This window comes from Pseudarthrobacter woesei, assembly GCF_055412745.1.
Genome location: NZ_JBVAYU010000006.1, coordinates 225,476 through 269,949, shown reverse-complemented (window position 1 = coordinate 269,949; position 44,474 = coordinate 225,476). Strand labels below are relative to the sequence as shown.

36 protein-coding genes and 1 tRNA gene (1 of these 37 cut by a window edge) are annotated in these 44,474 nt (G+C 67.2%); 15 read left to right on the top strand and 22 right to left on the bottom strand.

Going from position 1 to position 44,474, the window contains the following annotated elements:
• The first annotated feature begins 526 nt into the window (after window positions 1-526).
• The 4 genes from ACZYZE_RS11320 to ACZYZE_RS11305 all read left to right on the top strand — a co-directional run bounded on the left by ACZYZE_RS11320 (window position 527) and on the right by ACZYZE_RS11305 (window position 6,107).
• Complete coding sequence (locus ACZYZE_RS11320) at window positions 527-814, top strand: HU family DNA-binding protein (RefSeq protein WP_011776355.1); 288 nt, start codon at window positions 527-529, stop codon at window positions 812-814.
• Window positions 815-935: 121 nt separating this feature from the next.
• On the top strand, window positions 936-3,095 hold the full coding sequence (locus tag ACZYZE_RS11315; RefSeq protein ID WP_463907733.1) for a bifunctional copper resistance protein CopD/cytochrome c oxidase assembly protein: 2,160 nt from the start codon (window positions 936-938) through the stop codon (window positions 3,093-3,095).
• On the top strand, window positions 3,095-5,053 hold the full coding sequence (locus ACZYZE_RS11310) for an NHL domain-containing thioredoxin family protein (protein ID WP_463907731.1): 1,959 nt from the start codon (window positions 3,095-3,097) through the stop codon (window positions 5,051-5,053). Before ACZYZE_RS11315 ends, ACZYZE_RS11310 begins: the two co-directional genes overlap by 1 nt.
• 172 nt (window positions 5,054-5,225) lie before the next feature.
• On the top strand, window positions 5,226-6,107 hold the full coding sequence (locus tag ACZYZE_RS11305) for a type IV toxin-antitoxin system AbiEi family antitoxin domain-containing protein (RefSeq protein WP_463907729.1): 882 nt from the start codon (window positions 5,226-5,228) through the stop codon (window positions 6,105-6,107).
• Between the two features lie 56 nt (window positions 6,108-6,163).
• Here the strand turns inward: ACZYZE_RS11305 and ACZYZE_RS11300 are convergent, their stop codons facing one another.
• From ACZYZE_RS11300 to ACZYZE_RS11285, 4 genes are all read right to left on the bottom strand, one after another.
• Window positions 6,164-7,156, bottom strand: a complete 993-nt coding sequence (locus ACZYZE_RS11300; protein ID WP_463907727.1) for a hypothetical protein — start codon at window positions 7,154-7,156, stop codon at window positions 6,164-6,166.
• 90 nt (window positions 7,157-7,246) lie between these two features.
• On the bottom strand, window positions 7,247-8,935 hold the full coding sequence (locus ACZYZE_RS11295) for a helicase HerA-like domain-containing protein (protein WP_463907725.1): 1,689 nt from the start codon (window positions 8,933-8,935) through the stop codon (window positions 7,247-7,249).
• Window positions 8,936-8,999: 64 nt separating this feature from the next.
• A complete protein-coding gene (locus ACZYZE_RS11290; RefSeq protein ID WP_459319884.1) occupies window positions 9,000-9,701 on the bottom strand; it encodes a type 1 glutamine amidotransferase domain-containing protein in 702 nt (233 codons plus the stop codon).
• 51 nt (window positions 9,702-9,752) lie between these two features.
• Window positions 9,753-10,622, bottom strand: a complete 870-nt coding sequence (locus tag ACZYZE_RS11285; protein WP_459319883.1) for an aldo/keto reductase — start codon at window positions 10,620-10,622, stop codon at window positions 9,753-9,755.
• A gap of 96 nt (window positions 10,623-10,718) precedes the next feature.
• Between ACZYZE_RS11285 and ACZYZE_RS11280 the strand changes: the two genes are divergently transcribed.
• The gene (locus ACZYZE_RS11280) at window positions 10,719-11,528 is read left to right on the top strand and encodes a glycoside hydrolase family 25 domain-containing protein (protein WP_463907723.1); all 810 of its coding nucleotides are present in this window, start codon (window positions 10,719-10,721) and stop codon (window positions 11,526-11,528) included.
• 151 nt (window positions 11,529-11,679) lie between these two features.
• Window positions 11,680-12,669 carry an LLM class flavin-dependent oxidoreductase gene (locus tag ACZYZE_RS11275; RefSeq protein ID WP_463907721.1) on the top strand — a complete coding sequence of 330 codons (990 nt, stop codon included), beginning with the start codon at window positions 11,680-11,682 and terminating at the stop codon, window positions 12,667-12,669.
• Between the two features lie 6 nt (window positions 12,670-12,675).
• Here ACZYZE_RS11275 and galK read toward each other — a convergent pair whose 3' ends face one another.
• The 8 genes from galK to ACZYZE_RS11235 form a co-directional block, all read right to left on the bottom strand.
• The gene (galK, locus tag ACZYZE_RS11270) at window positions 12,676-13,848 is read right to left on the bottom strand and encodes a galactokinase (RefSeq protein WP_463907719.1); all 1,173 of its coding nucleotides are present in this window, start codon (window positions 13,846-13,848) and stop codon (window positions 12,676-12,678) included.
• On the bottom strand, window positions 13,845-14,945 hold the full coding sequence (gene galT / locus ACZYZE_RS11265; protein ID WP_459319879.1) for a galactose-1-phosphate uridylyltransferase: 1,101 nt from the start codon (window positions 14,943-14,945) through the stop codon (window positions 13,845-13,847). Before galT ends, galK begins: the two co-directional genes overlap by 4 nt.
• Window position 14,946: 1 nt before the next feature.
• The gene (locus ACZYZE_RS11260) at window positions 14,947-17,256 is read right to left on the bottom strand and encodes an alpha-galactosidase (RefSeq protein ID WP_463907745.1); all 2,310 of its coding nucleotides are present in this window, start codon (window positions 17,254-17,256) and stop codon (window positions 14,947-14,949) included.
• Window positions 17,257-17,314: 58 nt separating this feature from the next.
• On the bottom strand, window positions 17,315-18,112 hold the full coding sequence (locus ACZYZE_RS11255; protein WP_463907717.1) for a DeoR/GlpR family DNA-binding transcription regulator: 798 nt from the start codon (window positions 18,110-18,112) through the stop codon (window positions 17,315-17,317).
• Between the two features lie 9 nt (window positions 18,113-18,121).
• Window positions 18,122-20,215, bottom strand: coding sequence for a beta-galactosidase (locus ACZYZE_RS11250; RefSeq protein ID WP_463907715.1), 2,094 nt, complete (start codon window positions 20,213-20,215; stop codon window positions 18,122-18,124).
• A 2-nt stretch (window positions 20,216-20,217) separates the two neighbouring features.
• Entirely contained in the window at window positions 20,218-21,156 is a 939-nt protein-coding gene (locus ACZYZE_RS11245) for a carbohydrate ABC transporter permease (protein ID WP_463907714.1), read from the bottom strand.
• Entirely contained in the window at window positions 21,153-22,031 is an 879-nt protein-coding gene (locus tag ACZYZE_RS11240) for a carbohydrate ABC transporter permease (RefSeq protein WP_459319890.1), read from the bottom strand. The genes ACZYZE_RS11245 and ACZYZE_RS11240 overlap by 4 nt, the downstream gene beginning before the upstream one ends.
• Before the next feature lie 105 nt (window positions 22,032-22,136).
• Window positions 22,137-23,456, bottom strand: coding sequence for an ABC transporter substrate-binding protein (locus ACZYZE_RS11235; protein WP_463907712.1), 1,320 nt, complete (start codon window positions 23,454-23,456; stop codon window positions 22,137-22,139).
• Window positions 23,457-23,808: 352 nt separating this feature from the next.
• On the opposite strand from ACZYZE_RS11235, the gene otsB reads away from it, so the two are divergent.
• Entirely contained in the window at window positions 23,809-26,436 is a 2,628-nt protein-coding gene (otsB, locus tag ACZYZE_RS11230; RefSeq protein WP_463907710.1) for a trehalose-phosphatase, read from the top strand.
• A 35-nt stretch (window positions 26,437-26,471) separates the two neighbouring features.
• Here otsB and ACZYZE_RS11225 read toward each other — a convergent pair whose 3' ends face one another.
• From ACZYZE_RS11225 to ACZYZE_RS11210, 4 genes are all read right to left on the bottom strand, one after another.
• Window positions 26,472-27,551, bottom strand: a complete 1,080-nt coding sequence (locus tag ACZYZE_RS11225; RefSeq protein ID WP_463907708.1) for a GmrSD restriction endonuclease domain-containing protein — start codon at window positions 27,549-27,551, stop codon at window positions 26,472-26,474.
• A gap of 154 nt (window positions 27,552-27,705) precedes the next feature.
• Window positions 27,706-28,632, bottom strand: a complete 927-nt coding sequence (locus ACZYZE_RS11220) for an AEC family transporter (RefSeq protein WP_463907707.1) — start codon at window positions 28,630-28,632, stop codon at window positions 27,706-27,708.
• A 127-nt stretch (window positions 28,633-28,759) separates the two neighbouring features.
• Window positions 28,760-29,188, bottom strand: coding sequence for an aspartate 1-decarboxylase (gene panD / locus ACZYZE_RS11215; RefSeq protein WP_463907705.1), 429 nt, complete (start codon window positions 29,186-29,188; stop codon window positions 28,760-28,762).
• Between the two features lie 117 nt (window positions 29,189-29,305).
• Window positions 29,306-30,229 (bottom strand): LysR family transcriptional regulator, encoded by a 924-nt coding sequence (locus ACZYZE_RS11210; protein ID WP_459319870.1) that lies wholly within the window; start codon window positions 30,227-30,229, stop codon window positions 29,306-29,308.
• Window positions 30,230-30,372: 143 nt separating this feature from the next.
• On the opposite strand from ACZYZE_RS11210, the gene ACZYZE_RS11205 reads away from it, so the two are divergent.
• Together ACZYZE_RS11205 and ACZYZE_RS11200 are read left to right on the top strand one after the other, a co-directional pair.
• On the top strand, window positions 30,373-31,836 hold the full coding sequence (locus ACZYZE_RS11205) for an amino acid permease (protein ID WP_463907703.1): 1,464 nt from the start codon (window positions 30,373-30,375) through the stop codon (window positions 31,834-31,836).
• Between the two features lie 255 nt (window positions 31,837-32,091).
• On the top strand, window positions 32,092-35,622 hold the full coding sequence (locus ACZYZE_RS11200; RefSeq protein ID WP_463907701.1) for a bifunctional proline dehydrogenase/L-glutamate gamma-semialdehyde dehydrogenase: 3,531 nt from the start codon (window positions 32,092-32,094) through the stop codon (window positions 35,620-35,622).
• 114 nt (window positions 35,623-35,736) lie between these two features.
• Here ACZYZE_RS11200 and ACZYZE_RS11195 read toward each other — a convergent pair whose 3' ends face one another.
• Together ACZYZE_RS11195 and ACZYZE_RS11190 are read right to left on the bottom strand one after the other, a co-directional pair.
• Window positions 35,737-36,033, bottom strand: a complete 297-nt coding sequence (locus tag ACZYZE_RS11195; protein WP_459319867.1) for a hypothetical protein — start codon at window positions 36,031-36,033, stop codon at window positions 35,737-35,739.
• A 285-nt stretch (window positions 36,034-36,318) separates the two neighbouring features.
• A complete protein-coding gene (locus tag ACZYZE_RS11190; protein ID WP_459319866.1) occupies window positions 36,319-37,173 on the bottom strand; it encodes a LysR substrate-binding domain-containing protein in 855 nt (284 codons plus the stop codon).
• Between the two features lie 139 nt (window positions 37,174-37,312).
• On the opposite strand from ACZYZE_RS11190, the gene ACZYZE_RS11185 reads away from it, so the two are divergent.
• On the top strand, window positions 37,313-38,731 hold the full coding sequence (locus ACZYZE_RS11185; RefSeq protein WP_463907699.1) for an MFS transporter: 1,419 nt from the start codon (window positions 37,313-37,315) through the stop codon (window positions 38,729-38,731).
• A 12-nt stretch (window positions 38,732-38,743) separates the two neighbouring features.
• Here the strand turns inward: ACZYZE_RS11185 and ACZYZE_RS11180 are convergent, their stop codons facing one another.
• The 3 genes from ACZYZE_RS11180 to ACZYZE_RS11170 all read right to left on the bottom strand — a co-directional run bounded on the left by ACZYZE_RS11180 (window position 38,744) and on the right by ACZYZE_RS11170 (window position 40,227).
• Window positions 38,744-39,904 (bottom strand): N(5)-(carboxyethyl)ornithine synthase, encoded by a 1,161-nt coding sequence (locus ACZYZE_RS11180; protein WP_459319864.1) that lies wholly within the window; start codon window positions 39,902-39,904, stop codon window positions 38,744-38,746.
• Window positions 39,901-40,050 carry a hypothetical protein gene (locus tag ACZYZE_RS11175; protein WP_459319863.1) on the bottom strand — a complete coding sequence of 50 codons (150 nt, stop codon included), beginning with the start codon at window positions 40,048-40,050 and terminating at the stop codon, window positions 39,901-39,903. Before ACZYZE_RS11175 ends, ACZYZE_RS11180 begins: the two co-directional genes overlap by 4 nt.
• A 106-nt stretch (window positions 40,051-40,156) precedes the next feature.
• Window positions 40,157-40,227 (bottom strand) — tRNA-Gly (locus ACZYZE_RS11170).
• Window positions 40,228-40,421: 194 nt separating this feature from the next.
• Here ACZYZE_RS11170 and ACZYZE_RS11165 point away from each other — a divergent pair.
• On the top strand, window positions 40,422-41,330 hold the full coding sequence (locus ACZYZE_RS11165; protein WP_463907696.1) for a PaaX family transcriptional regulator: 909 nt from the start codon (window positions 40,422-40,424) through the stop codon (window positions 41,328-41,330).
• Between the two features lie 20 nt (window positions 41,331-41,350).
• Here the strand turns inward: ACZYZE_RS11165 and ACZYZE_RS11160 are convergent, their stop codons facing one another.
• Complete coding sequence (locus ACZYZE_RS11160) at window positions 41,351-41,752, bottom strand: RidA family protein (RefSeq protein WP_463907695.1); 402 nt, start codon at window positions 41,750-41,752, stop codon at window positions 41,351-41,353.
• Between the two features lie 213 nt (window positions 41,753-41,965).
• Here ACZYZE_RS11160 and ACZYZE_RS11155 point away from each other — a divergent pair, with 213 nt between their 5' ends.
• From ACZYZE_RS11155 to ACZYZE_RS11140, 4 genes are all read left to right on the top strand, one after another.
• A complete protein-coding gene (locus tag ACZYZE_RS11155; protein ID WP_463907693.1) occupies window positions 41,966-42,832 on the top strand; it encodes a fumarylacetoacetate hydrolase family protein in 867 nt (288 codons plus the stop codon).
• 63 nt (window positions 42,833-42,895) lie between these two features.
• Window positions 42,896-43,345, top strand: a complete 450-nt coding sequence (locus ACZYZE_RS11150) for a cupin domain-containing protein (protein ID WP_463907691.1) — start codon at window positions 42,896-42,898, stop codon at window positions 43,343-43,345.
• Window positions 43,342-44,214: an acyl-CoA thioesterase gene (locus tag ACZYZE_RS11145; RefSeq protein WP_463907689.1), complete on the top strand. Its 873-nt coding sequence runs from the start codon at window positions 43,342-43,344 to the stop codon at window positions 44,212-44,214. The genes ACZYZE_RS11150 and ACZYZE_RS11145 overlap by 4 nt, the downstream gene beginning before the upstream one ends.
• A 101-nt stretch (window positions 44,215-44,315) precedes the next feature.
• Window positions 44,316-44,474: the beginning of an AMP-binding protein gene (locus ACZYZE_RS11140; protein WP_463907687.1), read on the top strand. 1,491 nt of this gene lie beyond the right edge of the window; the window shows 159 of its 1,650 coding nt (coding positions 1-159); it begins with the start codon at window positions 44,316-44,318; its stop codon lies off the right edge, out of view.

The window sequence follows — 44,474 nt, the reverse complement described above, 5'->3', positions numbered from 1 at the left end:
CCACAGCGCCGATGGTACTGCACCCGGGAGGGTGTGGGAGAGTAGGTCACCGCCGGACACTATTTACAAAATAGTGGTCGAGAGCCTCCAGACACAGTCTGGAGGCTCTCCCGCATTTAACCCCCCAACCCCAAAAGCGGAACACAAGCCGGCCCGGCGTCCTCCCGCAACCTCTCCCGCAACCTCACCGGACACCGCCACAGAGCGTGCCGGACCTGAGGAAGCGTCGCCGTGAACCCGGCCGAACCTGAGGGAGGATCGCCCCGCACGCCGCGGAACCGCAGGCAGCGTCGTGGAAGGGTGCCTGGGTAGTACAGTGGAGCGCCGCCGGCGGCGCTTCGGTGCCGTCCGCTGTCGGCGAAATATCACCTCCTAAGTCCCCGATTCCCGTGAATTTCCCCAAAAAAGGCCGAAAACACGCGGAATTTGCCACCTCCACGGCGCCAAGCTGGTAAGTTTTCGAACAGTGGCTTGTGCGCATGCCGTGTGCAGGCTCCAGAAATCATGACCGTCCAGGAGGACATAAATGGCTAAGAACCGTAGTGAACTTGTTGCAGAGGTAGCAGGCAAGGCCGGCACCAGCCAGGCAGCCGTCAACTCCGTGCTGGATGCACTGTTCGAGGTCTTCGAGACCTCTGTCGCCGCAGGCGAAAAGATCACCATCCCGGGCTGGCTCGCAGTTGAGCGCACCGACCGTGCAGCTCGCACGGGCCGCAACCCGCAGACGGGCGAGACCATCCAGATCGCCGCCGGTCACAGCGTCAAGCTGACCGCCGGATCCAAGCTGAAGGCTGCTGTCGCCAAGAAGAAGTAGTCTTCTTCGAACGCCTCAAAGGAGCGGCAACCTTAGGGTTGCCGCTCCTTTTGCATTTCGCGCAGTGTGCGGTTACCTGCGCCGATTCGGCGAGCAGGCAGGCGTAGCGGACAATGGAGCTGTGCCTTCCGCAGCAAATCCCCGTACCACAGCAGCCCAGCCAACCCCGCCTCGGGGAGCGCGAGGCCGTGCTTCCGGCCCCGGCGGGATCCCCCCGATCTGGCAGCTGGCCGGCCTCCTGGCGCTGTTTGTGGGCCTCGCAGCGGCGCTGCTGTTCTCCGGGGCCGCAGCGTCCCGCCAGGTCTCAGACCCCGGCGCCCTGGTTCGCTGGGGACTTCCCGTCAGTAAAGCCGTCCACAACGTGTCCCTGGCCACCGTGATCGGCGGGCTGCTCTTCGCCGTCGGCATCCTGCCACGGAGCCTCGCACGTTCGCGGTCCAAGGACAAAGACAGGGACAAGGACGCACCGGAGCATCCCGCGTTCACCCGCGCCCTGACCTTGGCAGCAGCGGCCGGGGCCGTCTGGACCCTTTCCGCGATCGCCGTGCTGGTGTTGAGCTACTCGGACATCGCGGGCCAGGCAATCTCCGGGGATCCCGAGTTCACCCGGTCCCTGGTCTACTTCATGACCGATATCGAGACCGGCCGGGCCTGGCTGGCGGTCGTTATCATCGCAGCCGTCGTCACCACCGCGCTCTTCGGCGTCCGCTCCCGGGGCGGTCTGGCAGCAACCCTGGTGCTGTCCCTGATCGGGCTGGTGCCGGCCGCGCTCATTGGCCACTCCGCCAGTTCGAATGACCACGAAGGCGCCATCAACTCACTCGGCCTGCACCTCGTGGGCGTCTCGGCCTGGGTAGGCGGCATCATTGTGCTGGCACTGCTCTCCGGAGCCTTGACCGGAACCACGGCCGGTGGCAAAGCGGACATCACCGAGCCCACGCTCCGCCGGTTCTCCTCGCTGGCAGGCTTCGCCTTCGTCCTCGTCTTCGCGTCCGGCGTGATCAATTCCGCCATCCGCATCACCAGCTGGGGCGACCTCTTCGGCTCCGCCTACGGGCAGCTCATCCTGGCCAAGGCCGCCGCGACCCTCGTGCTGGGCGGTGTCGGGCTCATGCACCGCCGCTGGGTCATTCCGCAGCTCGGGAGCCAGGGCGGTGGCCTGCCCGCCCGGCGAGTGCTCTGGCAGCTCGTCGTCGTCGAACTGCTGGTGATGGGGGCGACGTCGGGAATCGCCGTCGCGCTGGGCCGTTCGGCGCCGCCGGAGCCCACCGCCTTCGCTCCCGACGCGACTCCGGCCTTCATCCTCTCCGGCTACGATCTTCCGCCGGAACTCACGCCGGAGCGCTGGCTCACCGAGTGGCGCCTCGACTGGCTCTGGGTCGCCGTCGCGGTTTTTGGACTCGTGACTTACGTCCTCGGCCTCCGGAAGGTGCTCAAGCGCGGCGACTCCTGGTCCTGGTTCCGTGCCGTCAACTGGGTGATCGGACTGGCCGTCCTGACGTACGTAACCTCAGGACCGCCGTCGGTCTACGGCCGGGTGCTGTTCTCGGCGCACATGGTGGATCACATGGCGCTGACCATGGTGGCCCCCATCTTCCTCGTCCTCGGCGCGCCAGTGACACTGGCGCTGCGGGCACTGACGCCGCGCAGGGACAGCTCCCGCGGGCCACGCGAGTGGCTGCTGGTCTTCATCCACTCGAAGTTCTCCCAGCTCGTGACGCACCCGCTGTTCGCGGCTGCGAACTTTGCCGGTTCGATCGTCCTGTTCTACTACTCGGACGCTTTCGGCTACGCCATGCGCGAGCACGTGGGCCACGAGCTGATGAATCTGCACTTCGCCCTCACCGGCTACATCTTCGTGCTGACCATGATCGGTACCGATCCCCTGCCTCGGCGCGCGCCGTACCCGATGCGGCTGCTGCTCCTGCTGGCCACGATGGGCTTCCACGCCTTCTTCGGCGTCGCGATCATGGGCGGCACGGGACTTCTGGCCGCGGATTACTTCGGCAACCTCGGCCGCACCTGGGGCCCCTCCGCCCTGCTGGACCAACAGATGGGCGGCGCGGTGGCCTGGGGCATCGGGGAGGTGCCCACCCTGCTGGTGGCAATCGGTGTCGCCGTTATGTGGTCCCGCTCCGATGCGCGCGAGTCCAAACGTACCGATCGGGCGGCGGACAGGAATAACGACGCCGATCTCACTGCTTACAACGATATGTTTGCCAAGCTGGCCGAGCGCGACGCCAGGCTTGCCGAACACAATTCAAAGCTGGAAGGACGCTGATGACCGAAACCGTACGCACCCACCTCCGGGTCCGGGCCTCCGAACTCGTGGGCCGCAACTGGCTGAATACCGGCGGCAAGTCACTGGACCTCGAATCCCTGCGCGGCAAGATTGTGCTGCTCGACTTCTGGACTTTCTGCTGCATCAACTGCCTGCATGTCCTGGATGAACTCCGCCCGCTTGAGCAGCAGTACTCCGAGGTCCTGGTGACGGTCGGCGTGCACTCGCCCAAGTTCGAGCACGAGGCCGATCCGGTGGCCCTGGCCGCGGCCGTGGAACGCTACGAGATCCGCCACCCGGTCCTGGACGACCCCGAACTGGACACCTGGAAGGCCTACACCGCCCGCGCCTGGCCCACGCTGGTGGTCATCGATCCGGAGGGCTACATCGTGGCGCACCTCTCCGGCGAAGGCCACGCCGACGGCCTTGCCGTACTGATCCCCGAACTGATCGCCGAGCACGACGCCAAGGGTACCCTGCACCGCGGCGACGGCCCCTATGTGGCGCCGGAGCCGACGTCGGGCACCCTGCGGTTCCCGGGCAAGGCCTTGTACCTACCGGCCGGCCGCGGGGTCGGAACAGCCACGGAGTCGGGCTCCTGGCTGGTCACCGACACCGGCCACCACCGCCTCGTGGAGCTCTCCACCGACTTCCAGACCGTGCTGGCCAGCTACGGCTCGGGCGACAAGGGCCATGCCGACGGCAACGCCGCAACGGCCCGGTTCAACGAACCCCAGGGACTGGTTCTGCTCCCGGAAGATGTCGCCGCCGAGGCCGGCTACGACGTGGTGATAGCCGACACCGTCAACCACCGCCTCCGCGGGCTCTCCCTCGCGGACGGATCCGTCCGCACCCTGGCGGGCAACGGCGTGCAGCGGCTGCTCGAGACCGGCCCGGCGCGGGTCGACGAGGAGGGCGCCGCCTATGGTGCCCGGCTGGAAGCGGATCCGCTGCAGGTTTCGCTGAGCTCGCCGTGGGACGTCGTGTGGTCCGCCAGGCTCAACGCCGTTGTGGTTGCGATGGCCGGTGTGCACCAGATCTTCAGTTTCGCCCCGCTCTCCGGCGCGGTGTCCATCATTGCCGGCAACGGCCTCGAGGGACTCCTGGACGGCCCGGCCGCGGAAGCCTGGTTTGCCCAGCCCTCCGGCCTCGCCGAGGACGCGGACGGCAACATCTGGGTGGCGGACTCCGAAACGTCGGCCCTGCGCAAGCTCGTGGTGGACGACGGCGGCATCACGGTTGAGTCCGCCGTCGGCAAGGGGTTGTTCGATTTCGGCTTCCGCGACGGCGCCGCCGCCGAAGCTCGGCTGCAGCACCCGCTCGGCGTCACCATACTGCCGGACGGTTCGGTGGCGATCGCGGACACCTACAACGGTGCAGTCCGCCGCTACGACCCCGCCTCGGGCACGGTCTCCACGCTTGCGCGCGGGCTGTCCGAGCCCTCCGACGTGATTGTGGACCACACACACGTTGCCGGCGCCGAGCCGCTGCTGGTGGTGGTCGAGGCCAACAAACACCAGCTGGTGTACGTGCCGATCCCCAAGGAAGCCCAGCAGGTGGACGAGGGCGCGGCCCAGACCCACCGGCCTAAGAGCCCCGTGGCCCCGGGCCCGCTGGAGCTGACGGTCCGCTTCACCGCGCCCACCGGCCAGAAACTGGACGACCGTTGGGGCGATCCCACCCAGCTCAAGATCTCCTCGACCCCGCCGGAGCTGCTGGTTTCCGGGGGCGGGACCTCCGTGGGCCTGCTCCGCACCCTGGAACTGGCTTCCGACGTCCCCGAGGGCGTACTGCACATTACTGCCCGGGCCGCGGCCTGCGACGGCCCCGAGGACGCCGAAGGCGAGATCCCGGACCACGCCGCCTGCCACCTGTACCAGCAGGACTGGGGCATCCCGGTGCTGCTGCAGGCCGACGGGGACTCCGAGCTGGTGCTGGACCTGCGCGGAATGGACTAGGCGGGCTCTGGTGCTGCGCCGGACTGGCCCGGCTTTGGCGGCCAAGTCCTTGGATTTGCGCGGCAGCTCGGTCACGGTCCGATCATTGACGGGCCAGTCCAGCCGCCAAGGCTTGTCCACATAGGGCCGAGGCTCCCTGTTGCGGCACACGGAGTCCCTGCATATTGGGTCCATGGATCCTGTGCAGATACTCGGCTCTGTGGGCGGGGTGGCACTCACCCGCGAAGTTGTGGCGAGAGGCGCGGGCGAATCGGCCATCCGAAGCGCCGTCCACAGGGGAGAGTTGGTGAGGCTGGAGCGAGGAGTCCTGGCGCTTCCCGGCACGGACCCCGAACTGGTAGCCGCCCGGCGCTCCAGGGCGTTGCTGACGTGTGCCTCGGCCGCCCCCCGGTTCAGCCTGTGGCTCTTGAACGCTGCAGTGAAGCCACACTACTGGCACAGCAACGGCCGGCGGTCCGGTTCCTGCGTCAGCCACCGCATGCCGTTGACACAGCCCGGAGTCACGGGAGCCGTGGCCGCCCTGCCCGATGTCCTGCTGCACGCGCTGCTCTGCCTGCCGCCGCTTGAGGCGCTGGTCATGGTCGAGAGCGCCTATGGTCGAGGAGATATCGACTTGGGATTCCTGCTCCGGCACTTAGTGGGAAACCGGTGTGGCCGGGCCCGGGACGTGGTGGCAAGAGTCGAGCGGGGTGCGGATTCCCTTCTTGAGACGCTGGCACGTGTGCTCTTCAGAGATGCCGGAATTACGACCGAGACGCAGGTGTGGATCGACGGGGTTGGTCGGGTGGATTTCCTCCTGGAAGGTTTCCTCATCGTCGAGATTGACGGACTGGCCTTTCACCTTGAATCACGGCAGTTCAAGAAAGACCGGCGCCGTGACAACTCGGCGGTGGTGCAGGGACTGCCGGTACTCCGATTCTTCTACGCCGACGTGGTCTTTTCCCCCGAGGTAGTCCTGGCGCAGGTACGGGAGGTGCTGGCGCGGGGATCGCTGAGGTGGCCGCAACTGAACCGGCCCAGTTTCGAAGCCCTTGGGTCCGGAGAGTGGCGCTAACGCGGCAACAGGGTGGTCAAAACCGGGCCAGTCCGGCCGCCGCAGGCCCGGCCGGATCAGTAGCTCAGGAGCGGGGTGAGCTTTACGGTGTCGGCGACGATGTCCAGTCGGGTGGTGAAGCTGAAATCGTGGACAGCGTTGAGCTCAGTGACGGCTCCGGTGAACAAATCCACCTGGCGTGCCTTGATCTGCGCCTTGCCGTCCAGCGGCGCCACCACCCAGCGACCGCCAAAGGGTTCAATGCTCACCGCCGGGTACTCGGTGATGCTCCAGTCGATGGTGCCGTCAATCACGCGGTTGTTGGTGGCGTGATAGAACGGGCAGTCCGGCTGGAGCTGCTGCTGCTTGTCGGCCGTTTCCGCGCACGTGTCCAGGAACTCCTTGACCTTGCCGCCCACGGCGTCATTCAAGCCGTCGGTGGCTTCGGTGAGCAAATTCAGCGGAGCCGCGGGGACGTCCCGGCCGGACAGGGTGGCGCGGGTTGCCGGCGCGGAGAAGTACTCGCCGTTCAGCGCGGCCTCATACTCGCCCGGGTAGAAGGCGGCGAAGGAGTTGCGGCCGTTGGGCATGTTCACCGGCACGCCGTTCAGCGTGGCCTCATTGGCGTTGACGACGGTGACGTCCAGCACCGGCAGGGCGGCCGGGACGAAGGCCCACGTGTGGAAGAACAGCCACTCCGTGCCGGACTTTTCAAGCAGGAATTCGGTCCGCAACTGGCTGCCGTCAATCGTGTAGTCGATCGGCACCATGACCTGGCTGCCGCCGCGGTCCTCGGCCTTGCCGTACTTCACGCCGCTGATCCGCGAGGCAGCCGTCTGCAGCGCCGTGCCGTCCAGCATGGCGGCGTTGCTTTGCGGCACCGAGGCCCGCAGGAGGCCGAGTGCTTTTTCGCCCTCGCCCTTCTGCAATGCGTCCAGATACTCCCGGACGGGCTGCTGCGGGCTGGCGACGGAATCGTTAACCACGTTGACCGCGACGACGGCTCCGGCCACGGCAAGCATCAGGCCCAGCAGCCACCCGGCTGCGATCCTGACCAACCCCTGACTCATTTGCACGTACCTTACGTTACCTGCACCCCACAGGATTCCCCTTGTCACGCCAGCCCCATGTGACGCGCACCGCGTACCCGCCCTGAAGCGCTAGCGGCGCCGGCGCTTCGGGGCGGTGCCGAAGACGCCGCGGAGCAGTTCCCGGCCGAGCTGGCTGCCGAGCGAACGTGCCATGCTCCTGAGCCCGCCGCCGAGGGCACCCCCCAAGGCCCCGGCAAGGCCACCGGCCATTCCGCCGCCGGTGTCCTGCGGTGCCCGCCCCGGCGCCGGCCGTTCGGCAGCGCGCTCCGGCGCCGGCGCAGGCCGGCTGCTCGGGCGGCCGAGGATCTCCTCCTCGATCCGCCGGGCCTCGGCGTCGACGTCCTCGGGGTTCCCGGTGCCGCCCGGAGCGGCCGGGGCAGTGGCAGCCGCGCCGGTGCCGGCGGCAGCCCTGCCGCTGATCTTCTCGTAGGCCGAGACATTGTCCACCGCGGTGCCGTACTTGGGGAGCACGGCGGAGCCGGCCACGGTGCTGGAAACCAGGGCGTCGCTGCTGGGGCCCATGACGGATTCCGGCGCGCGGAGTCGGGTCAGCGCCACGGGGGTCGGGGCGCCTTTCTCGTTCATGACCGTGATGACGGCCTCGCCGATGCCCGCGGAGGTGAGTGTTTCCTCGAGGTCGTAGTCGCTTATCGGAAAGGTGGAGACGGTCGCCTTGAGCGCCTTGGCGTCCTCGGGCGTGTAGGCCCTCAGGGCGTGCTGCACCCGGTTGGCGAGCTGCCCCAGGACCTCGGCCGGGACATCCCTGGGCGTCTGGGTGACGAAGAAGATGCCGACGCCCTTGGAGCGGATCAGCCGCACGGTGGTGGTGATCGCGTCCAGAAAGGCCTTCGAGGCGCCGTTGAACAGCAGATGCGCCTCGTCGAGGAAGAACACGAGCTTGGGCTTGTCGAGGTCGCCGGCCTCGGGCAGCTCGTCAAACAGATCCGCGAGCAGCCACATCAGGAAGGTGGAGAACAGCATCGGCTTGGTCTGGAGGGTGGGCAGTTCCAGGCAGCTCACGACGCCGCGGCCGTCCGGGGCGGTGCGCAGCAGTTCGGCGGTATCGAACTCGGGTTCGCCGAAGAACTTCTCCATGCCCTGTGCCTCGAGCGTGATCAGCTCGCGGAGGATGACGCCGGCGGTTGACTTCGACAGCCCGCCCAGGTCTTCGAGTTCGTCCTTGCCCTCGTCCGAGGTGAGGAACTGGATGACGGCCCGCAGGTCTTTCAGATCGATGAGTTCGAGGTCGTTCTTGTCCGCGAAGTGGAAGACCAGCTGCAGGCTGGATTCCTGCGTGTCATTGAGCTCCATGATGCGGGACAGCAGGATGGGGCCAAAGGAGGTGATGGTGGCGCGGACAGGAATGCCGTTCCCGTCGCCGCCGAGGGCCAGGAACTCCACCGGGAACGTCTTGCCGGACCACGCCTGGCCGATGCTGTCGGTGCGGGCCATGAGCTTCTCGGTGCCGGTGGCGGCGGTGGCCAGCCCGGAGAGGTCGCCCTTGATGTCCGCCAGGAAAACCGGCACCCCGGCGGCGGACAGCTGCTCCGCCATCATGTGCAGGGTGACGGTCTTTCCGGTGCCGGTCGCGCCGGCCACCAGGCCGTGCCGGTTCATCATGGCCAGCGGAAGCCGGACGGGGGCGTCCTTGCGGACTTCGCCGTCGATGATCGCGGCGCCCAGCTCAATCGTGGGGCCCTCGAGGGTGTACCCCTTCTGGATGGTGGCGACTTTATCTGCGGTGGATTTGATGGCCATGCGGACAGCTTAGCCGGGTCCGGCAAGGCCTGACCCGGCTTCGGCGGGTGTTGTTTCGGCGGTGCTATTCGGCGAGGGCTTTGAGGACTTCCTTCGCGACGTCCTCGCTGGACTGCGGGTTCTGCCCGCTGATGAGGTTGCGGTCGCGCACCACATGGGAGCTCCAGGCGCCGGCGTTCTCCACGAGGACGCCCTTGTCCTTCAGGGCGTCCTCCACGAACCACGGCGTGTTGGGGCCGGTGCCGCCGTTGAGTTCCTCCTCGTTGGTGAAAACGGTGAGGCGGCGGCCCGCGAACGCGAACGCCCCGGCGTCATCCGTGGCGCTCAGCAGGGCCGCGGGGCCGTGGCAGAACGGGGCGATGACCTTGCCGGCCCTGTCCGCCGCGACCAGGAGCCTGCCGAGCTCGGCGTCCTGGAAGAGGTCCGTCATGGGGCCGTGGCCGCCGGGCAGGACCACGGCGTCGTAGGCTGCGGGGTCGATGTCGGCCAGCGCCAGGGGTGCGGACAGCTCGGCGTCGATCCCGGACAGGTACTTCCGGAAACCATCGGCGCGGTCCTGGCCGCCGGCGGATTCGGCGGCGAGGCTCACCTCGTCGACCGTGGGCTTCGCGCCGCCGGGGGTCGCGAGGTGGACGGTGTGTCCGGCGTTGAGCAGGGTCTGGTGCGAAACCACCAGTTCCTCCGCCCAGTAACCGGTGGGGTGTTCGCTGCCGTCACGCATGGTGAGGGAATTTGCGGCGGATACGACCATCAGAATGTTAGCCATGTCAGGCTCCTGTTCTGCCGGCCAGGCGGCCGGCGGGGTAGTGGAAAAGGTTTAGTGTGCAGCTTCGAGTTCGGCGTAGGTGGCGTCATCGAGGACGACGCCGGCCGCGGCCAGGTTCTCTTCGAGGTGCTTGACCGTGCCGGTGCCCGGAATCGGCATCACGACGGGCGAGCGGCGCAGCAGCCAGGCAAGGGCCACCTGCGCGGTGGTGGCGCCGAGGCGCCTGGCCGCCTCATCCAGCGGGCCGCCGGGCCGGGCCGGCTCTCCCGCGGAGATGGGGGCCCAAGGGATGAAGCCGATCCCGTTTTCCTCGGCGTAGTTCAGGACGTCCTCGGAGCTGCGGTCCGTGAGGTTGTAGCGGTTCTGCACCGTGGAGACCGTGAAGTACCTTCCGGCTTCCTCGAGTTCGGCCACGCTGACCTGGGACAATCCCAGGGCCTTGACCTTGCCCTCCTTCTGCAGATCGCGGAGCACGGTGAACTGCTCCTCCGGGTCCACCTTGGGGTCGATCCGGTGCAGTTGCAGCAGGTCCAGCGAGTCCACCTTGAGTTTGCGCAGGCTCAGCTCGGTCTGCTGGCGGAGGTATTCGGCGCGGCCCAACGGGACCCAGACGTTGGGCCCGGTGCGGGTGAAGCCCACCTTGGTACCAATCCGCAGCCCCTCCCGGTATGGGTGTAGGGCCTCGGCGAGGATCTCCTCGCTGATGTTCGGCCCGTAGGAATCGGCGGTGTCGATGAAGTCCACGCCGAGCTCGACGGCGCGGCGGACGACGGCGATCGCGGCCTTGCGGTCCGCCGGCTCGCCCCAGACGCCGTCGCCGACAATGCGCATGGCGCCGAAGCCAAGCCGGTGCACAGTGCCGAGGTCCTTGAGATCGATCGTGGCGGATGATCCCGGATGATGTGAGTTGTCATGGCTCATAGGGGCGGCAACTCCCTCAGCCTGCTGAGTATTCCATCCGCCGACGCTCACGGCGGGTTTCCCGGTCTTAGCCGGCGCCCGGAAGTAAGCTGGGGCATGGCTACCCTGGCATTGAAGAAGCTTGTTTCCGCCGCCATCACCCTGGGCCTTGTCCTGCTGGGCGCCGCACCGGCCTCCGCCGCGCCGCCCCGGATATCCGATCCGGTAGGCATCGACGTTTCCTGGCCCCAGTGCGGCAAGACCCTCCCCATGCAGCCCGCCTTCGCCATCGTCGGGGTGAACAACGGCCTCGCCAACACCACTAACCCGTGCCTGGCCGCGCAACTCGCCTGGGCCAACACCGCACCGAACCCGGCGCTCACCTCCCAGCCGCGGGTGGCGCTCTACGTCAACACGGCCAACCCTGGCCGGCAGGGTTCGTGGTGGCCCACTTCGAACCACTATGCCGGCGCAGACGTTGCCAACCCGTACGGTGCCTGTGGCAGCGGACCGGACGATTTCAAAGCCTGCTCCTACATGTACGGCTACGCGAAGGCCTACGACGACGCCACAATCCGCGGGGTCGGCAACCCGGAGGGCTACTTGTGGTGGCTGGACGTGGAGACCGGAAACAGCTGGCAGGCGGACACTGCAGCCAACGTCGCCGACCTGGAAGGAATGGCCGCCTACTTCAAGAGCATCGGCGCGAAAGTCGGCCTGTATTCCACCGGCTACCAGTGGAGCCGGATTGCCGGGACGGTCCCGGCAAGTAGCCCCCTCGCGGGCCTGCCAAGCTGGCTGGCGGGGGCGCGGTCGCTGGCAGGCGCGAGGTCCAACTGCTCTTTGCCGGCACTCACCCCGGGCAGCCGCGTCGCCCTGACCCAGTATGTCTCCGGCGGGCTGGACTACAACTACCCGTGCAAGTGACGCGGCGTCCGCATCAATAGTGTCGCTAGAACGGCTCTGCAGAAATATCCCGGAGCCCGGCGTCGTTGTGGCCAGTGTGCGCGTGCCGGAGGCCGGTGCGCCTGCTGAAGACGCTAAGACACTGTCCCGCAACGAAAGGCCGGCTTTTTCCGTGACTGTTCCGCTTTCCATTCTTGACCTGGCAACCATCGGCAAGGGCCAGACGGCGGCAGAGAGCCTGGCGGGAAGCGTAGCCATGGCGCAGCTCGCCGAAAAGCTGGGGTACCGGCGGGTCTGGTACGCCGAGCACCACAACATGTCCGCGATCGCCTCCTCGGCCACCAGCGTGCTGATCGCCCATATCGCCGCGCAGACCGGGAGTATCCGCCTCGGCGCTGGCGGCGTGATGCTGCCCAACCACTCGCCGCTGACCATCGCCGAACAGTTCGGCACCCTCGAAACCCTGCACCCTGGACGGATCGACCTGGGCTTGGGCCGCGCGCCGGGCAGTGACCAGAACACGCTGCGGGCCCTGCGCCGGGATCCGATGTCCGCTGACAGCTTCCCGCAGGACGTGCTGGAACTCCAGGGCTACCTGACCGGCCCCACCCGCATCCAGGGCGTAGAAGCCACACCGGGCAAGGGCACCAACGTGCCGCTGTACATTCTCGGCTCCTCGCTGTTCGGAGCAAAACTGGCCGCGCAGCTGGGATTGCCGTACGCCTTCGCCTCGCACTTTGCGCCGAACGCACTCCAGGACGCCGTCGCCGTCTACCGCCGCGACTTCCGGCCCTCCGCGCAGCTGGACGCCCCGCACGTGATCGCCGGCGTCAACGTGATCGCGGCGGATTCCGCCTCCGAGGCGCAGGAAATGTTCCAGGCCACCAAGCGGGCCCGCGTCTCGCTGTTTTTCGGCAACGGCAAGGTGTTCAGCGATGACGAGGCGGACCTGATCCTGGATTCGCCGCAGGGCCAACACCTGGCACAGATGATGAAGTATTCCGCCGTCGGCACCCCGGACGTTGTCCTCGACTACCTGGACACGTTCACCGCCCACGCCGACGCCGATGAGCTCATCGTGGCGCACCAGAGCACAGGCGCCGGGGCGCGGCTTCGATCCGTGGAACTGCTGGCCCAAGGCGCCGGACTCGTGCGGGTCTAGGCGGCCCTACCGCTCCTTGCGGGCACCGGCGGCCGCGCTCACCGGAAAGATCTGCGGTGCAGTAAATCCGGCGGAGGCGAATTCCCGGGCAATACCCTCCGCTACCCGGCCCGCGTCGCCGTCCCGGACCAGGGCGATGGCGGCTCCGCCGAAGCCGCCGCCTGTCATCCGTGCCCCGAGCGCACCCAGCTCCTGGGCGGTGACGACGGCGAGATCCAGCTCGGGGGTTGAGATTTCGAAGTCGTCGCGCATGGACACATGCGATGCGTTCAGGAAAGGTCCGATGGCGGCAGGACCAGCGGTCCGCAACGCGGCAACGGTGTCCAGCACCCGCTGGTTTTCGGTCACGACATGTCGGACCCTGCGGTAGGTCTGCTCGTCCAGGAGTTTGGCCGCGCGGGGGAGGTCCATCCCACCGAGGTCACGCAGCGCCTTCACGCCCAGGACACGGGCGCCCTCCTCGCACGAGCGGCGGCGGCTGGCGTACCCGCCGTCGGCGTGGGAGTGGCTGGTGCGGGTGTCGATGACGAGCAGGCCGAGCCCGGCGCCGCGGAAGCCAAGCGCAACGATCTCCGTTTGCAGTGAGCGGCAGTCCAACAGGATACCGTGGTCCGGCGTGCCCAGCAGCGAAGCGGACTGGTCCATGATCCCGGTCGGGGCCCCGACGACGACGTTCTCGGCCAACTGGCCGATCCGGGCCAGCTCCTGCCGTCCCAGCCCGAGTTTCCACAGCTCGTTCAAGGCCAGGGCTACTGAGCATTCGACGGCGGCCGAGGATGACAGCCCCGCCCCGGCCGGGACGTCGGAGCTTAGGGCCAGATCGACGCCGGTGAAGGCCGCTGCGGGGGCGGCCTGCGCGAGTGCCCAGACCACACCGAGGGGATAGGCGGACCAGCCGGTCAAGGAGCCGGGATCCAGCCCGTCAAGGCTCGTCTCCACCACTCCGGGGTAGGCGCTGCTGGCGACCCGGAGAATCCGGTCCGTGCGGGAGCGCGCCGCCACGACCGTGCGCTTGTCGATGGCGATGGGAAAGGCGAAACCATCGTTGTAGTCCGTGTGCTCGCCGATGATGTTGACCCGGCCCGGTGCGGACCACAGGCCGGCCGGCTGGACACCGAACTCCTTGGCGAAGAAGCCGGTCCCGCGCTGCAGGAGATCCTGGGGTGAAGATCCGGTCATGGCTGAATGGCTTCCTTGAGTCGGGCGGCGGCGGTTTCCGGCGGGATGTCGGCGATGAACGCGCCCATCGCCGCCTCCGAACCGGCAAGATACTTGAGTTTGTTTTCTTCCCGCCGGGGCGAGGTCAGCTGGAGCATCAGCCGGATATCGTCCCGGTGGGCCCGGACCGGGGCCTGGTGCCAGGCGGAGATATACGGTGTGGGCGTCGCATACAGTGCATCCACGCCGCGCAGCAGACGGCCGTAAAGCAGGGCGAACTCATCGCGTTCCGCGGAACTGGTGGCCGCCAGATCGGGAACCTGGCGGTGCGGGAGGATATGGACTTCCAGCGGCCAGCGCGCCGCGAAGGGGACGAAGGCTGTCCAGTGTTCGCCCTGGAGCACCACCCGCCCGGACTTCTGCTCGAAGTTGAGGACGTCCTCGAAGAGTGAACTGCCGTAGCTCTCCAGCGAGCGGATGAGTTGTTGGGTGCGCGGTGTGATGAAGGGGTAGGCGTAGATCTGCCCATGCGGGTGGTGCAGCGTCACCCCGATCTCCTCTCCGCGGTTCTCGAAGGGAAACACCTGCTGGACGCCAGGCATGGCGGAGAGTGCCGCCGTCCGGTCCGCCCAGGCCTCCACTACGGTCCGCATCCGGGACAGCGACACTCCGGCGAGCGATCCGGTGTGTTCGGGGGAGAAGCACACGACTTCGCACCGGCCCACGGACTGCAGCCGGCGGCCGAGCCCGATCCGGGACAAATCGTCGAGCCCCTCCGGTCCGTCCGGACCTTCCAGAGCCGGCCCGAAAGACGGTGATTTGTTCTCGAATACCGCAACATCGTAAAGGCTGGGGACTTCGGAGGGGTTCTCCGCCGAGGCCGGCGCCAGCGGGTCCAGATGCGCCGGGGGCAGGACCACGCGGTTCTGCCGGGCCGACGCCACCGAAATCCATTCGCCGGTCAGGACGTCCTGGCGCATGGTTGCCGTGGCCGGCCGGGCCGCCGGTTCGCGCAGGTCCGGTGACCGTTCCGGGGACAGCGCGGTATCCGCATCGTCGAAATAGATGATGTCGCGGCCATCGGAGAGCTGAAAGGACCGCTTGGCGATCTTGGCCATGCTAGAGGCCTTTCCCTGCGTCGGTAACTTCGTGGGGAACCGCGTCGGCAGCGGCGTAGCGGCCCGCAGCGCTATCTGCAGAAACTGCCCGGACATACAGCAATACGCCGTGTTCCGGGTTGAGGACCGGCATCGGCAGACCGGATTCGGCCAGGAAACGGCCGGTCGCCTCAATACCCGAGGCCAGCCAAGCGGGCGGGACTATCTGGGTGAAGGTATGCCCGGTCCCGGCACCCGGGTAGGCAAGCCGCACCTGGTATTTTCGCTCCGGCCGCAGCCCGGGCAGCGCCACCCGTCCCGGGACTTCGGCGAACGACGTCGCCACCGACACCAGCGCGAACAGCGCTTCGGCGCCGTCGTGGGAGACAACGCCGTGCAGCATCAGGGAGGGATCCGGCTCGTCGGCCCGCACCATCCGGCCGCTGTGCAGCAGCGCCCGGTGTTCCTTGTAGGCCGCTATCGCGGCCGCCAGCTCGCGGCGTTCGCCGTCCTTGAGCTGGCGGATGTCCCATTCCAGGCCGAAGTGGCCGAACATGGCCGTGATGGCGCGGAAGGACAGCTCGTGGGTGCGTGCCGTGGTGTGCGAGGTGGTGGGCCCGATGTGCGATCCCACGAGCTCCGGCGGCACCACCACTTCGGTCCAGCGCTGGATGGTCTGGCGTTCCAGAGCGTCGTTGCAGTCCGAGGCCCAGACCCGGTCGGTGCGTTCCAGGATGCCCAGATCCACGCGGCCGCCCCCGGAGGAGCAGCTCTCGATCTCGACCCCCGGATGGGCCTTCCTCAGCTCATCCAGCAGCCGGTACACGGCCAGCGTCTGGGCATGGGCGGACGGGCTGCCGTCGTGGCCCATTTCCGTCAGGTCCCTGTTCTGGTCCCATTTGAGGTAGCTGATCCGGTACTCGCTCAGGAGCGAGTCCAGCCGGTCAAAGATGTATTGCCAGGCCTCCGGGTTGGCCAGGTCCAGCACCTGCTGGTGCCGCCAGCGCTCCGGCAGCCGGCCTGGTAAGGCGAGCCCGGGGGAGATCGGTCCCGGGCCCGAGATCCAGTCCGGGTGGGCACGGGCGAGGTCCGAGTCCTCGTTGATCATTTCCGGCTCGACCCACAGGCCGAATTCCAGGCCGTGCGCGGTGACGGCGTCGATCAGGGGGGTGAGCCCCGCCGGCCAGAGCTGTTCATCGACGTACCAGTCGCCGAGCCCGGCGCGGTCGTCGCGGCGGCCCCGGAACCAGCCGTCGTCGAGGACAAAACGCTCGACGCCGAGATCCGCGGCGGATTCTGCCAGCTCCAGCAGAGTGTCGAGCCGGTGGTCGAAGTACACCGCCTCCCAGACATTCAGCACCACCGGGCGAGGCTTGCCTGACCGGCGGCCGGGATGGTGCGGGCGTCCGCGGAACCACGCATAGAACGCGTCGCTGATGCCGTCCAGCCCGGTGTCCGAGTAGGCAGCGAAAAGCCACGGCGTCTCGTAACTGCTTCCGGCGTTCAGGGTGACCTCGGCTGAGCCGAGCAGCTCCGAGGCCCCGATGATCGAGCGGCCGTCGCCGATCGTTTCGACGAAGCTCTCGTGGTTGCCGCTCCAGCCCAGGTGCACGGCCCAGACCTGGCCGTGCCGGTTGCCGAACCCAGGGGTTCCCGCGGCGAGCAGCAGCGGGGAGTCGTGACCCGTGCGCCCGTGCCGGCCGGAGCGAACCCAGGTGCCCTGCCGCATGGGCAGTCGCTGGGGGTGGGCCTCGCGGCACCAGCGGCCCGTCAGGTCCAGGATTTCCGTTGCGGCACGCCCCACGGGCAGCACCGCCGCCAGTTCCTCGAGCCGGTAGCTGTCCGGGCCCTCGTTGCTCAGGCTGTGCCGGAGTTGCAGCAGCCCGCCGTCGTTGATCCTGATCTCGGTGCTGACGCTGATCCGGGCCACGGGGTCCGACTGCGTGATCACGGCCGAACATTCCGCCGTTTCGTCCTGCACGGTTCCCTGCTGCGTCGTGCCGTTCTTCGCCGTCACAGACACCACACGGAGCCGGGCAGAGAACGCCTGGCCGTCCCGGTGGCCGCGGAGGCCCGGACGTCCCCGCCAGCCGGAGGAGGCCTGCGGGATCAGGCCCAGTGTCACGGGAATGTCCAGGGACGAGGGGGCAACAGGATCGACCAGCAGCGAAAGGTCCGGAAGATCCGGGCCAAGATCGGCGCCGAAGTGCAGCACAGCCGGCTCGCCGGCGCTGAAGTCGACGAGTACGGAGGTGCCGGAGCGCCTCAAATACAGCGGTGCGTGCGCTGGCTCCGGCGGAGGGGCGTTCTCGGACACGGTGGTCGGGTTCAGGTGGTTCACGGCAGCTCCAGGCTTGTCGTTGGCATCGGGTCAGGTGGTGCGCGGCCGGTCAGCCTGCGGCGGCACTGGTGGCGGTCCCCATGCTAGCCAGCCGCAGCCGTCCGACGCGTTCGCCGAGGATGCGCCGGGCCTCGCCGCCGAGCCCCTCGTCGGAAATGAGCTCGTCGGCTTCTTCGAGGGTGGCGATGGTGCTGATGCCCAGGGTGCCCCACTTGGTGTGGTCGGCCAGCACCACGACCCTGCGGGCCGCGGCGACGAAGGCCCGGTCCGTTTCGGCCTCCAGCACGTTCGGGGTGGTGAAGCCCGCGTCGGGATCAACGCCGTGGACGCCGAGGAACAGCACATCCAGATGCAGCTGTTTAAGCGACGAGGTGGCCAGCGGTCCCACCAGGGCATCCGAGGGTGTGCGTTCGCCGCCGGTCAGGATCACCGTCGAGGGGGAAGCGCCCTGGTGGAAGACATCGGCGATCCGCACCGAATTTGTCACCACGGTGATCCGGGGCCCGGTGGAGAGCAGCTGGGCCAGCGCCCAGGTGGTGGTGCCCGCGCTGAGACCGACCGCCATGCCCTCGCGCACCTGGGCAGCCGCTTCGTGCGCGATCGCCATCTTCTCCTCCGGCAGTTGCGTCACCTTCAGCTCGAACCCGGGCTCGTGGGTGCTGGCACCGCCGGGCAGTTTAGCCCCGCCGTGGATCTTCTCCACGGCGCCCGCCGCGTCCAGCGCCTCGATGTCACGCCGGACGGTCATCAGGGATACGCCCAGCAGCTTCGCGAGGTCGGCGACGCGGACGATCCGTTCACGCTGGACCTCCGCGATGATGGCTGAGTGGCGGGCTGCGGCTAGCATTTCTCGTCCTTAGTGAATTGACTGGCTTGTTGAAAGAGGACCGCGGGAGCGGACCACCGCGACGGCGCCGGCTGCCAGGCTGAGGCCGCCGTCGACTTCCCCGCCGCTGATAAGTTCTACACCCGAAAGCGGCAGCCGGACGTCGTCCGTGCCGTGGTTGATGCAGAACGTCCAGTCCGTGCCGTCCTTGCTGCGCCGGACAACTTCCACATTGGCAGGAAGATCAGGCACAAGAGGCTCCACAGCCGCATCGGCGCACACTACGGGAAGGAACCCGGCAAGGCCGTCCGCTGACAACGAGGTGGCCACGTAGTAGGCGCGGCCCTTGCCGGCGTGGTTGCGGGTCACCGCCGGGGAACCGGCGACTGGGCCTTCCTGCACCTGGGCGAGCACCTCGGCCGTGGTTGCCCGGCCGAGTTCGCTCCAACAGGACCCGGCGCCGAAGGCGCTGAGCGGGACCGATTCTCCCTCTCGCAGCGGGAAGAACTCTTCCATCCGCACGCCCAGCAGTTCACTGAAGGCCCCGGGGTAGCTGCCAAGGCGGATGTGGTCATTTTCGTCCGCGATGCCCGAGAAGTACGTCACGATGAGGTGGCCGCCGGACCTGACGTAGGCGTCCAGGTTCGCCACCCCGGCATCCGTGACGAGGTATTGCATCGGCACCACCACGAGACGGTAGCCGGAAAGGTTGTCCGTGCTCTGGCGGAAGTCCGTCGGGATGCCGGCACGGAAGAACGCGTCGTGCCAGCGCCGGGTTTCCGCGATGTTTGAGGAATCCACGCTCGGGTGCGAATCCAGTTCCGATGCCCAGCGGGCGTCGGTGTCATGGATGACGGCGACGTCGACGCTGCCGGACGCGCCGGTCACTACGGAGCCGGCTACCCCGGCCAGGCTGCGCAGCGTCTGACCCAGCTGGACAACTTCCCGCCAGACCTTGGTGTCGGTACCCCCGTGCGGCAGCATCCCGGAGTGGAACTTCTCCGCGCCGGCCCGGGAAGCCCGCCACTGGAAGAAGAGCGCGCCGTCCGCGCCGCGGGCGACATGCTGCATCGAATTGCGCAGCATTTCTCCGGGCGCCTTGGCGATATTGCGGGGCTGCCAGTTAACCGCAGACGTGGAGTGCTCCATCAGCAGCCACGGCCGGCCCTGGGCCCAGCCTCGGGTGAGGTCGGCCGTCGCTGCGAGCTCCTGGAAGTTCCGCGGGTCGTCCGCGATCAGGTAGTGGTCATTGGAAACCACGTCCATCTGTTCGGCCCAGCGCCAGTAGTCCACGGGCTGGTGCAGGCCCATGTTGAAACCCATGAAGTTCGTGGTGACCGGATGCGGCGAGTGGGCACGGATGATTGCCGCCTCGGCCTTGTAGCACTCCAGGAGTTCGTCCGAGGAGTACCGGGCGAAATCCAACTGCTGGGTGGGATTGACCCAGGTGCCTGAGGTTCGCGGCGGCAGGATCTCCTCCCAGGCATAGTAGCGCTGGGACCAGAATGCGGTGCCCCAGGCGTCGTTCAGGGCCTCGATCGTCCCGTAGCGGTCTTTCAGCCAGGTCCGGAAGCCTGCGGCGGCACCGTCGGAAAAGTCGGGCTGGTTGTGGCAGCCGTACTCGTTGTGCACATGCCACATGACCACCGCGGGGTGATCCTTGTACCGCAGCACGATCTGCTCCGTCAGGGCGGCCGCAGCCCGGCGGTAATCCGGGCTGGAAGCCGCAAAGGCCTGCCGTGAACCATAGCTGTGGCGCACGCCGTCGGCCGTCACCGGCAGGGACTGGGGGTACTTATGGCTGAACCACGGCGGCGGCGAGGCAGTGGCGTTGGCCAGGTCCACCCGGATCCCGTTGGCGTGCAGCAGATCCAGCACACGGTCCAGCCAGCCGAACTCGTAGACGCTCTCGGACGGTTCCAGCAGGGACCAGCTGAAGATGCCGACGCTGACCAGGTTGACGCCGGCCTCGCGCATGAGCCGGACATCCTCGTCCCAGGTTTCTTCCGGCCACTGCTCCGGGTTGTAGTCCCCGCCGAACGCCAGCATCGGGGACCCCTCGGAGCCCAGGCGGGCGGTGATGTAGTCCATGCAGTTGTCGTTGTGGTTGGTGTTGAAGTCCACGTTTATCCTTTGCTGGAGCCGAGCGTCAGGCCGGCCACGAAGTGCCGCTGCAGGAGCAGGTAGATGATGAGGGCAGGAATGGCCGTGATCATGGCGCCTGCGGCGATCAAATTGTAATCCGAGAGGAACTGGCCCTGAAGGTTGTTCACTGCCGTTGTGAGCGGGAGCCGGTCACCGCTCTGGATAAAGAGCAGCGGCCAGAAGAAGTCGTTGTAGATGAAAATAACCTCGAGCGTGCCCATCGCCGCGAGTGCGGGCCGGCAGAGGGGGAGAATGATCTCCCAGTACTGCCGCCAGATGCCGGCGCCGTCCACCAAGGCGGCCTCCGTCAGTTCGGAGGAGAGCGCCTTCATGTAGTTGGAGAGGACGAAGGTGACGAAACCGATCTGGAAGGCGGTGTCGACGGCGATGACGCTGATGTAGGTATTGAGGAGGTTCCCGGAATCGCTGATGCTGTACGGGAGCTCAAGCTGCCTGAACATCTGGAACAGGGGAGCCGCAAGGACCTGAGGCGGCAGGAGGTTGCCGGCGGTAAACATGATCAGCAGCGTGACGTTAAACTTCCACGCCACCCGGCTTACGGCGAAGGCCATCATCGAGGCGAAGAACAAAATCAGGATGACCGAAGGGACGGTGATCAGTACGGAGTTCCAGGCATATTGCGCAAATCCGCCCCGGGTCCAGGCCTCGACGAAGTTGTCGAAATTGAAGGAGCCGCCGACGCTGAAGTACCCGTACTTGTCCGTGTCGGCCTTGGGCCGTAACGACGTAAAGACCGTCCAGGCCAGCGGCACCAGCCACATGGCTGCCATCACGGTCAGGAAGATGTGGATGCCGAAGTGCCGCTTTGCCGGGCCCCGGGTCTTGCCGCCGGCACCGGTGCGCTGCCTCGCGGCGACTTTCCTGCCCGCGGCGGCAGGGGCTGGCTTGATGATGCTCATGCCTCTTTGTCCTTTCCGAAGGCCCGGGACAGGTAGAACGTAATGGGAACCAGGGAGATAACCAGGAGGATGACCGCGAGGGCGGAGCCAACGCCGATCACCTGGCCTTCACCGACGAGGTTCTGGATGACGAGGGCGCTGATGAGTTCGAGGCCGTTCGTGCCGCGGTTGATGACATAGACAATGTCGAACGCGCGCAGTGATTCGATCACCGTGATGACGATGATGATCACGTTGACGGGCCGCATGGCCGGGAAGATGACCTGGAAAAACGTCTGGACCGCATTGGCGCCGTCGATCTGGGCCGCTTCCCGCAGGGTGGGGTCAACGCCCTTGAGCCCGGCCAGGTAGAGGATCATGACGTAACCGGCATGGCGCCACGTGGCTGCGACGAGGGCCGCCCAGATGTTGACGCTGGAGTCACCGAACCAGTCGACCGCCTGCGGGGTGCCGGCGGTCCCCAGCAGGAAGTTCAGCAGCCCGCTGTCCCGGTTATAGAACAACTGCCAGATGACGCCGATCAAGGCAAGCGACAGCATGACGGGGGTGAAGAAGATGCTCTGGTAGATCTTGGTGCCGCGGATGTTCTGATCGAGCAGGATGGCGAGCAACAGGCCTAGAGGGGTGGCGATGAGTGCCAGGAACACCAGCCACAGCACATTGTGCTGGACGGCGGGCCAAAACGGCGGGTAGTCGTTGGCGATGAACCGGTAGTTGTCCAACCCGGCGCCCTTGATATCGTCCAGGCTGAGCCCGTTCCACCGGGTGAAGGACAATGCTGCCGAGAGCAGCGTGGGGATCCAGACCAGGACAAGCTGGATCAGGGTGGGGACCCCCACCATGAAACCGAGTACCCATTTGTCCCGGCGGGACATCCGCCGGACCCGCCCTGCCGGGGCGCGTGTGGCGCGTCGTGCCCCGGCAGTAGTTGTATCGCTTGATGTGCTCACTTGAAATTCCTTGCTCGATATCGCGTGCTGCTACTGGGCGGCGTACAGCGATTTGGCCTGGGCTTCCAGGTTCTTGACATCCACGTTGCCGTCCTTGATGAAGGACTGCAGGGCCGGGATCATCACGTTGTTGGCCATGGCCGGCAGCGCATCGCGGTCAAAGAACTGGCTGATGCTCTTGGCATTGCTGATGGCGTCGGCCATCTTCTTGTTCAACGGCGAGAACTTGGAGGTGTCGGCGCCCTTGGCGGTGGCGATATTCGCCGAGTCGACGGATGCGTAGACGTCCTGTCCCTCCGGGGTGCCGAGGTAGGCGAGGAAGTCCTTGGCGGCCGGGTTCTGGCCGCCCTTTTTGGAGAGCAGCAGCCCGTCGATGGGGGCCTCGATTGCGTCCTGGCCTTCCATCGCGATCTCCGGGAACGGGAAGAAATCGATGTCGTCCGCGACCGTCTTGTCCGTGTACTGCTGGGTCAGGAAGGATCCGAGCAGGTACATGCCGGACTTCTTGTCGCCAAGGTTTTTTGCCGAGTCCTGCCAGGTCATGCCCAGGGCATTGGGGTTCTGGTACGGCAGCAGGGCCTTCCAGGTGTCGAACACGTCGCTGACCTTCTTCTGGTCCCAGCTTTCCTTGTGGGCGGTGAGGTCCATGTGGAACTGGTAGCCGTTGAGGCGCATGTTCAGGTAGTCGAACGTGCCCATGGCGGGCCAGCCGTCCTTGTCCGCGAATTCGATCGGGATCAGGCCGTCGCCCTGCATCTTCTTCGACAGCGCAGTCAGCTCATCGAAGGTCTTCGGGACCTGATAGCCCTTCTCGGCCCACAGGCTCTTGCGGTAGAAGAAGCCCCAGGGGTAGTTGTAGTTCGGGACCAGGTACATCTTTCCGTCGGAACCGGTGGACGCCTTCTTCAGGGCATCGGAGTAGTTCCCGCCGATCTTCTCCCAGACATCGTCGATCGGGGCGAGCAATCCCTTGTCGGCGTAGTACTGCATCCGGTAGCCGGCGAACCAGGTGAAGGTGTCGTCGGGGCTGCCCTGAAGGTAGGTGTTGATCTTGTTCTGGAAGTCGTTGTGCGGCACAACATTGGTGGTGGTCTTAATGCCCGACTTCTTCTCAAAGGCGTCCGTGAGGGCCTTGTAGGCGTTCTTGGGGACTTCATCCGAGGAACCGGAACCGAAGGTCAGCGTCTTGGCACCTCCGCTGGCGGCCGGTGCGCTGCCGCCGGTGCAGGCCGCCAGCAGCGGAACGCCTGCCATCGCGACTGCACCCACGCCCAGCGTCTTCAGCAGCGTCCGGCGGTCCCAGCCGCCCTGGCTGGAAGCCCTGCGCAGCGCGTCTTCATGCATGGTCATGGTTTCTCCTTTGAAATCAACGGATGCTGTGAGTCAGATCACATGATAATCAATCATAACCGAACAATAAGGAACCGTAAAGGGCAAAAAGGAACATTATCTGACTCGGAGCCTCGCCCGCGCCTCTCTACGCAGCCGCGGCAGACCGGTACGGGTATTCGGGGAGGACCGACGTCGCCGGCGCCGGCTCCGGCCGCGTCACCGGCGCCCGCGCAGTCCCGGCGGCCGCAGACGTTACATAGCTGCAACCGCCGGGATATCCGGGTGAAATGGGGCCGGGAGGATACTGGAAGTACGTCCGGTTCGGACGCCTCTTATGCAGGCATTGGGGACTACGCGAAGGACTCTGCCCATGCCCACCCCGCTGAACCAGTCCCTCGCCGACTCTGCCCTCCTGACAAGATCGTTGCCGCTGGGGCTGCTCCGCGCCTTCGTCCAGACCAACGCCGCCGACGACGGGCTGACCCCGCAGTTGCTGGCCGAACTCAAGATCCTGGCCCGCACGCCGGGGCTGATCGTGGCCTGCAACTACGGCGGAACGCTGTGTGCCGCGGAGGGTACGTCCACCGAAATCCTGCCGCTGGCCAGCGCCGCGATCGGCCTCCGTGCCCTGGCCGCCCTCCCGAACACCCACACGGCCGTCATCTCCGGGCGGTCGCTGCGGGATCTGGCCGCCGTTTCAAGGCTGCCGGCCGAGGTGCACCTTGTCGGCTCGCACGGCGCCGAGTTCGACATGGGATACGCCCACGGACTCTCCCTCGCCACCGAATCCGTGCTCCAGCAGACCAGCCAGGCGCTCGCCGAGGCCGTGGGCGCCCTCCGTGGCATCACCATCGAGCGAAAACCGGTTGCTGTTGCCGTCCACACCAACCACGCCACCCATGAGGTCGCGGCCAAGGCCGCCGAGCAGGCGGAGCAGATTGCCCGGGCCCACGGCCTGCACTTCATCGTGGACGGCTCGGTGCTGGACCTGTCCGTGGTGGAACCCTCCAAAGCCTCCGCCCTCGAGCACCTGCGCTCGGTGCTCGGCGTGAGCGCCGCCCTCTTCGCGGGGGACGCCTTCAGCGACGAGCTCGCCATGGCCACCCTCCGCGGCCCGGACCTGGGCCTGTGTGTGGGGGAGGGCCCGACGGCGGCAACGCACCGGCTGCGGGATCCGGAGTCGTTCTCCCGGGTGCTGGCTATCCTCTTCGAACTCCGGCGTGCCTGGCTGTTCGGGGAGGACGCCGTCGGCCTGGAACGCCATTCGATGATCGGCAACGGCTCCTCGACGGCGCTTATCACCCCGGACGCGAAGATCTGCTGGATGAGCCACCCGCTGCCGGACTCGGGATCGCTCTTCGCGCACCTCCTCGGCGGGGACGCGGCCGGGCACTTCTCGGTAGAGCCGGTGAAGACCTCGCAGGTCCTGGGCCAGCGCTACGTGGACAGCACCATGATCGTGGAGACCCGCTGGGCCGACGTCACTGTCACGGATTACCTCGAACCGGCGCCGGATGGCATCACCAGCCTGGTCCGGGTGCTCTCCGGTACCGGCGTGGCGAGGGTTGTGTTCGCCCCCCGCCCGGACTATGCCAACGCGCCGTTCAGCATGGAAGCCCGCGGCGCCGAGCTGCACGTCGTCGGAACCGCGGACCCCATCGTCCTGCTAGCGCCCGGTGTCTGTTTCACCATCACCTCGGACGGCCGCCACGCCACGGCCACGGCCGACGTCGACCTGGGGCACGGCCCCGTCGTGCTCAACCTGCGCTGCGGCGACACGGAACCGCAGCCGGCGGCACCCGACGACGAAACCGGGCGGCGGTCCGCCGTCGCGCATCATTCGCGGCGCTGGGTGCAGGAGCTGGAGCTGCCCTCGGTGAAGCCGTCGCTCGTCCGCCGCTCGGCGCTGGTGCTGCGCGCACTGGTCCACGCGCCTACCGGCGCCGTCCTGGCCGCCCCCACCACCTCGCTGCCGGAGGGAATCGGCGGCACGCGGAACTGGGACTACCGGTACTGCTGGCTGCGGGACGGGTCCATGACGGTCAACGCGCTGGTGGACCTCGGTTCGACGGCGGAGGCGGAAGGCTTCCTTGCCTGGCTGGGCCGGATCCTGGCCCACGCGCCAGGGCCGGAGTGGCTGCATCCGCTGTATTCGGTGACCGGGGCGCCGCTGTCCACCGAGGCCATCATCGAGAGCCTGCCGGGGTACGCGGGATCCCGGCCGGTGCGGATAGGGAACGCCGCGGACCACCAGGTGCAGCTGGATGTGTTCGGGCCGATCGCCGGGCTGATCGATGCCCTGGGCTCCCGGCAGGGAGAGCTGTCCGATGCCCACTGGGAATTGATGGTCCAGATGGCCTCGGCCGTCCTGGCCCGCTGGCGCGAGGCGGACCACGGGATCTGGGAGGCCCGCCGCGCGCCCCGGCACCACGTCTACACCAAGGTGATGTGCTGGGTGACGCTGGACCGGGCCGTGCGCACCGCGGCGCGCCACGGCCGGACGGCGCTGCCGGAGTGGGAGTCCGTGGCGGCCACGATCCGGGCGGAGGTTCTGCGCGAGGGCTGGGATGATGGGGCGTCGTCGTACACCGTCGCCTACGACAGCCCGGACCTCGACGCCGCGGTGCTGCATATCGGGCTCTCCGGCCTGCTGGATGTCAGCGACCAGCGCTTCCTGGACACCGTCACGGCGGTGGAAAGGGAGTTGCGGGTGGGACCCACGGTGTTCCGCTACCGGTACGACGACGGCCTGCCGGGGCTGGAGGGCGGCTTCCACATCTGCACGACGTGGCTGATCGAGGCCTATGTGGCGGTGGGCCGGGTCGAGGAGGCCTGGGACCTGTTCGACCAGCTGGTGAACCTCTTCGGCCCCACCGGGCTGCTGCCGGAGGAGTACGACCCGGGCACCGAAACGCATCTGGGCAACCATCCGCAGGCGTATTCGCACCTCGGCTTCATCCGCTGCGCGCGGCTGCTGGACGGGATCCCGAGGAACTAGCGCCGGCCTGGAGCCTTAGCCGGGCTGCGGGCGGGCTACTCGCAGGCGACGCCGTCCCTGTCGCCGTCGAGCTTGGTGTTGTAGCCCGGCTGGCCCACATGGATGGGCGCGGCGCCGGCTGCCCGGGCCGCGGCGCAGTTCGCGTAGTACACCGCAGCAGGAGCCGGGGCGGGGGCAGGTGCCACGTAGGGCTGGGCCGGGGCGGCTTGCTGTACGGGGGCAGGGTCCTGGGCCTGGGGAGGCGGCGCCTCCTGGTTGGTCGGCGCCGGTGCGTCCGGGCAGTCGCCGAGGATCCGGGCCATCGCATCGTGCTCGGCCTGCGTGACCCACAGTGTGTAACTGGCTTTGACCGAGATCTGGCGGGCGACATAGGTGCAGCGGTAGGACTTGTTCGGCGGCAGCCACGTGGCGGCGTCGCCGTCGCTCTTTTTCATGTTGGCGGGGCCATCCACCGCCAACAGGTTCAGCGGATCGTTGGCGAAGGAGAGCCGCTGCGCCGCGGTGAGCTGCTGGGCGCCCTTTTGCCAGGCATCGCTGAGGGCCACGACATGGTCGATCTGCACCGCGGTGCTGGTGGCATTGCCGCGGAGGAAGTTGATCAGGGTCGCCGTATAGGGGTCGTTCAGGACGCCGGAAAGGACCACGCAGTCGCGGGTCCCGGACTTGAGGGCCAGGGCGGTCAGGTCCCGGCGGAGCATGTCGTTGCGGGTGTCGCAGCCGTTACGGTCGACGTCGGCCCACGCCTGGCCAAACTGGTCACGTGAGTAGCCGGTCTTGGGCGCACGGCCCTTGATCGGGATGGTGGCCAGAACATCGAGGGCCTTGCTGGCGAAGGCGGGCTGCGGGTTTGGCGCGCCGACACCGGCTGCGGTGACGCCGGGAGTGGCGTCAGGGTCCAGCGGGGCGCCGTCGGTGGTGGGCGTTGGCGTGGCCGTCGGCGACGAGGTAGCGCTCGGGGAGCCCGCGGCGGCGGCTGCGGCCGGTGCGGTGGCGGGGCTCGCACACGCGGTGGCGGACACGAGCAGCAGTCCGGCGAGGCCGGCCGCGATCCAGTCGACCGCCCCGGTGCCGCGTGCCGGGTGCGGGCGGACGCTGTGTGGTCGGGCGGTCTTCAATTGTCTCCCCAGTACGTGCGTGTGTGCGGGTCGAATCCCCGGCCAGTCACAGCCTACCGGCGCCAAGGACAACGCGGGGTCACTTCGCGCCCATCCCGGGCCCCATCATGGGCGCGAAGTGACCCCGCGTTGTTCCTGGTCGGGGAGGGCACGGTCAGGCGAGTAACAGGGCCACCCCGATCATGGCCGGAACGGCCACCACGGTGGTGATCAGGACGGTGTCCTTGGCGACGGTAAGGCCGGTCCGGTAACGGTTGGCGATCACGAAGACGTTCTGCGCGGTGGGCAGCGCGGAAGTGACCACCGCGGCGAAGAGCGCCTGGTCCTCCATGCCAAGCCCAAAGCGGGCGAACAGATAAGCCAGCAGCGGATGGACAACGAGCTTAAATCCGCAGGCCAGCAGGGTGTCGGCCCGGCGCCCGGACGAGACCTGCAGCGGCCGGGAACCGTTCAGGCTCATGCCGAAGGCGAGCAGCATGGCCGGGATGGCGGCCCCGCCGATCAGATGGATCGGTTCCATCACCAGTGCCGGCACCTGCCAGCCGGTTCCGGCCACCAGGAGTCCCAGCCCGGAGCCCACGATCATGGGGTTGCGCAGGATCATCAGCACGAAGCTCAGCGGGGTGGTCCGGTGGGTGCTCGTGGTGGCGTCCAGGGCCATCAGGAACAGAGGTGTGAAGAAGGCCAACTGGAAGATCAGCAGCGGAGCAACGTAGCTGGCGTCGCCCAGGACAAACACGGCGATGGGGATGCCGAGATTGGCGGAATTGGCCAGCGAAGCGCTCATGGACGACATAAGGGATTCCGGCAGGGGGCGTTTGAACAGGAAGCGGACGATGCCGAAGAAGAGTGCCGCCGTCGCGATGGCTCCGACTGCCGACACCAGCAGGGGTGCTGAGAACACGTCGTGGACGTTGGCCGTGCTGAGGGTATCGAACAGCAGGGCCGGGCTGGCGACGAAGAAAGTCAGAGCGCTGAGCACGGAGCGGGCGTTCTCACCCAGGAGTCCGCGCCGGCCGACCAGCATTCCCACCAGGATGACGCACCAGACGACGAAGAATCCGGCGAGAACGCCTAGCATGCGGCGGTCCGCAGCGGCGCCGGCAGGGAGCGGGTAGTGGTCACCATCCCAGACTAATCAGATTTATTTAGGCAGGGCGCCTGTTGCGGCGGAAGCAGGGCGGGGTGTCGGGGCCCAATCAGGGAGGCTAGTTCAGTGCGGCGTTGTTCAGCGCGTGCGGCGGGCGCATGATCCCGGGGGTATGCCCCTCCGCGGGGTCGTTGCCGATCCCGATAATCCTGTTGTCCTTGTCCACATGGACCACCTTGGGGCTGAACGCCCTGGCTTCTTCCGTGGTCATCTGGGCATAGGTGATGAGGATGACGATGTCATTCTCATGCATGAGGTGTGCGGCGGCTCCGTTGATCCCGATCACCCCTGTTCCACGCTCACCGGCAATCGTGTACGTTTCCAGCCGGGCGCCGTTGGTGATGTCGACGATCGCCACGAGCTCTCCCGGGAGAATGTCGGCGGCCTCGAGCAGATCCAGGTCCACGGTGACGGAACCGACATAGTGAAGGTCCGCGTGGGTGACCGTGGCGCGGTGGATCTTGGACTTGAATATTGTGCGATTCATAACGTGACCAGTCTAGCGTCGGGCCGTCCGCCGTGCTGTGAGCCAGCGAACACCGCTTACATATTACGGGCAGGGACCCGACGGCGGGCTGCCATGCCGGCGTCGGCCTCTCCGCGGTCAGTCCAGCGGCGCCGCCTCGGCGGGGGCGATGGACGCGGCCGTCTCGGCCAGGACTTCCCGGGCCGCCAGGATGGCGGGCCGCTTGGCGCTCGAGCGCCGCACCGAGGTGAAGACCGTCCGGTGCGGGTCGCCCGGGAGGTTGATCAGCCGGGCTGTCGTTGCCCGTCCGGTCCAGACCAGATCCGGCATCAGGGCCACGGCGTTTCCGGACTCGATCAGCCGGATCTGCGCCTGCAGGTCAGCGGTTTCGAATCTGACGTCGGGCTCGAAACCGGCGCTCCGGCACGCCTGCTCGGCCCAGTGCCGGGAAGCAGCACCTCGGGGTTCCATTACCCACGCCAGCTCCGCGGTGTCGGCGAGGGAAGTGATGGACGGCCGGTCCGGGGAGGGTGGCGGAACCGCGAGGCGGATCGCATCGCCCGTCAGCCGGATCCTGTCCAGTTCCGCGTAGCGCGGGGCGGCGTGGCCGGGATACTGCTCGGCGATCACGAGGTCGAAGTCCCGGGCCCAGGTCTCATGCAGGGCCGTTTCCGGTTCCCGTTGCGTCATTTCCACCCGGACCTCGGGGTAGCTGGAGGACATCCGGGTCAGGGCGTCGGGCATCAGCGCCAGCGCAGCGGACTGGAACACGGCCATCCGCACAGTCCCCGTCACCGTGGTCAGCGAGGCCGCGAGATCAGCCTCGGCCTGCTCGAGGGTTTCGAGCAGCTGGGCCGTATGCGCCACGAGGACTTCGGCCTGTGGAGTGAGCTGCACCCGTCGCCCGGTCTTGCGAAGCAGCTCAACGCCGGCTTCCTTTTCCAGCAGGGCCAGCTGCTGCGAGACCGACGACGGGCTGTACTGGAGTGCCTCGGCGACCTCCGCCAGGGTGCCCCGGATCTTCAGTTCGCGGAGCAGGCGTAAACGCCGAACGTCGAGCATCGCTATTCCTTTGTGAATTCTAATGGTTATTGATTAGGAGAAGTCACTTTATCTAATGCAATCGGGCTTGCATACTGTTAGTCACTGAGTAACCCCCATCACAGGGTGGATTGATGGGCGCCACACCTAAGCAGGAGTCCTTGATGAGTACAAAAGATATGACCAAATCGATCATGCGGCGCAAGCCGATTGACGATATCGAAGAAGAGAACAAACACAGCGGCTTGATGAAGAGCCTCGGGCTGTGGCAGCTGACCGCTATCGGCGTCGGCGGCATCATCGGCGTCGGCATCTTCTCCCTCGCCGGCCTGGTGGCCCACGGCAGCGAATCCGAACCCGGAGTCGGCCCGGCAGTGCTGTTTTCCTTCCTGATTGCGGGCCTGGCCTCCGCGGCTGCGGCCCTGTCCTACGCCGAGTTCGCCGGCATGATCCCGCGGGCGGGTTCTGCCTACACCTACGGATACGTGGCGCTGGGGGAGGTGATCGGCTGGTTCATCGGCTGGGATCTGCTGCTCGAGTACATCGCGATCGTGGCAGTGGTGGCAATCGGCATTTCCGGTTACTTCGACGCGTTCCTCTCCGGCATCGGCATCAACATGCCTGTCTGGATGACCTCGACGCCGGACGAAGGCAAAGGCGGCATCGTCAACATTCCGGCGATTCTGGTCTGCCTGCTCGTTACCTGGATCCTCTCCCGCGGCACGCGCGCCTTCGGCCGCTTTGAGCTCGTGGCGGTAGCCATCAAGGTGGTCCTGATCCTCTTCATCATTGGCCTAGGCATCTTCTACATCGATACCAACAACTACAACCCGTTTATGCCCAGCGGCTTCGGTCCGGTCCTGGCGGGGTCCGCCACCGTGTTCTTCGCGGTCTTCGGCTATGACGCCATGAGCACCGCCGCGGAGGAAGCCACGGATGGCAAGAAGCACATGCCGAAGGCCATCATCCTCTCCCTGATCATCGCCATGCTCTTGTATGTCGCCGCCACCCTGGTGCTGACCGGCATGCAGAACTACCAGGACATCGACCCCAAGGCCGGGTTCGCCTCCGCGTTCAACGGCGTGGGCTTGCCGGTCATCGCCACCATCATCTCCGTCTTCGCGGTGTTGTCCATCATGACGGTTATGCTCACCTTCCTCCTCGGTGTCACCCGTGTCTGGTTCTCAATGAGCCGCGACGGTCTGCTCCCCGGCTGGTTCGCCAAGACGGACCGGCACGGCACCCCGCAGCGTGTCACCTGGATTGCCGGGATCGGCTCGGCCCTGCTGGCCGGCGTCTTCCCGATCAAGGCCGTCGCGGACCTGACCAACATCGGCATTCTGGCCGCCTTCGTCGTCGTCTGCTTCTCGGTGATCGTCTTCCGCTACAAGAAGCCCGATGCCCCACGGACCTTCCGCCTGCCCCTGATGCCGGTGATTCCGGCCTTCGGCGTCCTGGCTTCGGCGTTCCTGATGTTCCAGCTGCACTGGGAGACCTGGGCACGCTTCGGAGTCTGGCTGGTCATAGGCCTGGTCATCTACTTCGGCTACGGGCGCAAGCACTCGCTGATGAACCCGGACAGCCCGCGTCACGCAGAAGCAGAGGAGATGCACCGCCACGTCGGCTAGCCGCCGGACGGTCCCTCACCTCCAGGGCGCATACGACGAACCCTCCTCACCTCATGTGGGGAGGGTTCGTCGTTGCGGGGCGGAGGTGAGGGAGGGTCGCCTGCAAGGGGCCGGACGGTGAGGGGGATCCGGCGGTGAAAACCTTCGATTTTTCTAACCTGTACTGCTCGGAAAACATCGCTTTATCTTATGAAAATCCGGTCGCATACTGATTCTTGGAACGGTCCATATTTTGAGAAAGAACGAGTACCAGCCATGACCAAGATTTCAACGGAGTCCGGTGTGAACACCGGCAACACGGCCGAGCACGCACCCGTCTCGGAAGGCTCCCCGGTCCTTGAGGCCGCAGCCCTCGCCGAGGAAACCATCGGGCTGGTACGCCACTGGCTCACCGAAGCCGCACGGGTCCCGGTCGACGCCTCCGCGCAGCAGCTCGCCGGCGTCCTCAAGGACCCCAACGGCCTGGACTTCACAGTCGGGTTCGTCGACGGCGTCGTCCGCCCCGAAGACCTCCACGTCGCCGCCCGCAACCTGGCCGCCCTCGCCCCGAAGGTCCCGGCATTCCTGCCCTGGTACATGCGCAGCGCCGTCCGCCTCGGCGGCACCATGGCACCCGTCCTGCCGCAGGTGGTCATCCCGATCGCCCGCCGCGTGCTCCGCGAAATGGTCGGCCACCTGATCGTCGACGCGACCGACGCCAAGCTGGGCCCGGCCATCGCCAAGATCCGCAAGGACGGCATCAAGCTCAACGTCAACCTCCTCGGCGAGGCCGTGCTCGGCGAGCACGAGGCCTCCCGCCGTCTGGAGGGCACCCACACCCTGCTGTCCCGCCCGGACGTCGACTACGTCTCCATCAAGGTCTCCTCCACCGTCGCCCCGCACTCCGCCTGGGCCTTCGACGAGGCCGTGGAGCACGTGGTCGAGAAGCTCACCCCGCTCTTCACCCGCGCCGCTTCCTTCGCCGCCGGCGGGCAGAAAGCCAAGTTCATCAACCTGGACATGGAGGAGTACAAGGACCTGGATATGACCATCGCGGTCTTCACCCGGATCCTGGACAAGCCGGAATTCAAGAACCTTGAGGCCGGCATTGTGCTGCAGGCCTACCTCCCGGACGCCCTCGCCGCGATGATCCGCCTGCAGGACTGGGCCGCCGCCCGCCGCACCAGCGGCGGCGCCGCGATCAAGGTCCGGGTCGTCAAAGGCGCCAACCTGCCGATGGAGCAGGTCGAAGCCTCCCTGCATGACTGGCCGCTCGCCACCTGGGGCACCAAGCAGGACTCGGACACCAACTACAAGCGCGTCATCAACTATTCGCTGCACCCGGACAGGATCCGCAACATCCGGATCGGCGTGGCCGGCCACAACCTCTTCGACATCGCCTTCGCCTGGCTGCTGGCCAAGCAGCGCGGCGTCGAGTCCGGGATCGAATTCGAGATGCTGCTCGGCATGGCCCAGGGCCAGGCCGAAGCCGTCAGACAAGATGTCGGCTCGCTGCTGCTCTACACACCCGTGGTCCACCCCGCCGAGTTCGACGTCGCGATTGCCTACCTGATCCGCCGGCTCGAAGAAGGCGCCAGCCAGGACAACTTCATGTCCGCAGTTTTCGAACTCAGCGAAAACGAGACTCTCTTCGAGCGTGAGAAGCAGCGCTTCCTCGCCTCCCTCGCCAGGCTCGACGACGAGGTCCCGCCGCCCAGCCGCCGGCAGAACCGCAGCCTCCCTGCCGCGCCGCTGCCGCACGACTCCTTCGAGACCACTCCGGACACCGACCCCTCGCTGCCGGCCAACCGCGACTGGGGCCGCGCCATTCTGGGGCGTGTCCCGTCCTCCACCCTCGGCAATGCCGCCGTGGAGGCCGCCACCATCAACGACGCCGCCACGCTCACCACCGTGATCGAGACCGCCGTGCAAAAGGGCCAGGCCTGGGGTGCGCTCTCCGGCGCCGAGCGTGCGGCGATCCTGCACCGCGCCGGCGACGTCCTGGAGTCCCGCCGCGCCGAGCTGCTCGAGGTTATGGCCAGCGAGACCGGCAAGACCCTCGACCAGGGCGATCCCGAGGTCAGCGAGGCCGTGGACTTCGCGCACTACTACGCAGAATTGGCCCGCAAGCTCGACGACGTCGACGGCGCCACCTTCGTTCCGGCGAAGCTCACCCTGGTCACCCCGCCGTGGAACTTCCCGGTCGCCATCCCCGCCGGCTCCGCCCTGGCGGCCCTCGCCGCCGGCTCCGCCGTCGTGATCAAGCCCGCAAGGCAGGCCTGCCGCAGCGGTGCCGTTATGGTGGAGGCGCTCTGGGAAGCCGGTGTGCCCCGCGATGTGCTCACCCTGGTCCAGCTGGGCGAGCGTGAGCTCGGCCGGCAGCTGATCGCCCACCCCGACGTGGACCGGGTCATCCTGACCGGCGGCTACGAGACCGCCGAACTGTTCCGCACCTTCCGCCAGGACCTGCCGCTCCTGGCCGAGACCAGCGGCAAGAACGCCATCATCGTCACCCCGAGCGCCGATTTTGATCTCGCGGCGAAGGACGTGGCGTACTCCGCTTTCGGCCACGCGGGGCAGAAGTGCTCCGCCGCCTCGCTGGTGATCCTCGTCGGGTCCGTTGCCAAATCGAAGCGCTTCCACAACCAGCTGATCGATGCCGTCACGTCGCTCAAGGTCGGGTACCCCGAGGATCCGACCAGCCAGATGGGCCCCATCATCGAGCCTGCCAACGGCAAGCTGCTCAACGCCCTCACCACCCTGGGCGAAGGCGAAAGCTGGGCCGTGGAGCCGCAGAAACTCGATGAAACCGGCAGGCTGTGGAGCCCGGGCATCCGCTACGGCGTCCGCCGCGGATCCTACTTCCACCTCACCGAATTCTTCGGTCCCGTGCTCGGCGTCATGACCGCGGACACGCTGGAAGACGCCATCGCCATCCAGAACCAGATCGACTACGGGCTCACTTCGGGCCTGCACTCGCTCGACGCCGAGGAACTGGGGACCTGGCTGGACACTGTCCAGGCCGGCAACCTCTACATCAACCGCGGCATCACCGGGGCCATTGTGCAGCGCCAGCCCTTCGGCGGCTGGAAGAAGTCCGCCGTCGGCGCCGGAACCAAGGCCGGAGGGCCCAACTACCTCGTCGGCCTCGGCGCATGGACCAGCAAGGCCAGCACCGCCGCCAGCAACGGCGCCGCAGCCCCGGCGCACCCCGGTGTCCGCCGGATCGAGGATGCCGCCAAGAGCTTCCTGGCCGCCGAGGAGCTGGCTCCCCTGCAGCGTGCCCTGGCCTCCGACGCCCTTGCCTGGGCCGAGGAGTTCGGCACCGCGAAGGACGTCTCCGGCCTGGGCGCCGAACGCAACATCTTCCGCTACCGCCCGCTGCCGGTCACCATCCGCCGCTCTGAAGGCGAACCGCTCGGTGCGTTCGTCCGGACCGTTGCGGCCGGTGTCCTGGCGGGCTCGGCGCTGACCGTCTCCACCGCCGTCGAACTGCCCGCCCAGCTGCGCGCAGTACTGTCCGGTCTCGGCATTGCCGTCACGGTGGAGAGCGACGCCGAGTGGCTGGCGGCGGCCGGCACACTCTCCGCGGCGGGCGCGCTCGCCGGCGGACGGATCCGGCTCCTCGGCGGGGATGCGAAGGCACTCGCGGAGGCCACCGGCGGACGCCCGGACCTGGCGACGTACTTCCACCCGGTGACCGAAGCCGGCCGCGTCGAGCTGCTGCCATACCTGCACGAGCAGGCTATCAGCATCACGGCGCACCGCTTCGGCACCCCGAACCACATCTCGGACGGCCTGATCTAGCAGGTCTCCCGCGCCGGACGCGGCACAACAAACGAGCCGGGCGGCCGCCCTCCAATGGTGGCCGCCCGGCTCGTTAAGTTACTCGTTAAGTTAAAGGGCCGGTGTGATCGGGACTCAGCCGAAGTACCAGCCGGGCGGCACCCAGGCCGCGGGCACGGCGTGCGCGGAGAAATCGTCGCAGCCGGAGCAGAAGTAGGTGACTTCGCCCAGTTTTTTGACGGAGCCGTCCCGGTGATGCGTGGCAGGGACAAAAGTCTCCAGGTAGATGAACTCGTCGGTACCGCAGCGTTCGCAGTAGGGGCTGCCGACGTACTCGGCCTCCACCAGCGTGGCGGGGTGCGGATCCCGGCGTCCCCGGCTGGCGTGCTGGGCCGCGGCACCGCGGTGCACGGTGGTAGCCGGCGGGCGCACCGCCTGCAGCGTATGGACTGCCGGTGCTGTGGGAAATTGTGGTCGGTTTATGGCTGGCGTCATTGTCGGCCCATCCCGAACGCCTTCTGTGCCGTCGCCAAAAGGCAGACGCACTGGACAGCGTTCGTTTCTTTGAATCGTTGTCATTGGCCTCTGCTTGACCTTCAACATTTTCAGGATATGCCACGGATCACGGGCGATCAATGGCACCGCGTAAGTACATTCTCCAAGTAGGTACACGGGATGTACACGTACTCATGCCGCCGAAGGCACGGCGCCGCCGGCTCAGGCGGAGCGCTTCAGCGTCCGGCCCACGATCGCCTGGGTGAGGGCCTCGATCACCTCGGTGTTGGCCAGCGGGTTGCGGATCAGGGTGAAGTCGACGTCGCCAACGGGCGGGAGATCGAAGCGCCGGGTGATGATCAACAGGTCCTCCGGGACCAGCGAGGACGGCATCACGGCGACGCCGATGCCTGCCCGCACGGCGGCGAGGACGCCGCTGATCTGCCGGGTGGTACACGTGATCCGCCAGGTCCGGCCGGTGGCTTCGAGCGCGTCGATGGCGAGCTTGCGGCTCAGGCTGGGGGAAGGGTAGGCAATCAGTGGTACGGACTCGGCCGGATCCAGGACAGTCTGCTCCAGGCCCACCCAAGCGAAGGAGTCCTGCTGGACCACGGTGCCGTCCTTGGCCCCGGCCACCCATTTGACGAAAACGAGGTCCAACTGCCCGGCGTTGAGGCGCTTGTAGAGCTGGTCGCTTTGGCCCACCGTCAGTTCCAGGTTGATCTGGGGGTAGACCTGGCGGAACTCCCGAAGGATCCGGGGCAGACCCGTGATGGCGAGGTCATCGGCGGTGCCGAACCGCAGCCGTCCGCGCATGGCTGATCCGGAAAAGTAACGGGACGCGGCGTCGTGCGCGGACAGGATGCTGCGGGCGAACCCGGCCATGGCGTCGCCGTTGTCGGTCAGGCGCACATCGCGGGTGTCGCGGGCAACGAGGACCCGCTTCGCGGCGGACTCAAGCTTGCGGACATGCTGGCTGACGGTGGGCTGCGCGAGGCCCAGCCGCTCGGCGGCCTTGGTGAAACTCAGGGTTTCGGCGACGGCCAGGAAGGAGCGGAGCTGGGCGGGTTCGAACATGCGGACTCCTGGCCTGCGGCACGCGCGCACCGCATTGCGTTTCGTAATGCGAGTTATGCGGAGAATAAGCTTCCATAATCTGTCCCGGCCAGCTTAGCGTTAAGGCATCCCCGCACACCCGCTCGCTTGAGGACTTTCCGTGGCACCCCCTCCGCCGTTACAGGCCAATGTAACTTCACTGCCGGACATCAACACCGCACCGATCGCCGTCGTCCATGAGCGCCTGCCGTGGCGCCACACCTTCATCTCGCTGAAGGTCCGGAATTTCCGCATCTTCGCGGTGGGCCATTTCATCGCCGTCATCGCCCTGTGGATGCAGCGGATCGCCCAGGACTGGCTGGTGCTCCAGCTCTCGGGCTCGGTCACCGCCGTCGGCTTCACTGTGGCGCTGCAGTTCCTGCCCTCGCTGTTCCTCGGTCCGTGGGCGGGGATGATGGCGGACCGCTTCGCGAAGCGGAAGATCCTCATGCTCTGCCAGTCGGTGGCCGCGGTGCTGGCGGCACTCCTCGCGGTGCTGGCCCTGACCCAGCGGATCGAAGTCTGGCACGTCTACGCCATCGCCCTGGCGCTGGGCCTGGTCACTGTACTGGACCAGCCGGCGCGGCAGGTCTTCGTCAACGAACTTGTGGGGCCGGCCTACCTGAGGAACGCCATCAGCGTGAACTCCACCATCTTCCAGCTTGGCGGCCTGATCGGCCCCGCGGTCGCCGGGTTGCTGCTCACCGCAGTGGGCGCCGGCTGGGCCTTTGCCGGCAACGCCGTGGCCTGCTGCTTCACCGTGGCCATGCTGCTCACGCTGCGGAGGGACCAGCTGTACATCAGCGCCCCGGCGGCCAAGCGCAAAGGCATGCTGAAAGAGGGGCTCAACTACGCGCTGGGCAAGCCCACCATCTACTGGCCCTGGCTGATGGCCGGATTCATCGCCGTGTTCGCGATGAGCCTGCCGGTGCTGCTGGCCGCGTTTGCGGACCATGTGTACGACGTCGGCGCCGGCGGCTACGGCCTGCTGAACGCACTGGTGGCACTGGGGGCGCTGGCCGGGGCGATTACCTCTGCGCGGCGGCGTGAGCTGCGGCTGCGCTCGGTGATGCTGGGGGCCGGCATGTACGGGCTCACGCTTTGCCTCGCGTCGCTGGCGCCGTCCATGATGTGGTTCGGCGCAGCGATGGTGCTTGCAGGGTTCTGGTGCCTGATGTTCCTGACCGCCGCCAACCAGCTGGTCCAGATCAGCTCCAACATGGCCATCCGCGGACGCGTGATGAGCCTGTACATCATGGTGCTGATCGGCGGGCAGGCGATCGGCGGCCCAATGATTGGCTGGCTGGCCGAGCACATCGACCCGCACACCGCCATCCTGGTCTCCGGCGCGGTGCCGGCACTCGCCGCGGCCGCCGTCGCCGTCGTGCTGGCGCGCCGGGATCAGCTGATGCTCAAGGTGGATCTGAGGGACCGGCGCCGGCTCGTGCGGATCGTCCGGAAGCGGGCCGGCCAAGGACGCGCGCAGCACCCGGGCGGGCGGCCGGCCGCCGCCGCGCCCCGGGTCCCCGAAACGGTCTAAGCGACCGGACTCCTAGGCGCCCAGCGGCAGGTGCGGGTACTCCGGCTCCCGATGCTGGAACTGCAGCACATCCGGGTTCTGGACTGCACCGTCGCGGATTTCGATTGCGCGGCGGATCGTTTCATGTCCGGCCCAGGCTTCGGGGCCGGACATCACGGTTTCCAGGAACGGCAGCAGCGCCTCGCTGATTTCCCAGCTGGCGGAGTTCCAAAGGTAGGACGGGCTGTGGTCCACCGCGTAGTAGTCGATGTGGTCGCCCACCTTGAACATGGGCTCGGCGAAGGTGGTGCTCTTCGCCCAGCTGAAGCCCATGCCCTCGTCGCAGGACACGTCCACGATCAGGCTGCCGGGCCGGAACGCGGCGAGATCCTCGATGCGCAGGTACGTCAGCGGCGCATTGGGATCCTGCAGCGTGCAGTTGACCACGATGTCGCTCTCGGCGAGGAACGGGGCCAGCGGCACACGTCCTCGCTCGGTGATGACCTGGCTGAGGTAGGGCGCCTTGTCATCATGGTCGAACTGGGCGATCCGCACCGAGTGGATGGGGGAGCCCACCGCGGCAACACCGCGGCTGGTCAGCACCTGGACGTCGTGGACACCGTGGGCGTTCAGGGCTGTGACCGCGCCCCGGGCCGTGGCCCCAAAGCCGATGACGACGGCGCTGAGCCGGCGGCCGTAGTCTCCGGTGGATCCCGTGAGGGCCAGGGAATGCAGCACGGAGCAGTAGCCGGCCATCTCGTTGTTCTTGTGGAACACGTGGAGTCCGAAGCCGCCGTCGCTGGCCCAATGGTTCATGGCCTCAAAGGCGATCAGTGTGAGCTTCTTGTCGATCGCCAGCTGGGTGATGGCACGGTCCTGGACGCAGTGCGGCCAGCCCCACAGGATCTGCCCGTCACGGAGTTCGGCCAGGTCTTCGGGCTGCGGCTTAGGCAGGAGGACGACGTCGGCCTCCGCCAGGAGCTGCACGCGCGGCGCGATGCGCCCCACGAGGGGTGCCAGGTGGTCATCCGAAACACCGAAACGCTCGCCGTAGCCCTCTTCCAGGATCAGCCGCTGCCGGAGTTCCGGGGCGATGCGGTCCAGATGGAGCGGGTGGATCGGGAGGCGGCGCTCGTCAGGCTTCCGTGTGCCGGCAAGGACTCCGAGGGTGAGGTGGCTTGATGTGCCGCTCACTTCTTTTTGGGACTCGCCGGCTTGGCGCTGGTCGCCTTGTCCATGGAGCTGGGCGGCGCCGCATCGTTCCTCTTGTCGGCCCGCTTTTCCTTGAGGGACTTGCCGGACTTCTTGGATGCTGCTTGACGCGGTGATTTGTCAGCCATGATCGCTCCTGTAGCGGAACCGAAGAGGTTCCTGACTTCGAACCCTACAGGTAGTGACCTAACAGCCCCGGAGGCGTCCGCTGATCGGATTTCTGCAGGGGATCGGAGCGGCTGACGGGAATCGAACCCGCGTATCAAGCTTGGGAAGCTAGCGCTCTACCATTGAGCTACAGCCGCAGTGGGACTGTCCAAAATGCTGGACTTGGTCCCGGGGACAACGAGATTTACCTTACCCCAGCCGTCGGCGTTCTCCGAACAAGTCACGCCGGCCCGGCGCCGCGGAGCGTCCTGCCCGCCGCTCCGGGCGGAGGTCTATAGCCTAGATCCATGACTGTTCTCCCGAGGGAAGACCGACGGTGGTAGACGACCCCGTGCCTGCACCGACCGCTGCCCAGGAGCCGGACTCCGCGCCTGCGGGCGAGGGTGCCGTTCCCCGGCAGGCTCCGCGCCACCAGCAGCTGATTGTCACCATCTACGGCCTGTACGGACGCCCCAACGGCGGAGTCATGCCGGTCTCCGTGCTGATCTCAATGCTGGACGACCTGGGCGTGGAATCCTCCGGGGTGCGGTCCTCCGTGTCTAGGCTCAAGCGCCGCGGCGTGCTGGAAAGCGTCAGGCAGGGCGGTGTCGCCGCCTACCGGCTGGCCCCGGACCTTGAGGACGTGTTCCAGGAGGGCGACCGCCGCATCTTCTCGCCCCGGCGCGCGACGGCCGCCGACCGCTGGCTCCTTGTCGCCTTCTCCGTCCCGGAATCGCAGCGCCACCTCCGGCACCAACTGCGCAGCACGCTGACCCGGATGGGCTTCGGCTCCGTCACCCCGGGCCTGTGGATCGCGCCGGGCACCACCTACGAGGAGATCAGGCACCAGTTGGAGCGTGCGGGCCTGACCGAATATGTGGAGTTCTTTGCCGCCGAGCACCTGACCTCGGACCATGTGCGGGACAAGGTCTCCCGGTGGTGGGACCTTCCGGCCCTTGAGGCGCTCTACGCGGAGTTCATTGAACGCTTCGCACCGGTGCTGGAACGCTGGGAATCGCCCGCGGCGCCGACGCCCGGACCCGACGCGGACCGTGCCGCCTTCGCCGACTACATCCAGCTCCTCACCCAGTGGCGGCGGCTGCCGTACCTGGATCCGGGGCTGCCGGCGGAGTTCCTTCCCGCCGGATGGCACGGGCTCACCGCGGAGTCAATCTTCGCCGATCTCCACCGCATCCTCAGCGGACCGTCCCGCCAGCATGCCGAGCGGCTGTTGAAACCGTCCGTGCCGGCACGGACCTAAGGCTTCCGCCGCCGGGTCTCCTACTTCTGCCCTGCCACGACGGCGATGGCCTGGATCTCGATAAGTGCCTCGGGCTGCCAGAGCCGAGTGACGCCGACGCCGGCCATCGCGGGGTAGTCGGTGCCCGCCATTTCGCGCCAGATTCGCCCGATTTCGCGGCCGTTTTTCTGGTAATCCTCGACATCGGTCAGGTAGATGTTGACGTTTACGAGGTCCGAGGGCTCGCCGCCGGCCTCCGCCAGGGTGACGAGGACGTTGGAGAAGCACTGGCGGAACTGCTCCACGATGCCGCCGGGAACAATGTCGCCGGTGCCGTCCATGGCCGTCTGGCCGCCCAAGTAAACGGTAGTGCCGGCGAGGACGCCGTGGGCGAATCCGGAGGGCTTGGCCAGGGCTGCGGGGTTGATGACCTTGTGGTTCATGGGGCTCCTCATTGAGTCGGCGGTGGTTCGGAGAGCGGGCCGGCAGAATCCGGAACTGCGGCCGGTCTACCCAAAGCGGTGAAATCGTGTTAAGTTGAGCATATGTGACGACCGTAAAAATGTCGACATACCCCGTCAGGGGATGCCACAGTGGGGCAGTCACCGGAATCGGCAAAGGGGCCGGTTCCGCCGCCGAACCGGAAGTATCCAACCATGCGACTTGCGACCATCATTACCGCAGCCCGCGACGCCGCGGACGGCCAAGACACCCGGGCTGCCGTGCAGTCCGGGGACCGCTTTGTGCTGCTCGCCGCCCGGGACCTCAATGAACTGTTGGAGAGCCCCGACTGGCGGGCGCAGGCTACTGCCGCCGTGGCCGCGCACGCGGACGGCATGGCCGAGGCCAGTGTTCCGGTGGACGAAGCACGCTTTGCCGCCGCCCTGCCCAGCCCGGCCAAGGTCATCTGCTGCGGTCTGAACTACGCTGACCACATCGAGGAAATGGGCCGGGAGCGGCCGGAATACCCCACCCTTTTCGCCAAGTATGCCGATACCCTGATCGGCGACGGCGGGGTCATCGATGCCGGCGGCCACGGCGCCAGACTGGACTGGGAAGCCGAGCTGGCGGTCGTCGTCGGCGCCCCGCTCAAGAATGCCTCGCCGGCCGAGGCCTCCGCCGCGATCGCCGGGTACACCGTGGCGAACGACATCTCGCTGCGCGACTGGCAGAGCCGCACCCTGCAGTGGTTCCAGGGCAAGGCCTTCGACCGGACCACCCCGCTGGGTCCCGTGCTGGTGACCCCGGACGAATGCGACCCCGAGGCCGGCGTCCGGGTCCGCTGCCTGGTCAACGGCGAAGAAGTCCAGAACGGCAACACCAAAACGCTCGTCTTCACCGCCGCCGCCCTGCTGGCCTACATCTCCACCTTCACCCGGCTGAGCCCCGGCGACGTCGTCCTCACCGGCACCCCCGGCGGCGTCGGCATGGGAGCCAATCCGCCGCGCTTCCTGCACGACGGCGACGTCGTCACCACCGAGATCGAGGGCATCGGCACCCTCACCAACACCGTCCGGCTCTAAGCTCCCACCAGCGCAACCGACCGGCGGCAGCCCCGAGACTGCCGCCGACAGAGAGGAAACACCATGACCGAACAGATCAGCCAGCAGCTGACCGAACAGATTGTCCCCGTCGTCACCCGCAAGGGCGCAGAGCACCGCGACACCGGCCAGTCCGGCGGGGCCGTCCGCATCTCCGGGGTCAGTCCGCAGCACACCCCTGCTACAAAGATTTGGTACGGCCAGGTCAGCAACGAGCCCGGCTACCGCTCCTTCCCGCACCACCACGGCGAAGCCGAGACCGGCGGCTACGTGCTGCGCGGCCGCGGCCGGATCTACTTCGGCGCCCGCTTCGAGGACTTCATCGACATGACCGAGGGCGACTGGGTCTTCGTCCCGCCGTACATGCCGCATGTGGAAGCCAACATGAGCACCACCGAAGAACTCGTCTGGCTGACCGCCCGGACGCCGGAAAACATCGTGGTAAACCTCGACGACGTCGACGACTCCACGCTCGCAGGGTACCGCCGGGTATGAACCCCACTTCGGAGATCCTCCTGTCCGCCCTGGAACTGACGCCGGTCGAGCCGGAGTTCCTGGACGAGGCCTACACGGCCACGACGCAGTATGTGCCGTGGCCCAAGGCCTATGGCGGGGACATGGTGGCCCAGGCCGCGGCGGCCGCGATGCGGTCGGTGGGGGATGACCGCTCGCTGCACTCGATGCACAGCTACTTCATGCGCCCGGCGGACATCGGCGCCGAGGTCCGCTACGAGGTGGAGCGGCTCCGCGACGGGCGGGGCTACTCCACCCGGCAGGTCCGCGCCTACCAGAACGGAAAGACCGTCTACGTGGCCATGGCGTCCTTCCATGCGGAGGAACCCGGCGAGGAGTTTGCCCGGGCCATGCCGGCCGGGGTCCCGGCGCCGGAGTCGCTGCCGTCTTCCGCCGACGTGCTCGACGGCGTCGAAGGCGACGCCGCGGCCTACTGGTCCGGCGGCCGCAGCTTCGACATGCGGCACGTGCCCGGCGCCGTCTACCTCAGCGTCGAGGGGGAACAGGTGCCGCACCAGGCCGTCTGGGTGAAGGCCTTCGACCGGCTCCCGGACGACCCGGACCTACAGCGTGCCGCACTGGCCTACGTCTGCGACTACACCATCCTGGAACCGGTGCTCCGCGTCCACGGCTACGCCTGGGGCGACCCGGGCCTGGTCACCGCCAGCCTGGACCACGCCATGTGGTTCCACCGCGAGGGCCGGGTTGACGACTGGCTGCTCTACGTCCAGGAAGCCGTCTCGGCGCAGGCGAGCCGCGGCCTCGCGCAGGGCCACTTCTACGACCGGCAGGGCCGGCTCCTGGCCACGGTGGTCCAGGAAGGCATGATCCGGAAGTCGACTGCTCCGTAAGTGCCCTTTTGGCCCGTCAACACGGCCGTTTCGGAGCAATCGATGAGCCGTTCCACCTCTTAGCTGTTACCTCATATCAATGACGATACGAAAGGCTTGCCATGGATCTGACGCCCTCGGCGCACCAGGACACCTTTGCGCGTGACAATCTGCCTCCGGCGGAGCAGTGGCCCGCGCTGGAGTTCACGCTCCCGGAACTGCAGTACCCGCAGCAGCTCAACGCCGCCACCGCGCTGATTGACGACGCCGTCCGCAGCTTT

What these genes read in the sequence shown, in the direction of transcription:
- ACZYZE_RS11320 (WP_011776355.1), top strand. Translation starts at nt 527, where the DNA reads ATGGCTAAGAACCGTAGTGAACTTGTTGCAGAGGTAGCAGGCAAGGCC.
- ACZYZE_RS11310 (WP_463907731.1), top strand. Translation starts at nt 3,095, where the DNA reads ATGACCGAAACCGTACGCACCCACCTCCGGGTCCGGGCCTCCGAACTC.
- ACZYZE_RS11305 (WP_463907729.1), top strand. Translation starts at nt 5,226, where the DNA reads ATGGATCCTGTGCAGATACTCGGCTCTGTGGGCGGGGTGGCACTCACC.
- ACZYZE_RS11300 (WP_463907727.1), bottom strand. Translation starts at nt 7,156, where the DNA reads ATGAGTCAGGGGTTGGTCAGGATCGCAGCCGGGTGGCTGCTGGGCCTG.
- ACZYZE_RS11295 (WP_463907725.1), bottom strand. Translation starts at nt 8,935, where the DNA reads ATGGCCATCAAATCCACCGCAGATAAAGTCGCCACCATCCAGAAGGGG.
- ACZYZE_RS11290 (WP_459319884.1), bottom strand. Translation starts at nt 9,701, where the DNA reads ATGGCTAACATTCTGATGGTCGTATCCGCCGCAAATTCCCTCACCATG.
- ACZYZE_RS11285 (WP_459319883.1), bottom strand. Translation starts at nt 10,622, where the DNA reads ATGAGCCATGACAACTCACATCATCCGGGATCATCCGCCACGATCGAT.
- ACZYZE_RS11280 (WP_463907723.1), top strand. Translation starts at nt 10,719, where the DNA reads ATGGCTACCCTGGCATTGAAGAAGCTTGTTTCCGCCGCCATCACCCTG.
- galK (WP_463907719.1), bottom strand. Translation starts at nt 13,848, where the DNA reads ATGACCGGATCTTCACCCCAGGATCTCCTGCAGCGCGGGACCGGCTTC.
- galT (WP_459319879.1), bottom strand. Translation starts at nt 14,945, where the DNA reads ATGGCCAAGATCGCCAAGCGGTCCTTTCAGCTCTCCGATGGCCGCGAC.
- ACZYZE_RS11255 (WP_463907717.1), bottom strand. Translation starts at nt 18,112, where the DNA reads ATGCTAGCCGCAGCCCGCCACTCAGCCATCATCGCGGAGGTCCAGCGT.
- ACZYZE_RS11245 (WP_463907714.1), bottom strand. Translation starts at nt 21,156, where the DNA reads ATGAGCATCATCAAGCCAGCCCCTGCCGCCGCGGGCAGGAAAGTCGCC.
- ACZYZE_RS11240 (WP_459319890.1), bottom strand. Translation starts at nt 22,031, where the DNA reads ATGTCCCGCCGGGACAAATGGGTACTCGGTTTCATGGTGGGGGTCCCC.
- ACZYZE_RS11235 (WP_463907712.1), bottom strand. Translation starts at nt 23,456, where the DNA reads ATGACCATGCATGAAGACGCGCTGCGCAGGGCTTCCAGCCAGGGCGGC.
- otsB (WP_463907710.1), top strand. Translation starts at nt 23,809, where the DNA reads ATGCCCACCCCGCTGAACCAGTCCCTCGCCGACTCTGCCCTCCTGACA.
- ACZYZE_RS11220 (WP_463907707.1), bottom strand. Translation starts at nt 28,632, where the DNA reads ATGCTAGGCGTTCTCGCCGGATTCTTCGTCGTCTGGTGCGTCATCCTG.
- panD (WP_463907705.1), bottom strand. Translation starts at nt 29,188, where the DNA reads ATGAATCGCACAATATTCAAGTCCAAGATCCACCGCGCCACGGTCACC.
- ACZYZE_RS11210 (WP_459319870.1), bottom strand. Translation starts at nt 30,229, where the DNA reads ATGCTCGACGTTCGGCGTTTACGCCTGCTCCGCGAACTGAAGATCCGG.
- ACZYZE_RS11205 (WP_463907703.1), top strand. Translation starts at nt 30,373, where the DNA reads ATGAGTACAAAAGATATGACCAAATCGATCATGCGGCGCAAGCCGATT.
- ACZYZE_RS11200 (WP_463907701.1), top strand. Translation starts at nt 32,092, where the DNA reads ATGACCAAGATTTCAACGGAGTCCGGTGTGAACACCGGCAACACGGCC.
- ACZYZE_RS11190 (WP_459319866.1), bottom strand. Translation starts at nt 37,173, where the DNA reads ATGTTCGAACCCGCCCAGCTCCGCTCCTTCCTGGCCGTCGCCGAAACC.
- ACZYZE_RS11175 (WP_459319863.1), bottom strand. Translation starts at nt 40,050, where the DNA reads ATGGCTGACAAATCACCGCGTCAAGCAGCATCCAAGAAGTCCGGCAAG.
- ACZYZE_RS11160 (WP_463907695.1), bottom strand. Translation starts at nt 41,752, where the DNA reads ATGAACCACAAGGTCATCAACCCCGCAGCCCTGGCCAAGCCCTCCGGA.
- ACZYZE_RS11155 (WP_463907693.1), top strand. Translation starts at nt 41,966, where the DNA reads ATGCGACTTGCGACCATCATTACCGCAGCCCGCGACGCCGCGGACGGC.
- ACZYZE_RS11150 (WP_463907691.1), top strand. Translation starts at nt 42,896, where the DNA reads ATGACCGAACAGATCAGCCAGCAGCTGACCGAACAGATTGTCCCCGTC.
- ACZYZE_RS11145 (WP_463907689.1), top strand. Translation starts at nt 43,342, where the DNA reads ATGAACCCCACTTCGGAGATCCTCCTGTCCGCCCTGGAACTGACGCCG.